This window comes from Salinivibrio sp. MA440 (assembly GCF_001996265.1).
GTDB classification, from domain to species: Bacteria; Pseudomonadota; Gammaproteobacteria; order Enterobacterales; family Vibrionaceae; genus Salinivibrio; species Salinivibrio costicola.
The window spans coordinates 1-57,671 of sequence record NZ_MUFI01000002.1; the positions used below are offsets into that span (position 1 = coordinate 1).

Annotated in this window: 48 protein-coding genes and 1 other RNA gene (1 of these 49 running past the window's edge); 27 read left to right on the forward strand and 22 right to left on the reverse strand. The window is 50.1% G+C overall.

Annotation, left to right across the window (positions count from 1 at the left end; all coding sequences use genetic code 11):
• Window positions 1–674: 674 nt before the first annotated feature.
• From hsdR to BZG80_RS00690, 5 genes are all read left to right on the forward strand, one after another.
• Window positions 675–3,119, forward strand: coding sequence for an EcoAI/FtnUII family type I restriction enzme subunit R (gene hsdR, locus BZG80_RS00655; RefSeq protein WP_077678548.1), 2,445 nt, complete (start codon window positions 675–677; stop codon window positions 3,117–3,119).
• Window positions 3,120–3,553: 434 nt separating this feature from the next.
• Entirely contained in the window at window positions 3,554–4,879 is a 1,326-nt protein-coding gene (locus tag BZG80_RS00665; protein ID WP_077678549.1) for an MATE family Na+-driven efflux transporter, read from the forward strand.
• A 139-nt stretch (window positions 4,880–5,018) separates the two neighbouring features.
• Complete coding sequence (locus BZG80_RS00670; RefSeq protein ID WP_077678550.1) at window positions 5,019–6,497, forward strand: type I restriction-modification system subunit M; 1,479 nt, start codon at window positions 5,019–5,021, stop codon at window positions 6,495–6,497.
• Window positions 6,497–8,269: a restriction endonuclease subunit S gene (locus tag BZG80_RS00675; protein WP_077678551.1), complete on the forward strand. Its 1,773-nt coding sequence runs from the start codon at window positions 6,497–6,499 to the stop codon at window positions 8,267–8,269. Before BZG80_RS00670 ends, BZG80_RS00675 begins: the two co-directional genes overlap by 1 nt.
• An 891-nt stretch (window positions 8,270–9,160) precedes the next feature.
• A complete protein-coding gene (locus BZG80_RS00690) occupies window positions 9,161–9,637 on the forward strand; it encodes a hypothetical protein (RefSeq protein WP_077674145.1) in 477 nt (158 codons plus the stop codon).
• Between the two features lie 340 nt (window positions 9,638–9,977).
• Here BZG80_RS00690 and BZG80_RS00695 read toward each other — a convergent pair whose 3' ends face one another.
• The 4 genes from BZG80_RS00695 to arcA form a co-directional block, all read right to left on the reverse strand.
• Complete coding sequence (locus BZG80_RS00695; protein ID WP_077678552.1) at window positions 9,978–10,592, reverse strand: Fic/DOC family protein; 615 nt, start codon at window positions 10,590–10,592, stop codon at window positions 9,978–9,980.
• Window positions 10,593–10,971: 379 nt separating this feature from the next.
• Window positions 10,972–11,106 (reverse strand): hypothetical protein, encoded by a 135-nt coding sequence (locus BZG80_RS16185; RefSeq protein ID WP_274532407.1) that lies wholly within the window; start codon window positions 11,104–11,106, stop codon window positions 10,972–10,974.
• 739 nt (window positions 11,107–11,845) lie between these two features.
• Window positions 11,846–12,994, reverse strand: a complete 1,149-nt coding sequence (locus BZG80_RS00705) for a DUF3103 family protein (protein WP_077678554.1) — start codon at window positions 12,992–12,994, stop codon at window positions 11,846–11,848.
• A gap of 377 nt (window positions 12,995–13,371) precedes the next feature.
• Window positions 13,372–14,592: an arginine deiminase gene (gene arcA, locus BZG80_RS00710; RefSeq protein WP_021022643.1), complete on the reverse strand. Its 1,221-nt coding sequence runs from the start codon at window positions 14,590–14,592 to the stop codon at window positions 13,372–13,374.
• Between the two features lie 327 nt (window positions 14,593–14,919).
• On the opposite strand from arcA, the gene rraB reads away from it, so the two are divergent.
• The gene (gene rraB / locus BZG80_RS00715; protein WP_021022642.1) at window positions 14,920–15,303 is read left to right on the forward strand and encodes a ribonuclease E inhibitor RraB; all 384 of its coding nucleotides are present in this window, start codon (window positions 14,920–14,922) and stop codon (window positions 15,301–15,303) included.
• Between the two features lie 48 nt (window positions 15,304–15,351).
• Here rraB and BZG80_RS00720 read toward each other — a convergent pair whose 3' ends face one another.
• The 4 genes from BZG80_RS00720 to pepA all read right to left on the reverse strand — a co-directional run bounded on the left by BZG80_RS00720 (window position 15,352) and on the right by pepA (window position 21,013).
• Entirely contained in the window at window positions 15,352–15,735 is a 384-nt protein-coding gene (locus BZG80_RS00720; protein WP_077459876.1) for a DUF2061 domain-containing protein, read from the reverse strand.
• Between the two features lie 238 nt (window positions 15,736–15,973).
• Window positions 15,974–18,832, reverse strand: coding sequence for a valine--tRNA ligase (locus BZG80_RS00725; protein WP_077678555.1), 2,859 nt, complete (start codon window positions 18,830–18,832; stop codon window positions 15,974–15,976).
• Between the two features lie 18 nt (window positions 18,833–18,850).
• On the reverse strand, window positions 18,851–19,351 hold the full coding sequence (locus BZG80_RS00730) for a DNA polymerase III subunit chi (RefSeq protein ID WP_021022638.1): 501 nt from the start codon (window positions 19,349–19,351) through the stop codon (window positions 18,851–18,853).
• A 150-nt stretch (window positions 19,352–19,501) separates the two neighbouring features.
• Window positions 19,502–21,013 carry a leucyl aminopeptidase gene (pepA, locus tag BZG80_RS00735; protein ID WP_021022637.1) on the reverse strand — a complete coding sequence of 504 codons (1,512 nt, stop codon included), beginning with the start codon at window positions 21,011–21,013 and terminating at the stop codon, window positions 19,502–19,504.
• A gap of 194 nt (window positions 21,014–21,207) precedes the next feature.
• On the opposite strand from pepA, the gene lptF reads away from it, so the two are divergent.
• The gene (gene lptF, locus BZG80_RS00740) at window positions 21,208–22,308 is read left to right on the forward strand and encodes an LPS export ABC transporter permease LptF (RefSeq protein ID WP_021022636.1); all 1,101 of its coding nucleotides are present in this window, start codon (window positions 21,208–21,210) and stop codon (window positions 22,306–22,308) included.
• Window positions 22,308–23,381 (forward strand): LPS export ABC transporter permease LptG, encoded by a 1,074-nt coding sequence (lptG, locus tag BZG80_RS00745; protein ID WP_021022635.1) that lies wholly within the window; start codon window positions 22,308–22,310, stop codon window positions 23,379–23,381. The genes lptF and lptG overlap by 1 nt, the downstream gene beginning before the upstream one ends.
• Window positions 23,382–23,519: 138 nt before the next feature.
• Here lptG and BZG80_RS00750 read toward each other — a convergent pair whose 3' ends face one another.
• From BZG80_RS00750 to BZG80_RS00770, 5 genes are all read right to left on the reverse strand, one after another.
• A complete protein-coding gene (locus BZG80_RS00750) occupies window positions 23,520–25,472 on the reverse strand; it encodes a TonB-dependent receptor domain-containing protein (RefSeq protein ID WP_077576220.1) in 1,953 nt (650 codons plus the stop codon).
• A 294-nt stretch (window positions 25,473–25,766) separates the two neighbouring features.
• Window positions 25,767–26,318: a BON domain-containing protein gene (locus BZG80_RS00755; protein ID WP_077576218.1), complete on the reverse strand. Its 552-nt coding sequence runs from the start codon at window positions 26,316–26,318 to the stop codon at window positions 25,767–25,769.
• Window positions 26,319–26,321: 3 nt separating this feature from the next.
• Window positions 26,322–26,912, reverse strand: coding sequence for a phosphoheptose isomerase (locus tag BZG80_RS00760; protein WP_021022633.1), 591 nt, complete (start codon window positions 26,910–26,912; stop codon window positions 26,322–26,324).
• Window positions 26,913–26,915: 3 nt separating this feature from the next.
• Window positions 26,916–27,281 (reverse strand): YraN family protein, encoded by a 366-nt coding sequence (locus BZG80_RS00765; RefSeq protein WP_077576216.1) that lies wholly within the window; start codon window positions 27,279–27,281, stop codon window positions 26,916–26,918.
• Window positions 27,278–29,128, reverse strand: a complete 1,851-nt coding sequence (locus BZG80_RS00770; protein WP_158009958.1) for a penicillin-binding protein activator — start codon at window positions 29,126–29,128, stop codon at window positions 27,278–27,280. The genes BZG80_RS00765 and BZG80_RS00770 overlap by 4 nt, the downstream gene beginning before the upstream one ends.
• A 61-nt stretch (window positions 29,129–29,189) precedes the next feature.
• On the opposite strand from BZG80_RS00770, the gene rsmI reads away from it, so the two are divergent.
• Window positions 29,190–30,047: a 16S rRNA (cytidine(1402)-2'-O)-methyltransferase gene (gene rsmI, locus BZG80_RS00775; RefSeq protein ID WP_021022630.1), complete on the forward strand. Its 858-nt coding sequence runs from the start codon at window positions 29,190–29,192 to the stop codon at window positions 30,045–30,047.
• A 54-nt stretch (window positions 30,048–30,101) separates the two neighbouring features.
• An RNA gene (rnpB, locus tag BZG80_RS00780) (RNase P RNA component class A) lies at window positions 30,102–30,482 on the forward strand.
• Between the two features lie 49 nt (window positions 30,483–30,531).
• Here the strand turns inward: rnpB and BZG80_RS15850 are convergent.
• Window positions 30,532–30,735: a hypothetical protein gene (locus BZG80_RS15850; RefSeq protein ID WP_077459867.1), complete on the reverse strand. Its 204-nt coding sequence runs from the start codon at window positions 30,733–30,735 to the stop codon at window positions 30,532–30,534.
• Between BZG80_RS15850 and mraZ the strand changes: the two genes are divergently transcribed.
• The 15 genes from mraZ to lpxC all read left to right on the forward strand — a co-directional run bounded on the left by mraZ (window position 30,734) and on the right by lpxC (window position 47,729).
• Window positions 30,734–31,192, forward strand: a complete 459-nt coding sequence (gene mraZ / locus BZG80_RS00790; RefSeq protein WP_021022628.1) for a division/cell wall cluster transcriptional repressor MraZ — start codon at window positions 30,734–30,736, stop codon at window positions 31,190–31,192. The genes BZG80_RS15850 and mraZ overlap by 2 nt on opposite strands.
• Window positions 31,193–31,208: 16 nt before the next feature.
• Window positions 31,209–32,159, forward strand: a complete 951-nt coding sequence (rsmH, locus tag BZG80_RS00795; RefSeq protein ID WP_021022627.1) for a 16S rRNA (cytosine(1402)-N(4))-methyltransferase RsmH — start codon at window positions 31,209–31,211, stop codon at window positions 32,157–32,159.
• Between the two features lie 3 nt (window positions 32,160–32,162).
• The gene (gene ftsL, locus BZG80_RS00800) at window positions 32,163–32,492 is read left to right on the forward strand and encodes a cell division protein FtsL (protein WP_077459866.1); all 330 of its coding nucleotides are present in this window, start codon (window positions 32,163–32,165) and stop codon (window positions 32,490–32,492) included.
• Complete coding sequence (locus tag BZG80_RS00805) at window positions 32,489–34,255, forward strand: penicillin-binding transpeptidase domain-containing protein (RefSeq protein WP_077678556.1); 1,767 nt, start codon at window positions 32,489–32,491, stop codon at window positions 34,253–34,255. The genes ftsL and BZG80_RS00805 overlap by 4 nt, the downstream gene beginning before the upstream one ends.
• Window positions 34,242–35,714 (forward strand): UDP-N-acetylmuramoyl-L-alanyl-D-glutamate--2,6-diaminopimelate ligase, encoded by a 1,473-nt coding sequence (gene murE, locus BZG80_RS00810; protein ID WP_077678557.1) that lies wholly within the window; start codon window positions 34,242–34,244, stop codon window positions 35,712–35,714. The genes BZG80_RS00805 and murE overlap by 14 nt, the downstream gene beginning before the upstream one ends.
• The gene (locus tag BZG80_RS00815) at window positions 35,711–37,078 is read left to right on the forward strand and encodes a UDP-N-acetylmuramoyl-tripeptide--D-alanyl-D-alanine ligase (protein WP_077678558.1); all 1,368 of its coding nucleotides are present in this window, start codon (window positions 35,711–35,713) and stop codon (window positions 37,076–37,078) included. Before murE ends, BZG80_RS00815 begins: the two co-directional genes overlap by 4 nt.
• Window positions 37,078–38,160, forward strand: coding sequence for a phospho-N-acetylmuramoyl-pentapeptide-transferase (gene mraY, locus BZG80_RS00820; protein WP_077678559.1), 1,083 nt, complete (start codon window positions 37,078–37,080; stop codon window positions 38,158–38,160). Before BZG80_RS00815 ends, mraY begins: the two co-directional genes overlap by 1 nt.
• Before the next feature lie 2 nt (window positions 38,161–38,162).
• Window positions 38,163–39,497 (forward strand): UDP-N-acetylmuramoyl-L-alanine--D-glutamate ligase, encoded by a 1,335-nt coding sequence (gene murD / locus BZG80_RS00825; RefSeq protein WP_077678560.1) that lies wholly within the window; start codon window positions 38,163–38,165, stop codon window positions 39,495–39,497.
• Window positions 39,494–40,702: a cell division protein FtsW gene (ftsW, locus tag BZG80_RS00830; RefSeq protein ID WP_077678561.1), complete on the forward strand. Its 1,209-nt coding sequence runs from the start codon at window positions 39,494–39,496 to the stop codon at window positions 40,700–40,702. The genes murD and ftsW overlap by 4 nt, the downstream gene beginning before the upstream one ends.
• Window positions 40,695–41,756 carry an undecaprenyldiphospho-muramoylpentapeptide beta-N-acetylglucosaminyltransferase gene (gene murG, locus BZG80_RS00835; RefSeq protein WP_021022619.1) on the forward strand — a complete coding sequence of 354 codons (1,062 nt, stop codon included), beginning with the start codon at window positions 40,695–40,697 and terminating at the stop codon, window positions 41,754–41,756. Before ftsW ends, murG begins: the two co-directional genes overlap by 8 nt.
• Window positions 41,757–41,766: 10 nt before the next feature.
• On the forward strand, window positions 41,767–43,224 hold the full coding sequence (gene murC, locus BZG80_RS00840; RefSeq protein WP_077459859.1) for a UDP-N-acetylmuramate--L-alanine ligase: 1,458 nt from the start codon (window positions 41,767–41,769) through the stop codon (window positions 43,222–43,224).
• A 224-nt stretch (window positions 43,225–43,448) separates the two neighbouring features.
• On the forward strand, window positions 43,449–44,219 hold the full coding sequence (locus BZG80_RS00845) for a cell division protein FtsQ/DivIB (protein WP_198532910.1): 771 nt from the start codon (window positions 43,449–43,451) through the stop codon (window positions 44,217–44,219).
• A 12-nt stretch (window positions 44,220–44,231) separates the two neighbouring features.
• The gene (gene ftsA, locus BZG80_RS00850) at window positions 44,232–45,488 is read left to right on the forward strand and encodes a cell division protein FtsA (protein ID WP_077459858.1); all 1,257 of its coding nucleotides are present in this window, start codon (window positions 44,232–44,234) and stop codon (window positions 45,486–45,488) included.
• Window positions 45,489–45,521: 33 nt separating this feature from the next.
• Window positions 45,522–46,694, forward strand: a complete 1,173-nt coding sequence (ftsZ, locus tag BZG80_RS00855) for a cell division protein FtsZ (RefSeq protein WP_021022615.1) — start codon at window positions 45,522–45,524, stop codon at window positions 46,692–46,694.
• Window positions 46,695–46,811: 117 nt separating this feature from the next.
• On the forward strand, window positions 46,812–47,729 hold the full coding sequence (gene lpxC, locus BZG80_RS00860; RefSeq protein WP_025744297.1) for a UDP-3-O-acyl-N-acetylglucosamine deacetylase: 918 nt from the start codon (window positions 46,812–46,814) through the stop codon (window positions 47,727–47,729).
• Between the two features lie 150 nt (window positions 47,730–47,879).
• On the opposite strand, the gene BZG80_RS00865 is transcribed toward lpxC, so the two are convergent.
• Window positions 47,880–48,338 carry a DUF721 domain-containing protein gene (locus tag BZG80_RS00865; protein ID WP_021022613.1) on the reverse strand — a complete coding sequence of 153 codons (459 nt, stop codon included), beginning with the start codon at window positions 48,336–48,338 and terminating at the stop codon, window positions 47,880–47,882.
• 482 nt (window positions 48,339–48,820) lie between these two features.
• Between BZG80_RS00865 and secA the strand changes: the two genes are divergently transcribed.
• Entirely contained in the window at window positions 48,821–51,553 is a 2,733-nt protein-coding gene (gene secA / locus BZG80_RS00870; protein WP_021022612.1) for a preprotein translocase subunit SecA, read from the forward strand.
• 63 nt (window positions 51,554–51,616) lie between these two features.
• Window positions 51,617–52,012, forward strand: coding sequence for an 8-oxo-dGTP diphosphatase MutT (mutT, locus tag BZG80_RS00875; protein WP_021022611.1), 396 nt, complete (start codon window positions 51,617–51,619; stop codon window positions 52,010–52,012).
• 167 nt (window positions 52,013–52,179) lie between these two features.
• On the opposite strand, the gene yacG is transcribed toward mutT, so the two are convergent.
• The 7 genes from yacG to BZG80_RS00910 form a co-directional block, all read right to left on the reverse strand.
• A complete protein-coding gene (gene yacG / locus BZG80_RS00880; protein ID WP_021022610.1) occupies window positions 52,180–52,380 on the reverse strand; it encodes a DNA gyrase inhibitor YacG in 201 nt (66 codons plus the stop codon).
• Between the two features lie 10 nt (window positions 52,381–52,390).
• Window positions 52,391–53,131, reverse strand: a complete 741-nt coding sequence (gene zapD, locus BZG80_RS00885) for a cell division protein ZapD (RefSeq protein WP_021022609.1) — start codon at window positions 53,129–53,131, stop codon at window positions 52,391–52,393.
• Window positions 53,132–53,154: 23 nt separating this feature from the next.
• On the reverse strand, window positions 53,155–53,769 hold the full coding sequence (gene coaE, locus BZG80_RS00890; RefSeq protein ID WP_077678562.1) for a dephospho-CoA kinase: 615 nt from the start codon (window positions 53,767–53,769) through the stop codon (window positions 53,155–53,157).
• Window positions 53,769–54,638 (reverse strand): prepilin peptidase, encoded by an 870-nt coding sequence (locus BZG80_RS00895; RefSeq protein WP_077459854.1) that lies wholly within the window; start codon window positions 54,636–54,638, stop codon window positions 53,769–53,771. The genes coaE and BZG80_RS00895 overlap by 1 nt, the downstream gene beginning before the upstream one ends.
• 72 nt (window positions 54,639–54,710) lie before the next feature.
• Complete coding sequence (locus tag BZG80_RS00900) at window positions 54,711–55,934, reverse strand: type II secretion system F family protein (RefSeq protein WP_077576198.1); 1,224 nt, start codon at window positions 55,932–55,934, stop codon at window positions 54,711–54,713.
• 3 nt (window positions 55,935–55,937) lie between these two features.
• Complete coding sequence (locus BZG80_RS00905; protein WP_077678563.1) at window positions 55,938–57,620, reverse strand: GspE/PulE family protein; 1,683 nt, start codon at window positions 57,618–57,620, stop codon at window positions 55,938–55,940.
• A gap of 46 nt (window positions 57,621–57,666) precedes the next feature.
• Window positions 57,667–57,671: the 3' portion of a prepilin-type N-terminal cleavage/methylation domain-containing protein gene (locus BZG80_RS00910; protein ID WP_077669168.1), read on the reverse strand. The gene runs 448 nt beyond the window's last position; the window shows 5 of its 453 coding nt (coding positions 449–453); its start codon lies beyond the right edge, outside the window — the gene reads right to left on this strand; it ends in the stop codon at window positions 57,667–57,669.

Sequence of the window (57,671 nt, forward strand, 5' to 3'; positions counted from 1 at the left end):
CTATTATAACTGTTATAATAGTTATAATGGTTATAATAGTTATAAAGTTATAAAGTTATAAAGTTATAAAGTTATAAAGTTATAAAGTTATAAAGTTATAATTCTAATATAACTTTCATCTATTAAAATTTGGATTCTCAAGTGGAATGTTCTAATTTTTAGGTCTGAATTTTATTGCCACCATTGGCACATTCTCTGCCTGCCGTGGCATTTCCTCTGCCAAGATTGACAGTTTCGCTGCCAATCTTGGCAAAACAATGTGCCAAGCAATTTTTTCTAAAAACTTAGGCAAACATACAGTGCATTGTTTAAATTAACAGAGATGAACTTTTGTGTTTTTTATTCTCCAAATGTCACATTAAGAGTAAATAAAATATTGGATTTAAACCATAACCTAGCGCAATAATTTATTATTAATAATATCTCGATGGTATAGGGGGAAGAAAAACCTTTCTTCTAATCGAACAAAGACTGTCACTGCTCGACAGCAGCTTCTTCTGATTAGTCTCATCACAAAATTCTCATTGCATATATAAACCTATTGATGACGGCATGTTCAGGCTCTTCGCCTTATAGGCTAATCCATACCGTTACCCACTTCACTGATAAGTTAGTATCTTTTATGTATCCTTTGGTATAGTCATGAAAGGCACTGTAGTGGGCTAGCCAATCGCATGGAATCGACAATCAATAAATCAAAGCTATCTGAAACCGATATCATCACGAAATTCATACTTCCTGCTATCAAAGGCGCAGGGTGGGATGATATGTCGCAGATCCGTCAAGAAGTAAAACTACGTGATGGTAAGGTCATTGTTCGTGGTCAGGCAGCGGCGAGGAAGAAGGTTAAGTCTGCGGACATCGTCCTTTACCATAAACCGAGTATGCCTCTAGCTGTCGTCGAAGCTAAAGCCAATAAGCATGAAATCGGCAAAGGTATGCAACAAGGTCTAGATTACGCCAGCCTACTTGAAGTCCCTTTTGTCTTTGCCTCAAATGGCGACGGTTTTATCTTCCACGACAAAACCAACCCAGCTCAACTCGAAACTGAAATTCGACTTGAAGACTTCCCAACACCTCAGCGACTATGGGACAAATACTGCATTTGGAAAGGCTACAAAACCGAGCACCTTCCCGTCATTGCTCAAGATTACCATGATGATGGTAGCGGTAAGTCTCCGCGCTACTATCAGCTACAGGCGATAAACAAAACCGTGGAAGCGGTAGCAGCAGGACAAAACCGCGTACTCTTGGTTATGGCAACGGGTACGGGCAAAACTTACACAGCATTCCAGATTATTTGGCGACTATGGAAGTCCCGAGCCAAAAAACGCATCCTGTTTTTGGCGGACAGAAACATCCTGGTCGATCAAACTAAGACCAACGACTTCCAGCCGTTTGGCACCGCGATGACCAAAGTTACTGGTCGAACAGTCGATCCCGCTTACGAAATCCACCTAGCGCTGTATCAGGCTCTGACTGGCCCAGAAGAGCACCAAAAAGCATACAAACAGGTCGATCCTGATTTCTTTGATCTTATTGTCGTTGACGAGTGCCATCGTGGCAGTGCTGCTGAGGACAGCGCATGGCGCGAGATTCTTGAGTATTTCGGTTCAGCGACTCAAATAGGGCTAACCGCGACACCGAAAGAAACCGATATCGTGTCTAACACCGAGTACTTTGGCGATGCCATTTATACCTACTCTCTAAAGCAAGGTATTGAAGACGGTTTCTTAGCCCCTTACAAAGTTGTGCGTGTCGATATCGATGTAGATTTACAAGGCTGGCGACCAACCAAAGGACAAGTCGATAAACATGGTGAAGTCATCGAAGACAGGCTCTATAACCAGAAAGACTTCGACAGAACTATGGTCATTGATGAGCGGACAGAACTTGTTGCACAGACCATCACCAGCTACCTCAAGCGCACCGACCCGATGGCGAAGACCATTGTTTTCTGCAATGACATTGACCATGCAGAACGTATGCGACGAGCGTTGATCAACTGTAACCCTGAGCAAGTTGCTAAAAATGAAAAATACGTAATGAAAATCACTGGTGATGATGAAATCGGCAAAGCTCAGCTTGATAACTTCATCAGCCCCAAAAAGGCTTACCCTGTTATCGCAACCACCTCAGAACTTATGACAACAGGTGTCGATGCAAAAACGTGCAAACTGGTTGTTCTTGACCAGGGCATTCAGTCGATGACCAAGTTTAAGCAGATTATCGGTCGCGGTACTCGTATCGATGATCGTTACGGAAAGCTATGGTTTACCATTCTCGACTTCAAAAAGGCGACTGAACTGTTCGCTGATGAGCGCTTTGATGGTGTCCCTGAGCGAGTTAAAGAGACAAAACCAGAAGACTTCGATACCGATGAAGAGCTAGATGAAATCATCGATGGTGAAGATGAGCTTGAACAAGATGATCCATTTGAAGGCGAAGATATCGACCCCGAAAGCATCCATGAACCCGAATCGTCATACGACTCAGGTTCACCGCCTTCAGGTGGGAGCAATGCCGATGATGATTGGCAGGATGAAAACCGAGTAAGAAAGTTCCATGTCAACGGCGTAACCGTTACAGCCATTGCCGAACGTGTTCAATACTACGATGCCGACGGTAAACTCGTAACCGAATCGTTCAAAGACTATACCCGCAAGACGATGGCAAAACAGTTCACCTCGATGGATGACTTTGTTAAGCGCTGGCAAGATGCCGATAGAAAGCAAGCAATCATTGATGAACTGGCAGAGGAAGGCATCATCTGGGAAGCATTAGAGCTAGAAGTGGGCAAAGATCTCGATCCATTCGACATGATTTGTCATGTCGTTTATGACCAACCAGCGCTCACTAGAAAAGAACGGGTTGATAACGTCAAAAAGCGCAACTACTTCACGAAGTACGGTGAAACGGCTCAGCAGGTGTTGAACAACCTACTGGACAAATACGCTGATGAAGGTGTTCAAGAGCTTGAGAATATTCATGTACTCAAGGTGAAGCCTTTTGATGAGATGGGGCGACCTGCTGAAATTGTCAATAAGTGCTTTGGTGGGAGAGAGCAGTACTTGCAAGCAATTTCTGAGTTGGAAGCTGAGATCTATCATTCAGCCTAATCAGTGTTTAAACCAAGCTAGAGCGTGTTTAGCTTGGTTAACGACCTCAAGTCATAATGCATGCCTATATGTTTGGTAAGCTAAATTCAGATAAAGCACTGTTGGCTAAAAAACACAAAGACGTTTGCCTAAACTCTCTTGCTTATTGTTAGGCGAGTATCGATCTCGCTTTGGCGATGGAGCCAAGCAAGGTAAGCGGCTTGCTTGCAAGCTTAAACACAATGGCCTTCCTAAGCATGCCGTAACCAAGTTGATTTCCCATGGCAAGTATTTGATTGCTCAGCAGATCATTTCAGTACAGTGCAATATTCTGATATTTTTCAGTAACTAATCACGCTGTTTGAAAGACTTAGGAAGAAACAACTGATTAAAATTTTTCTGTGGCGAGTCGCTTTCTCCACGAGATCTCTAGTGAAGATAATAAGGCTTAAAAATTGAAACATCATCAAATAAAGACTATCAATTATCAGCTGTGGCTAGTCCTGATTCTGACAAGCTTAATACCCTTAATCTACTCAACTACACGAATCCACTTCTTGGGCAGCATCCCCAGCCCATGGACTTTTAGCATTGCTGCACAAGTCGCATGGCTCAATGTGGGGTATGAAGTCCTCAGCGAAGCATTACTTATCCCTCTAGCATTTATTCTAGGCAGCGTTATTCATAGTCACGAAGCTTTTCGCGACCGAGCCAGTCTATCTCTTTGGGTTACCTTGATTTGCTATTTTGTGGTGACCTTAATGGTATTGTGGCTAGCGCCGAGCTTTGTTGATGCGATGCAGCAACAGGCTGAACTACTGACCCAGACAATCCAATACATCCGATTGGAATCTGCCGCTATTCTGCTTTCTAGCTTCTATGCGTTTTTATCTTTGGTTCTCGTCCTAAAAAATGAACGAAAGGCGCTGTGTGGCCTTCTACTCGTACAAACGCTCATGACCGTCCTTTGTGACAGCGTCTTTGTTAGTCAATTAAGCTATTCCCTCCAGTTAGGAGTGAATGGTATTGCTCTGAGTAATATCGTGGTCAATAGTCTTCTCGCGCTGTTTGCCCTGATTTATTTATCTAAGTCGGAGATCACGCTGAGCTTCAAGTTTTCTAGAGGACATCAATCGCAGTGGCTTAAAGAATGGGCAAAAATTGGATGGAAATCAGGGCTTGAATCGCTCGTTCGTAATACCGCTTTTATTGTCATGATTCTTCAGCTTATTAACCAAGTACAACAAGCGGGAACGTACTGGGTTGCCAATCAATTTATTTGGGGCTGGTTGCTACTTCCCGTTTTGACGTTAGGGCAGCTGGTTAAGCAAGATGCTGCAACAAACAACGGGCTAACATCTGAGCGAGTCAATGTCTACCTTTGGATCACGCTAGGCATTATTGGGGTTTGGATACTCAGTGCGCCGCTTTGGAACAGCTTTATAGCTAATGTCATGGGAGTGGAGGATTCACAAGCAATCACTCGGCTAGTTTGGCTAATGGTAGGGTTCTATGCCATTTTCAGTTTAAACAATGTTATCGACAGTTACTTTTACGGTATAGGGCGCACTGACTTAATGCTGTATCAATCACTTATCGTAAACACCTTGTTTTACGGTTGTGCTTTTGTGCTTTATCAAATCGGCATCTTTGTTCCTACGCTTGAACGCATTGCCATCATGTTTGGGTTAGGTATTACCGCCGATGCGCTAATCACTTGGGGGTTGTACCTTGTCTTGCGACGTAAGATGACCATGACTCAATATCAAGTAAGTTATTAAATCAGTTACCGTAATGGAGATAAGTGCTCACTAATATCCCAGTGTTATTGGGCACTTCACTCCCTATGTCAGTACTCACATTGACGTAAAAATGCTACTATCGACAACTATTTTTGTAGTCGGTTAGTAGTAGAACTTCATGTCAATCAGTTCAGTGATCAAGTCTATTCAAGACATCATGCGTAAAGATGCGGGGGTTGATGGTGACGCGCAGCGTCTAGGCCAAATGTCGTGGCTGTTATTCCTTAAAGTATTTGATGCACAAGAGGAAGAGCTAGAGTTTGAGCTAGAAGATTACCGAGAACCCATTCCAGCTAAGTACCTTTGGCGAAACTGGGCGGCAAATAAACAAGGCATTACAGGTGACGAGTTACTAGAGTTCGTCAACGATGATTTGTTTCCTGGCCTAAAAAGCCTTAATACGCCTAAAGACATCAATCCACGTGGATTTGTGGTGAAAGAAGCTTTCAGTGATGCCTATAACTACATGAAAAATGGCACATTGCTGCGTCAGGTGATTAACAAACTCAACGAAATTGACTTTACTGACTCTAACGACCGCCATTTGTTCGGTGATATCTACGAGCAAATCCTACGTGATCTGCAAAGCGCTGGAAATGCAGGTGAGTTTTATACCCCTCGCGCGGTGACTCGCTTTATCGTCAATCGCCTTGACCCTAAACTGGGTGAAAAAATTATGGATCCCGCTTGTGGTACGGGTGGGTTCTTGGCCTGCTCGTTCGATCACGTCAAAGAGAACTACGTGGTAACCACGGACGACCATAAAACCCTACAAAGACAAATCCAAGGTGTAGAGAAAAAGCAGTTACCGCACCTGCTATGTGTCACTAACATGATGCTCCACGGCGTCGAAGTCCCAGTGCAAATCAGGCATGGCAACACGCTTAACAAGCCGCTCGCAAACTGGGACAGCAATATCAATGTGATTGCGACTAACCCACCGTTTGGCGGCACAGAAGAGGACGGGATTGAAAAGAACTTCCCTTCCGATATGCAAACTCGTGAAACCGCCGATCTGTTCTTGCAGCTGATTGTGGAAGTATTGGATAAAGATGGTCGCGCTGGTGTGGTGTTGCCTGATGGCACCTTGTTTGGTGAAGGTGTAAAAACCAAAATTAAGAAGATGCTGACGGAAGAGTGTAATCTGCACACGATTGTTCGCTTACCTAATGGTGTGTTCAACCCGTACACGGGCATTAAGACCAACATTCTGTTCTTTACCAAAGGCCAACCGACCAAAGACGTATGGTTCTATGAGCATCCTTACCCAGAAGGTGTGAAGAACTACAGCAAAACCAAACCAATGAAGTTTGAAGAGTTCCAGCAAGAGATAGATTGGTGGGGTAATGAGGCCGATGGGTTCGCTAGCCGTATCGAGACCAAGCAAGCTTGGAAAGTGTCGATTGAAGATATTATCGAGCGCAACTTTAACCTTGATATTAAAAACCCGTATCAGGACGAAGTAGTCAGCTATGATCCTGAAGAATTACTGGCGAGCTATCAGCAGCAGCAACAAGACATCAAAGCACTACGTGACCAACTGAAAGGCATTCTCGGTGATGCGCTTAGCTCTACTGTGAAAAGTGGAGAGCAATAATGGTAGTAGACCAATTTCTTATGAATAAGTTAATTACCGAACATATTGATATTTGGACGTCGGCAGTAAAGACCAGATCGACCTCAGGTCGTGGCAGCAGCAAGAAGCTTGAACTTTACGGTGTTGAAAAGCTGCGTGAGCTAATTCTGGAGTTGGCTGTGCGCGGGAAGTTAGTACCGCAAGATCCCAATGATGAGCCTGCTTCGGTGTTGCTTGAGCGTATCGCGAAAGAAAAAGCGCAATTAGTTAAAGAAAAGAAGATTAAAAAGTCAAAGAAACTTCCTAATATAAGCGATGAAGAAAAGCCTTTTGACTTGCCAAATGGATGGAAGTGGGTACGTTTCCCAGATGTTGCTCATTATGGGGTAGGAAAAACACCTGCTACCAAGAACTCACTGTATTGGGATGAAACTGGAAGTGGAATACCTTGGGTGAGTATTGCAGACCTAAATGACAAATCTACGGTTAGTGTATCCACTAAAAAAGTTAGTGATATAGCGGTAGAACAAGTTTTTAAGCGAACACCGATTCCCGCTGGAACTATGCTGATGAGTTTCAAGCTAACCGTTGGAAAAGCCTCTATTCTCAATGTTGACGCTTTCCACAATGAAGCAATCATTTCTGTATTTCCGTACACAGGAGTTTTGCAAAGTTACTTGTTTAAGGTGTTACCAAGCCGAGCAAACTCGGGAAATAAAAAGAATGCGATTATGGGCTTTACGCTTAACACTGAATCACTATCTTTATTAACTATTCCTTTACCGCCAGAGGCTGAACAACATCGCATCGTCGCCAAAGTCGATGAACTAATGGCGCTCTGCGACCAGCTAGAGCAACAAACCGAAGCCAGTATCGAAGCACATCAAGTGCTGGTAACAACACTGTTGGACACACTCACCAACTCCGCCGATGCTGACGAGTTAATGCAAAACTGGACGCGAATCAGTGAGCATTTCGATACCTTATTCACTACTGAAGAAAGCATCGACCAGCTCAAGCAAACCATCCTACAACTGGCAGTGATGGGTAAACTGGTTCCACAAGATCCAAGCGATGAGCCTGCTGCTGAGCTACTGAAAAGGGTTGCGGAAGAAAAAGCGCAATTAGTCAAAGAGAAGAAAATCAAGAAGCAAAAAGCGCTGCCACCGATTAGTGAAGATGAAAAACCGTTTGAACTCCCGAATGGATGGGAGTGGTGTCGTTTTGATGAGATAATTGATCAGCGTTTTCCTTTGTCATATGGCGTTCTTGTTCCTGGCAATCATGTTGAAGGAGGGGTGCCTCTTGTAAGAATTGGCGATATTGATCTAGCTAACCCAGCAGAGTTGCCTGAAAAATCTATTTCAGCGGAAATAGATTCCAAATATGAGAGAACAAGGCTATTTGGAGGGGAAATCCTTATGGCAGTCGTAGGCAGTATTGGAAAGCTCGGCGTTGTACCTGATAGTTGGAAAGGTGCGAATATAGCAAGAGCATTATGTAGAATATTGCCGTGGGAAGGATTATCAAAAGACTTTTTGTTGGTACTTCTCCAAAGTAACTATATGCAGAATAGCTTTACGGGTGATACTAGGACTCTAGCACAACCAACTCTGAATATCGGTTTGATTAAAAATTCATTAACTCCGATTCCACCTTTGCCAGAACAACTCCAAATTGTGTCTATGGTGAGTGGTTTATTTATGGTATGTGACCATCTTAAGAGCAATATAAAAGAGTCTCAAACCATCCAACTACATCTTACTGACGCTATTGTTGAACAAGCAGTATAACTATGAGCCTATACAATATCGCCAATAAAAACCTCTCACGCTAATATCGACAACTCTTGCAGCCCTCGGCTGCAAGAAAGGCACGATTTACAAGAAGCGCTGAAAGGCTGTATTGATGCCATCGCACCTGATTGCTTGGTGATATCAGAAGAATTTTCAGACTGGGAAGATAGTCGTCGCGGTATAGATCTGTTAGCCATCTCGCGCTAGTTACGGACTAGATCGAGAAACATCAGCCACAAAGCTTGAATGATGTGTTCAATGCATTTAGCGAACCCGTAAGACGACGTATTGCCATCCTAGTCGATGAAAGCCCTCAAGGTAGAATTCGTCGTTTCCAACGATGACGGCGCGCTGATTACGTTGCCTAACGGTGAAGTGATAGCTATCACCTATCAGTAGACTTCTCAGCAATATCACTCGATTGATTCACTTTGCAGAGCAAAGTGGCATGGTTGTAGAGAAAGCAGACTGATTCGGCTACCCAAAACTGAAAGTACCAAGCTTTGAGTAGAACATTGTTCTCCTCAAAGCATTTTTTATTTTTTAATCAAATGCGCAATCTTTAGGTTTTGATAAATTAAGCGGGAACAGTGTTCTCGCAGGATCAATAGCTAGCTAACCAATCCCTTGTTACAACAACGAGCTACTCAGAGAACATTGTTCTCTGTGATGAGAATCTGCTTCACTTTAAGCTGGCGTTGACACTGGCTATTACTCACTTATATTCATCTACATTTATTGTTAAATAATTGTAGATATACATAGAGTAATGGCAGTTAAAACAGCATGGGCAATGAGGGACAGGTTAATTCATATCAACCAATTGAATAGAGACACTGGACTTGATCCGTTTTACTGGACACGCATCGACGACCTGAGGAGGTCAGTATGCCAATCAAGCAGTTTGATAAGTGGATTGATAGCATCGTTTCTAAATACGAAATTGAAGCTCAATGTTGCAGTAAGTTTTCAGATGTTTTCTCAGGCTACTACTCTCCAGAATACTTAGCTAAATGCAAGTTTGTTGTAACGGACGTAATCCCGAAGCCTGACATCCCCGAACTACGCCATATTGGTTTAGGTGATTTTCTTGATATGGATTGTGGAGCAATCACTTACAAACACATGTACTTTATGAAACCCCAGCATCAAGAAGACTTAGAAATTCATATTCACGAACTCATGCATACAATTCAATGGGAGCAGCTAGGTGGAGAAGGCTTTTTGAAGCGGTACGTTCAAGAAATCAATGAACACGGCTATGACAATGCGCCATTAGAGAACATGGCATACGATCTAGGTCGTAGTTTCAAATCAGGTGGCGCTGCAGTTGATGTAGCTAACTTAGTGCGTGAAAAAATATAACAAATTGCTTAACAAAGACTCCTACCGCTTGGCGACTTAAGTCGCAATTTCATTATGGCACAATATTTAAGTTAAGTGGCATCGCGTTGTCGCTTGTTAGCAAGGCGTTATGTGCCCTATTTATCACCCGATCATTGATAATATTGTAGTGTTGATATAAGATCTATAGACAGGTATAACGAAAGCATCGGGATTCTAAATGAGAGTTGAAAAGAAAAAAGTAACTAAAGCTATGATTCTTCGCTCTGTTGCAAGTTCGACGGCGATTGAGACAGGGAAGCCTGTAAAGTCAATAGAACGCAAGTTGAAATCGGATCAGCGTAAGTACGATTCTTTATCATTAGCTGTCTAAGATATCACGTACAAGACGCTCCATGTGCTGATAGTCACCGCCAACACCAGCGTGTATAGAGCGGATGTAGAACTCCTTGTGCTTATCCCACAAGGAATAATCTAGTGGTCCATATCCAGCTTCCTGACTCATATAGTCCATCAAAAGTCTGCTAACTCTTCCGTTTCCTTCACGAAAAGGATGGATCAAAATAAATTCCACATGACTTTTAGCCAAAAAAGAGACAAGTTCCTCTTTAGTGAAGTTAGCTAAGTTCAGTTGTTGTGATAAGTAGTCTGCTTCAAATTTACATATTTGACGTTCAATTTGAAGTGGGGCAGTAAACTCAAAATCACTTTTCCACATTCTAACATTTCTAATGCTTCCCGCCCAAGGGTAAACGTTGCCAAGCCATTGGCGATGCCAGTCGATAACGGTTTGAAAACTCAAGCTAAATGCTTGGTTATCACATGAAAATACCTTTTCATATAGCTTAACCAAAAGTATTGCCTCTACATCATTGATTTCACCGACATCAGTAATGTTAAGCTTGTTTAAGAGCACCTGATCGTTGGAGCCTGGTTGATATTGAGTTTCAGCGGTGTCTACGTCATATCTGGACATAAAAAGTGACTAAAAAAGGAAATTTAGCGTAGTGTAGTGTAAAAGCACATAACAAACGAGTATGTCGTCAATCCTAAATTTTAGCGAGATTTTTATCCCACTTCGCGTGTAGTGGTCAAGAAAAACTGGCCACCAGTTTATAGTTAATCCAGTATTTTTCCTCTGCCAGGTTCGGACTCATACTGTAGTGGCTAACTAAAATTGGCCACGGTGTTAGATCGTGTGAGAACAGAGATCCGTTCAGCAGAATCAGAGTAACCAAACTCGACAAGTGCGGCTTGATGATTTTGTCACGATCTCTGGTGATGGTTTAAGTTCCGTATGCATTCCCACGCGGGAGCGTGGGAACGAGTAATCGTCGCCAATGACATCACCGACGTTAAAGTACGCGTAGGTCGGCATAAGCGCCTTCTCGATCGCGCAAGCTGGGTGTGATTTCTGCCGCGCGCCATCCGACATCGTGGATAAAATTGGCGCCAAACGTGACAGGCGCCCAGGTGGCATAATGCATCATAGTTGACATCTTACCGGGGCTTGTGTCACCTACGCCAATGGCACCATCGATGTATAAATTTTGTCATTGTAGTGGCCCACTAACATTGGCCACGGTGTTAGATCGTGTAAGAACAAGGACCCGTTCAGCAGAATCAGAGTAACCAAACTCGACAAGTTCGGCTTGATGATTTTGTCACGATCTCTGGTGATGGTTTAAGTTCCGTATGCATTCCCACGCGGGAGCGTGGGAACGAGTAATCGTCGCCAATGACATCACCGACGTTAAAGTACGCGTAGGTCGGCATAAGCGCCTTCTCGATCGCGCAAGCTGGGTGTGATTTCCGCCGCGCGCCATCCGACATCGTGGATAAAATTGGCGCCAAACGTAACAGGCGCAGTGCAACTGGCGCCCAGGTGGCATAGCGCATCATTGTTGACATCTTACCGGGGCTTGTGTCACCTACGTCAATGGCACCATCGATGTATAAATTTTGTCATTGTAGTGGCCAACTAACATTGGCCACGGTGTTAGAGCGTGTAAGAACAGAGATCCGTTCAGCAGAATCAGAGCAACCACACTCGACAAGTTCGGCTTGATGATTTTGTAACGATTTCAGTTCATGGTTCAAATCTCGTATGCATTCCCACGCAGGAGCGTGGGAACGAGTAATAGAGATCCAGGGCAGTAACGTCACAGTGAAAAAACGCAGCCCTACGGCTGCGTTTTGTTTATCTCACTCAATGAAACCAAGCCTGTGTTATTGAGTCGGCTCAATGGTCAGTGGCTCCCAGGTCGCCATGGCATTGCCGCCGGCGCCGTATTGGTCTGGGTATGCACGGCCTTTAAGCAGGGTGTAGTACACATCAACAAAGTCATCATCGTTGGTCAGCCAGCCGTCGGGGATGGCTTCGATGATTTTTCCGGTGATTTGCGTGACCACGCCATAGGCTTGCGCTTCCAAGTCGGGGATCGCGGCTAGGATATCGCTCGCCACCTCGTTAAGTTTCAGCGCCAGCTCTTTGTAGTTGGTGCCGTCGTCTTGCTCCATTAAGATCACGTCTGCCGCGCCCCAGCGATAACGATCCCAATGGATCATCACCTGATTAGGATAATAGGTGGTTTTGTCGTAATCCAAATACGGCATATCCACAATGTCGAGCGTTGGTTCGTCACGGCTTGGGTTCACACCGGTGACAATGGCATACACTTCTGCTGCGCCGGAGATCCACGGTTCTTTATCGTCGGCCAGGCGGATGGTTTTTAGCACTGTGGTGTCAATGGGTTGGGCTGGGGCTTGTGCCATCATGCGTGCACTACGACGCATCCGTGGTGCTGGGTTCTGCTCCGCCAAGGTGCGACGCATCACTTCCAATCCGGCTTTTAATGCCGCTTTGCCGTCCGTATCAATCACTAACACGGGGCGGTCAGGCATTTGATAGACGTCTAGCCAGTGGGTGTTGCCCTCAGTGTCAAAGGCCTCAATCTGGGTCCAGCTTTTTTCATCACCGGCCGGCTCAAAGGCAAACAAAGGCGCTTGGCCGGCTTGCCAACGCGCGAGCATGCTTGGGTCGGCTAAGCGTACTTCGAGCAGTTGGTCGGCGACGTCTTCGACCCCTTGCGCCTCACGCAATGCACGGTCAGCGCTGTGCAGCTGAGTATCCAGGCTGCGTTTGCTGCGTGAGCTACGCGCTTGAGGCTGTGTCAGTGCCGACAAGGGGGCATTTAAGCCATAACTATTAATATTGCGCTGTAGCGTTGGGGCAATTTGCGCATAGTCTTGGCTGAGTTGTTTGGCGGTGTCGCGCTTGACTGTGACCACTCGGTGATCTGCATTGCCGGCAAAAGCGGGGGTAAAAGCGTGGGTAAAGCCGACCAATAGCAGCGAAATCAGTGTTTTCTTATTCATCGCATGTCCTCTTGTGTACTTCAACTGACGTTAGCGAACTAACGTTTGTATAGTGCGATGTCTTTGTCCCAACACGCTATGTGTAAAGCGAAGGGGTGAGAGTACCGTTCATAAAAAACGTGTAACCTTGTTGCGACGTTAATCATTTCTGGTACTAGAGTAAATACTCACTCATAAAAAAGCATGATAGCGGGATGAGGTCTCTTTGCCGATCATTTGGCCGATTGTTAATAACATCCTGATAATGATAAAGAAGTGACGATGCGGCGTTAAGGCCGGTTGGCGGGCGTGAATACGAGAGGTTGCGGTTAAACATAACAGTAGACGGTAAAATAAAGCCGCTGGCGAGGCAGCGGCTAAACTGAAACCGGCGAGAGTTAGATACCGTCGCGTTCTAGCGGACAGCTCATGCAGCGTGCACCGCCTCGGCCTCGACCGAGTTGGTCGCCGGGAATAGAGAGCACTTTAATGCCGGCTTTATCATATTTTTCATTGGTGTAGGTATTGCCTTCGTAGCCAATCACGACGCCTGGGCGCACGGTCAGCACGTTGTTGGCATCGTTCCATTGCTCACGCTCGGCGGCATAGCTGTCGCCGCCGGTAGTAATGATGTTTAACGGGCCGACATCCAGCGCTTTTTCAATCGCGGTGAGGTAGCAAGACTGTGCTTCCACGTTAAGGCTGTCTTCCCCTTTACGGGTTAAGCGCCAGCAAGGCAAATCAGGGCGCATCACCGTGGGGTAGACTGAGAAAGTATGGATATCCATGTGGGTCATCACGGTATCCAGGTGCATGCATGAGCGGTTTTTCGGCAATTGCACCGCAATCACTTCTTTGGCTTGACCGCTAAACAGTAGGCTACGCGCTAGCTGTTCAACCCCTTGAGGCGTGGTGCGCTCGGACATGCCAATCAAGACCGCGCCGCGGCCAATGACCAGCACGTCGCCACCTTCAATCGCGGCGTTGTCGTAATCGCGGACCTCATCACCGAGGTAATTGACAAATTGGCTTTGCGCGAACTCAGGATGCCAGCGGTAAATGGCGCGCAAGTGATTGGTCTCTCGCTGGCGGGCGGATTTCGCCATTGGGTTGAGTGAGACGCCGCCATACACCCAGCAGGAGGTATCGCGGGTAAACAGATGGTTGGGCAGCGGCTCAATCACGAAGTCGGTTTTGTCGTGCATCGCTTGCATCATCGAGGATGATTGCACGGGTAAATCGATATAGCTTAAGCCACCGAGCAGAATGTCCGCGAGCGTGTTGTGGTCGATATCGGCCATGTAGGCGCGCACATCGTTGGCAAATTGATAGCCAAGACGGTATTGGTTGAGCTGGGTGTCGAGCAGCCATTGCTTGGCATCAGGTTCGGCTAATGTCTCAACCAGTAAGTCGTGCAGTAGGTGCACCTGCACGCCTTGATCCGTGAGTGTGCGGGCGAACATATCATGCTCTTCGCCGGCACGCTCTACCGCCAGAACATCATCAAACAACAAATCGTGGCAGTTAGATGGCGTTAGGTGGTTTAACGCTCGTTCAGGGCGATGAAGCAGAACGCGCTTCAGTTGCCCAACTTCGGATCCAACGTAAAACTCACTCATGGTAGGTCCTCTTTTTCCTTAATACGGGCCAGGCAATGAGACAAACAGCGCCTTGCACATCCGGGATGTGTGCTCACCGATAAGGTGGGAATGCGGGCCGTTTGCACAGGGTGGGCGTGTCTCATGTCCTCCTTGGATGGTCGAATAATGACAACCTTCCGAGGGGAGGTCAATGTTACAAATCACTAACAATCTCGCCAAACTAGCAAGGTCACAGAAAATTCATCAACTTGGCGGTTTTATCGTCAGCTTCGCGGTGAGCGAACGTGGCATTTTTGCCGAAACCGTGCCATATTGCGCCCGTATTCATTTTCTGGAGTCGCGCTTATGTCACAGGCTGAACTGATTGAACAACAACACCAAGAAACGCGCATGATTATCGAGGAGCTTCTTGCCGACGGCAGTGATCCGGATGCGTTATATACCATTGAGCACCATTTATGCGCCGATACCTTTGCGGCGCTGGAAGATGCGGCGGTCGAGGCCTTTAAAATGGGCTTTGAGGTAGCAGAGGCTGAAGAGCTCGAGCTGGAAGAGGGCGGCACGATTGTTTGCTTTGATGCGGTCATGGAAACCGCCTTGAATGCCGAACGCATTGATGAGCAGGTAGAAAAGTTGGTGGCGTTGGCCGACAAGCACAACATTGATTACGACGGCTGGGGCACCTATTTCGAGTCGGATGAAGACGAAGAAAGCCCAGAAAGCGAGTAAATTTACTCGCACCACTAAATAAAAAGCCACGTTAGCGTGGCTTTTTATTTAATGGTGGTGGCCAAGGTGCACCGGCGCGGGTTTTACCCCATGACGGCGCTGCCAGATTTTTTCATGGAAAAAGTAAGCCAATGTATTGATGCTTGGCTCAACCAGCGCTAATGCACCACCGACTAACCAATCACCGCTGATCAAATAGCCGACCAAGAAAGCGACGTTAAAGTGGATCACCGCAAAGCTGGCGGTTTTAATCACCGGACGCGCTTGACGGCTTAGTTTCCACACTTTTTCATGAAGGTAAAAGGCACCCGTGTTGACCGTTGGCTCGGTCATGGCAATTAAGCTACCTAAAATGATATCGCCGGTGAGCACATACGCGACCGTAAAGGCGATCGAAAAGTGGATAGCGGCAAAACTGAGTGTCTTTTTCATGGTGTAGCTCCTTCGCGGCAACACGCGTTTAATCAACAATGACAGTATGTACGGTTCATGTCGACAAATAAAAACGGTTCTCACTATCTTTTAGATAGAGAAGGGCTATCAAAGGCGATCAGTGCTGGTACAACAACCGTTGAGAAAGTGACCAAGCCAATTGTGTGCTGGTGTTGGGCATAAAAAAAGCCACGCCGATTGGCGTGGCTTATCACAGGGTATCGGTAAGACCGATGAACTATAACGCAGCGATGGTGACCTTTTGCTCACCGAGCTTGGTTAAGGTGTCACGATAGCCATCGAGCTTTTCACGCTCTTTCGCTACCACGGCTTCGGGCGCTTTAGCGACAAAGCCTTCATTGCCAAGCTTACCTTCAACACGCTTGATCTCACCTTCGATTTTGGCGATCTCTTTGTCCAGACGCGCCAGTTCGGCATCTTTATCAATCAAGCCCGCCATTGGGATCAAGATCTCAGCGCTGCCAACCAAGGCAGACGCACAGGCCGGTAGCGTTTCGCTGCCGTCCAGTACCTTGAAACTGCCCAGTTTGGCCAGTGCGTTTAAGGTGGTGCTGTTGCTGCTCGCACGATCAGCATCACGTGAATCGGCGGCTTTTAGCATTACGTCAAGCGGTTGGCTTGGCGCAATATCGTACTCAGCACGTAGGTTACGGATGCTGACGATAAACTGCTTCACCCACTCAATGTCTTCTGACGCTTGGGTGTTCACGTGGCTTTGATCAAATTGCGGCAGAGGCTGCTGCATAATGGTGTCGCCTTCCACGCCGTTTACTAGCGGTTTAACGCTCTGCCAGATCGCTTCGGTGATGTAAGGGATCACAGGGTGCGCCAGACGCAAGGTTTTCTCCAGCACGGTGATCAAGGTATAACGGGTGGCACGCTGTTGTGCGTCGTCACCTTTCCACAGCACCGGCTTGGTCAGCTCCAAGTACCAATCGCAGAATTGATGCCAGATAAACTCATACAAAACGCCCGCCGCCATATCGAGACGGTAGTTGTCGAGGTGGGTGTTAAAGTCTTTGGCCGCTTGTTGGAACTGAGACTCGATCCACTGATCGGCGTTTGAGAAGGTCATCTCGCCGCCGTTCATGCCGCAATCTTGCGCTTCGGTGTTCATCAGCACGTAACGGCTGGCGTTCCAAAGTTTGTTACAGAAGTTGCGGTAACCTTCCAGACGCTTCATGTCCCAGTTGATGTCACGGCCGGTAGAGGCCAGTGCCGCCAAGGTAAAGCGCAAGGCATCGGTGCCGTGGGCGTCGATGCCGTTTTCGAAGGTTTTGCGGGTCGCCTTCTCGATTTTTTCAGCCAGCTTAGGCTGCATCATGTTACCGGTGCGCTTGGCAACCAGATCATCAATACCAATGCCGTCAATCATGTCGAGTGGGTCAAGCACGTTGCCTTTCGACTTCGACATCTTGGCGCCACTTTCATCGCGAATCAGGCCGGTCATGTAGATGGTTTTGAACGGGACTTGTGGCTTGCCGTTTTCATCTTTGATGAAGTGCATGGTCATCATGATCATGCGCGCCACCCAGAAGAAGATAATATCGAAGCCTGACACCAATACATCGGTAGGATGGAAGGTTTTCAGTGCATCGGTATTTTCTGGCCAGCCGAGGGTGCCGAATGTCCAAAGCGCCGATGAGAACCAGGTATCGAGCACGTCTTCGTCTTGGCGCAGCGCGACGTCGTCGCCAATCTGGTTGTCACGACGGACTTCGTCTTCATCGCGGCCCACATAGACGTTGCCTTGGTCGTCATACCAGGCAGGAATGCGGTGACCCCACCAAAGCTGACGCGAAATACACCAGTCTTGTACATCGCGCATCCACGCAAAGTACATGTTTTCGTATTGCTTGGGCACAAACTGAATGTCGCCATCTTCTACCGCTTTGACAGCCGGCTCGGCGAGCGGCGCGGTGCGCACATACCATTGGTCGGTCAGCATCGGCTCAATGACCACGCCACCGCGATCGCCATAAGGGACGGTCAGATCGTGATCTTTGATTTCACCCAGCAAGCCGAGCGCGTCAAATTCGGCGACGATCGCTTTACGCGCCGCAAAACGTTCCAAACCTTGGTAGGCGGCTGGAATGTCGCTCGCGTAGGCGGTGCTTGGCTGGCCTTTGTGATCAAACACTTCTGCGTGCTCGCGGATATCCGCGTTCAGGGTCAAAATGTTGATCATTGGCAGCTGGTGGCGCTGGCCGACTTCGTAGTCATTAAAGTCGTGCGCGGGAGTGATTTTTACACACCCGGTGCCTTTTTCCATATCGGCGTGTTCGTCGCCCACGATCGGGATACGACGATTCACCACTGGCAGCAACACGTGCTGACCAATCAGATCTTTGTAGCGCGGATCGTTTGGGTTTACCGCAACACCGGTATCGCCCAGCATGGTTTCTGGACGGGTGGTGGCAACGACAATGTAGTCTTTACCGTCTGCGGTTTTGGCACCATCAGCCAGTGGATAACGGAAATGCCACATGTGGCCTTTCTTGTCTTTGTTTTCCACTTCCAAGTCCGAAATCGCCGTGTGCAGTTTCGGATCCCAGTTCACCAAGCGTTTGCCGCGATAAATCAAGTCTTCTTTGTGCAGGCGCACAAACACTTCTTTTACCGCATTGGAGAATCCTTCGTCCATGGTGAAACGTTCGCGATCCCAGTCGACAGAGGCTCCCAAGCGGCGCAGCTGTTGGGTAATGGTACCACCGGATTCGCCTTTCCATTGCCAAATTTTGTCAATAAACGCGTCACGGCCGTAGTCGTGCTTGGTTGTGTTTTCTTCGGCTGCGATCTTACGTTCCACCACCATCTGCGTGGCAATACCGGCGTGGTCGGTCCCCACTTGCCAAAGGGTATTTTTACCTTTCATGCGCGCGGCACGGGTCAGGGTATCCATGATGGTATCCTGAAACGCGTGGCCCATATGCAGGCTACCGGTTACATTCGGAGGTGGGATCATGATGCTAAAGGCATCTTTGCTGGTATCACCATGAGGTCGGAAATAGCCCGCCTCTTCCCAGCGCTGATACAGCGCTTTTTCAATTGATTGTGGATTATATGTCTTTTCCATAGCGCTCTTGAAAGATCGTCAAGGGTTGGGCGATTGGTCGATGGCCAAGGTATGAAGTTGCAGGCCTGCCAGTCGGTATGCTTTATATCGGTGACGCGCGTGCTGTTTAAGCGTCTCATCGCAAGGGACGAAGTCTACCACTTGTGCAAACGAAGGCGCAAAATTTGATGCCTCTGTCGCCAAATTGATTAACACACTGCGATGACCGGTATGGCGCACACCTGGCCAGCCTATTTCCACCGGTGCGCCGCCTCGCGGCCCTTCACCGACCAGGTTATGGGGCACGAAGGTATCTGGGTCACGTTGCCATAAAGCGTCATCCAATTGATGCGCTTGGGCTTGGTCCTGTGCGGCCAGATAAATGCGTTGCCCTTGTTGATAGTAGTAAAAAGCCAAATCAATGGCCGTGTCTATCAGTATTTGTTGTTCACGCGCTTGCTGCTCAGGTGTCAGCCCCAGGCTGTTGCTGTCGTCTGCCGGCTCGGGCGGCGACAAAAGATAAAAGGTGGCGGTGGGCATATACGCTCCTAAATGTGAGAAACGGCCTCCGTCCCAAAAGCGGGGTGTCCGGGTAGCGCGGAGCCATCAACATAGCCGATTGTGCGTGCAGACACCAGTGCCGGATAAAGTTTCAACAAAAAAGGAGGCCGGTGGGCCTCCTGTTCGTGGTTACTCTTCCAATTCAAGCCCGGAGCGGTTGAGTAAAAATTGCACCAGCAGAGGAACGGGACGGCCGGTGGAACCTTTTTCTTTGCCGCCGCTTTTCCAAGCAGTCCCGGCGATGTCTAAGTGTGCCCAGTTGTACTTTTTGGCAAACCGAGACAAGAAGCAGCCCGCGGTGATGGTGCCACCGCCTTTACCACCAATATTGGCCATATCGGCAAAGGGGCTATCGAGTTGCTCTTGGAACTCATCCGTCATTGGCAGGCGCCACGCACGGTCACCGGCTTGCTCTGAGGCACTGATAATATCGTGCGCCAAGGGGTTCTGGTTAGCAATCAGGGCGCTGATGTGATGGCTAAGGGCCATAATGCACGCGCCGGTGAGGGTTGCCACATCAATCACACACTCTGGCTCATAACGCTCTACATAGGTGAGGGCATCACAAAGTACTAAGCGACCTTCGGCGTCGGTATTGAGCACCTCGACCGTTTGCCCTGACATGGTCGTCAGGATGTCACCAGGACGATAGGCTTGGCCGTCTGGCATGTTTTCACAACCGGCGAGCACACCCACGACATTGATAGGTAGGTTGAGCTCGGCCAAGGCACGCATCACCCCAAATACCGATGCGGCACCGCCCATGTCGTACTTCATCTCATCCATACCGGCACCGGGCTTAATGGAAATACCGCCCGAGTCAAAGGTGAGGCCTTTGCCGACGAGCACAATCGGTTTTGCCTCTGGATCAGGGCTGCCCTTGTACTCCATGATCGACATCATCGATTCATTTTTTGAGCCACGGCCAACCGCAAGATAGGAATGCATGCCCAGCTTGTCCATTTCTTCTTCACCGATAATACGGGTGGTGACCGCATCATAGTCATCGGCTAAACGGCGCGCTTGCGAGGCAAGATAGGCAGGGTTCGCCACGTTCGGTGGCATATTACCCAAATCTTTACAGGCATTCACACCAGAAGCGATCGCTAAGCCATGCGCGATGGCACGCTCACCCAGGTTTAATTCACGACGCGTTGGGACGTTGAACACCATTTTGCGTAATGGGCGACGAATTTCTGGCTTAACACTCTTGAACTGGTTAAAGGTGTACAGACTGTCTTTGGTGCTTTCAACCGCTTGACGTACCTTCCAGTATGTATCACGGCCTTTAACGTGTAGCTCGGTTAAAAAGCAGACCGCTTCCATCGAGCCGGTTTCATTGAGGGTGTTAATGGTTTTTTTGATGATTTCTTTGTATTGGCGCTCGCCGAGCTCGCGCTCTTTACCACAACCCACCAGTAATACGCGCTCAGATAACACGTTCGGAACATGGTGTAGCAGGAGCACTTGGCCGGGTTTACCTTCAAGATCACCGCGGCGCAGCAGGGCGCTGATGTAGCCGTCGCTGATTTTGTCGAGTTGCTCGGCCACGGGGGATAGGCGGCGAGGCTCAAACACGCCAACGACAATACAGGCACTGCGTTGCTTTTCGGGGCTACCGCTCTTTACACTGAACTCCATTTGTACTCCTAGATCCTAAAGACAATTGAGACCAAATGTTGGATAATGCCGCCTCTATATGTTGTTGAACGCAATTTAATGCGTCCAGATTAGCCGGCGGTCAACAAATGGCCGAAAGATTAGAAAACAACTAATTAACCCAGAAACTATAGTTATTCGAGTAAAAAAACAAGTTTTCCATAGGTGCCTTCGCTTTGATAATTGTTCGATATTTGATCCGGGAGACAGTTAAAACACAAGTTGCCGTTTTATTTGTGTTGTTTCTGGTCTTTTTTAGCCAAAAATTTATCCGTGTGCTTGCCAGTGCCACGGAAGGATCGATCCCGGGGAATCAGATCATTACCTTAGTCGGTTTATATATGCCGTCGATGGCAATGCTGATGTTACCTTTGAGCTTGTATATCGGCATTTTGATTACATTCGGGCGGCTCTATGCTGAGAGTGAGATCACGGTCATGAACGCCACTGGGATTGGCAATGAGTTTCTGATCCGCGCTGCGCTGTATCTCGCGATTATCACCGGATCCGTGGCGGCGTTTAACTCGCTTTGGCTAACGCCATGGGCCAATAACCAAGAGCTCGAGGTGATGGAGCAATTAGAGGCCAAATCCGGTTTAGAATTGTTGGTGCAAGGGCAGTTTCAAAGTGCGCCATCGGGTGAGGCGGTGATTTTCGTCGATAATATCGAAGATGATGGTAAAACGCTCAAGCAGGTATTTGTCGCTCAGCCCGTCCCCCAAGGCTCTTTACTGCCGAATGTGGTGGTGGCCGATAAAGGCTATGTGTCTGAGCTGCCTGACGGTCGACAAGTCTTGGATTTGTTAGAGGGAACCCGTACCGAGGGCGTACCGACTCAGCTTAACTATGGTGTAACGACCTATAAAAACTATCAGGTATTGATTGGTCAGCGCGAAGTGCGTGAAAAAAGTCGTGACTGGGATGCGATGCCAACCTTGCAATTGGTTGGTGAATCAAGTTTGAAGGCGCGCGCCGAACTGCAGTGGCGTATTTCCTTGGTATTGTGTATCCCCTTGATGACCATGATTGTGGTGCCGTTGTCGGCGGTGAATCCGCGTCAGGGACGCTTTGCCAAACTCTTCCCCGCGATAATGATTTATCTGGCCTATTTTTTATCGATCAGCGCGGCGAAATCCGCGGTAGAAGATGGCGATCTGCCCGCACAAATTGGTCTGTGGAGTATCAATGTGGCCGCCTTATTACTGGCCGTGATCCTCGCCAGCTGGGATTCGCTACCGGTGAGAAAACTCAAAGCTAGCTTAAAAGGATCTGCCTGATGTTTCGCATTCTTGATTGGTATATTGGCCGGACTTTGATAGGCACCTCGTCACTGTGCTTGGCGACCTTGGTGGGATTGTCTGCGATCATCAAGTTTGTCGAGCAGCTGCGCTCGGTCGGTGATGGTACCTACACCATGGGTAAAGCGATTTTGTATGTGTTGCTCAGCATGCCGCGCGATATTGAAATGTTCTTCCCCATGGCGGTTTTGCTGGGGGCATTGATTGGTTTGGGAATGCTGGCCTCAAGCTCAGAGCTGGTGGTGATGCAGGCCGCTGGGGTGTCGAAACTCCAAATTGGCCTATCAGTGCTTAAAACGGCCATTCCGTTAATGTTGATTGTGATGGTGCTGGGCCAGTGGGGCGCACCGGATGCCCAAAAAGCCGCTCGTGAGCTGCGTGCCATTGCCAAATCAGGTGGAAACGTGATGTCGGTGCGGCGTGGGGTTTGGGCGAAAGATGGCGACGATTTTATTTATATCGCCCGCGCGGATGAGCAAGATACGTTGACCGGTGTGAGCATTTGGAAGTTTGATGACCAGCAAACCATGACCAATGTGGTGTTTGCTGAGCGTGCTGATTATCTCAATAAAGACAGTTGGATGCTTAAAGATGTGACCATTACGCGAATGCAAAATCAAACCGCGCTGAGCAATGTAGAGCAGGATGAATTGGTTTGGAATACCACACTGACGCCTGACAAATTAGCGGTGGTGACGGTGAAACCCGAAGAGCTACCGCTATCGGGTTTGTATAGTTATGTGTCCTACCTTAAAGCGTCACAGCAAGATGCGTCACGTTATGAGCTGGCCCTGTGGCGCAAAGCGGTACAGCCGCTGTCGATCGCGGTGATGATGCTGTTGGCGCTGAGTTTTGTCTTTGGCCCTTTGCGAAGTGTCACCATGGGTGCGCGGGTGCTATCAGGGGTGATTTTTGGCTTTGGCTTTTATATCGCCAACGAAGTCTTTGGGCCGATGAGTTTGGTGTATCATCTCCCTCCGGCCATTGGTGCTATCACCCCAAGTGTCATTTTTCTGGTGATCACCTTGCTGTTACTGAGACGCAAGCTGTAGTGCTGAAAGTAAACGCTTAGCGACAAGGTAAGGTGATGACATCAGTGCTTTGGCAAATCAATCGCGAGCGTGAAGAGATTAAAAAAGGGCCGATAACATATCGGCCCTTAGTTTATTTGATCATTCTCTAAGTGTGGTTTAGAAGCTGTAGCTCATACCTAAACGAACATCGCGCCCAGGCTCAGGCATGCTATTGCCGCTGCTTAAGGTAAACGAGCTATGCTCGCTGTATTCTTTGTCGAGCAGGTTATTGACCGCGAGTGAAACAGTAAGCCCCTGATAGGCTGCTGGCTGCCACTGTGCGCGTACATCATGAACCATGTAACCAGGTTTCTCGTGTTTACCTTCTGGCACATCGGTCAGCCTTTCCACTCCGGTAAGGGTATAGCCTAAGCTCACATCGGTATCGACTAGCTGATATTGCGTATCCCACACCCAAGTGTTACCGACTGACGCGCCAATTGCCATGGCGTCGCCCAAAGGATCGCCATTTTCATCTTCCATGTCGACGTAGCTATAGCTCAGTCGGGTATCGAGCTGCTTGAGCGCCCAGTTAACACTGGCTTCGACACCTTGGCTCGTCACATCATCCTCTAGATTGTAAAGGTAGTGTGGGTCACTACCGCGATCATACGCCTGGTAGTTTTCTATTTGAGTATTAAAGCCGGTGACTGCAAAACTCAGGATGTCTTGTTCGGCTAGCATCCCATAACCTTGCCATTCAACACCGATTTCAGCTTGTTTAGCTTGTTCGGGCTTTAAGCCTTTTTCCACATCAACGGCACCACCGATCAACAATACTTCGCGGGTTTTGGCACCGCGCACGGCTTCGCCGTAGCCAGCATGAAGACGGAGGTTATCAGTGGCTTGATAGCTCAGTTGTAGGTTCGGTGATACTTTACTGCCATCGATCTCGCCTGCTTGGCCATAATCGGTGTGGTAATCATCAAAACGGGCACCCCAAGCAATGCCAAGGTCGCCGATTGTCATTCTATCTTGCAAGAAAACACCAATGTTTCTGGCTTTGTCTTGGTTGTTAGGACCATTCGCTTCTTTATAGTCGATATTGTCGGTTTTTTGCTCGAACATATCGATGCCAGCGGTGAGGTCATGCTGCAAAGCACCGGTATTGAAACGCATACGATTACGAATATCACCGCCAATATTGCGTGAACGGCTGAATGTCTGGCTCTCAATGCGATCAAGGTCGAGGGTGTTTTGATAGAGCTTGGTGGTCAGTTCAATCCAGTTAGAATCCGGCGCCCAGCGATGTTGGAAAGAGAAGGTTTCGCGCTCGGTTTCTTGATAGCTCTGTGACTGACGGCTGAATTCAGGCATGTGCGCACGGATAAAGTAATCGCCCTCATCCGTCCGACGTTCGGCGCTAACACGAACATCATGATCACCGTGCTCAAGAAGCGAAAGCTTGATCAAGTAGCTTCGCTGTTGGCTGGCAGTAGCAGGTTGTAAATCACCACCACCGTGACGATAGTCGTCACTATTGCGACCTTTCATGTAGGCAAGAATGCCCAGTGATTCGCCAAGGCGACCATACACAGCGGAACTGCCCGAGGTCGCATTTGCCGCGCTTTCGTGGCCGGCGGAAAAACGGGCACCGATATCTTGCCCTGCGCGAAGCATGTCTTGCGCATCTTTGGTTTCAAAGCGGACGCTACCTCCTAATGCGCCAGGGCCACTATCAGCGCTAGCAGGTCCGGACTCTACGCCAACACGTTTGAGTAATTCAGGCTCAATATTTAAACGCCCTTGGTGATGGAACAGGTAGCCACCTTGAGCTGCACCATCAACGGTAATGTTGAGGTTGGTATCTTCAACACCGCGCAGATAGACCTTTTGTCCGGTGCCAATCCCGCCGCCGACGTTAATGCTGGCGGTATCGCGGAACATGTCTTCTAGATCTTGTGCCTGACGTGCTTCAAGCGCTTCGGCATTAACCGCTATTTTGCCTTGTAGGCTGTCAGCGGTGACAGTCACTGTCTCGACCGGCTTTGGGTCTTGAGCATGAGCGGGCAGACTGAGCGTTCCCGCGGCGATAAGAGCAAGGGTGAGCGGTCTTAAACGTAAATGCATGTCATACTCCTATGCAAATAGTTCTCATTTGATTGTGGGGCGGGACTATATCAAGGCGAGATCAAAATAACCAATAAAATCACATTAAAAATGCGTATTGTTACGATTATCATCTGCCTATGTTGCTAAATGGATAGACTATGTGACGTGTTTGTTTTTAATAAGAAAATAGAGAGGCAATCAGAAAGCTAATGCAGATGCTATGCGGTGGAAACGGACGAGAAAAGAATGAAGACGGAAAATAAGAGGGCCAGCAATCATGCCGGCCCACACAAAAGAATACGTCTTTTAACGTTAATCCTTTTTAGATTGAGGCGCATCTAGGTATTCAAACGCCTTAACCACGCCTTCTACACCGCGAATATTGCGCGCTATCTCAACCGCTTGGTCCGCTTGTGATTGGGTGACGGCGCCCATTAAAAACACTTCGCGGGCTTCAGTGACCACCTTGATATTTACCGCGCGTAACTGGTCATCGGCGACAAAGGCTGCTTTGACTCGGGTCGTTAGCCAGCTATCCGTACTGATATCGGCCAAGCCAACCATTGGCGTTTCACGGACTTCGTTATAGACAACATCGACGTTATCCAGGGCTCGGACCCGTTCAACCAGTTGCTGGGTGAGGGCCTGGTCGGTGCTTTGCCCGACTAACAGAACTTGCCCTTGAAACGATGCCGCTTTAACGCGAAGCTTATTTTTGAACGGGGCTTTGTTCACGATCCCGGCGGTATTGAGACCAATTTGGGTATCGTGCCACTCTTCTCCGGTCGTACGAGGATCGGAGGAATAAATGGCGGAACACGCTTGCAGCGTCAGTGCCAATATCAAGGTCATGATAACGCGCATGAATTATTCTCCGTGAGAAGGAAAGAGGACTTGGTCAATCAGGTCACACAAGCAATGGACAGTGAGTAGGTGTCCTTCTTGAATGCGCGCGGTACGTTGCGAGGGAATACGGACTTCGACATCACGCTGGCCAAGCAACCCGGCCATTTCGCCGCCGTCTTTCCCGGTTAACGCAATAATGGTCATATCACGGGTCACGGCAGCTTCCATCGCTTTGATGATGTCTTTACTGTTGCCGCTGGTGGATATGGCCAGAAGCACATCGCCCGCTTGCCCTAGCGCTCGTACTTGCTTGGAGAAGACTTCATCGTGGCTGTAGTCGTTGGCCACTGCGGTTAAGGTGGTAGTGTCTGTGGTGAGCGCCAAAGCCGGTAAGCTGGGACGCTCAGTCTCAAAGCGATTTAACAGGCAAGACGCAAAATGCTGGGCATTCGCGGCGGAACCGCCATTACCACAACACAAGATTTTGTTGCCGTTAAGTAGGCTTTGCACCATTACTTGTGCCGATTGTGATAGATACTCGGGAATCGCTTCTGCGGCCGCGATTTGGGTTTGAATACTTTCGGTAAAGCTCTCTTTAATGCTCTCTAGCATGACTTACCCTTGAACAATGTTTTGAATCCAGTTGACCGCCTCAACGCTGCCATCAAAGGTGACAGCGTCAAAGCGAAATTCGGTTTGCATACTTTTGATGCCGCGGCATTGCATCCAACGCTCAGCGGCGAGAATTAAACGACGTTGTTTGGTGGCGGTAATGCTCGCCGCCGCGCCACCAAAGCCGTGCCCGCGCCGGAAACGCACCTCGACAAACACCAAGCAACTGCCATCGCGCATCACAAGATCAATCTCGCCGCGACGACTATGGGCGTTTTTATCGAGCAGACTCAGCCCGTGGCGCATTAGGTATTGGCAAGCGTGTGCTTCGTAAGCCTGTCCTGTTGCTCTGGACTGAGGCTGTTTCACTGCGCCTCTCCGCGAGATTCCGTCTCAACAGGCTCAATGGCGGTTTGACCAAATCGCGCCCAGTCTAGCTGACGGTGGATAATACACTGATCGGCGAGTGAGAGTTGCCCCGTTTGACCATTTAGCTGATAACCCGGCTGGGCTTGCATTTGTGGTAGCCCCTTCAGCAGCTGGTAAGCATCCATCCCCAAGGCATGTAAGCGCGTGGTGTTGTTACTTGGCGATGGATGACGCTGTTGATAGCTTTTATACGCATCGCTTTGGGCGTGCACTAATAAAGGAATATCACTGAATTCGATGCCTTCAAGCTCGGCTAATTGGCCCATGCCATCGGCGCGGTTATTGCTACGCGAGCTTGCATAGAGTTTCGGCGGCAAGACATCGGGATTAATCGCGACCTCAATAAAGGGTTTTAATAAGGTCAGCTCAGCGGCACCGGCCACCATATAAACGGCGTCGATATCGCGACGGCTACGGGCTTGCGATTGTAAGGGTAAGTCGGTGAGTTTTTTCAGTTGTGAAATGCGGCGCTGACTGGCGTCTAAACCAAAGATATCACGAATGCGTGCTTGCATTTTATCACGATCACCGAGAGGCGCTTGCTCAACGTCTGTATCGGTGAGTGACTGCCAGCGGGCGGAAAATGCATCACGGATCCGTTGACCAAAGGCGGAGTCAGGGTAGAGCACTAAGGGGAACTGATACCCCTGCTGGTGAAGACGGTCGGCGGCTTGCGCGGCTTCTTGTTCGGGTGACAAGGTGAAGTAGCACACACCTTGCGTATAATTTTCATCCGTGGGCTGGTTAAGCGCCAATAAAGGCACTTGGCCGGCGAGCGCGTCACTGACTGCGGCGACTTTATGTTTCTGCAGTGGCCCCACCACGAAGTCGATGCCGTCATCACGGATACGTTGCGTGAGCGCATCGACATCCATGGCGTTGGTATCGTAAAAGCGCACACGAGGGCGTTGATCTGTTTTCGCATCAAGCATGGCTTCAATAAAGCCATCACGAATGGCATCCCCTTGATCAGCAAATTTATCCGTCAGTGGTAGCATTACCCCTACATTAGTGGGTTGTGTGATGGTCAGTGCTTGGATATCGGCCAAATTATCCGGTAAATACTGGTTCGCGGGGTGCGTAGGGTGCGACGCCAAGTAGGCATCTAATTGGCTTTGCATCTCGGCCAGATCGCGGGTGTAGCGGCGCGCGATGTCCAACAAGGTGACCCAACCGGCAAGGATGTCATCATCACTGGATTGAAGCTGTTTGATCTCGCGCTGGTTGAGCGATTGTAAATCTTGCCACAGCGTGTTCCATGCTTGCTGAGCTTGGTCGGATTCAATATAGCTGGCTAACCGGTGCTGATTGTTGACCGCGTCCAGGGCATTGCCTTGCTGACGCGCAATTTTGGCTTTTTGCTGGTAAAAACGGACATATTGTCCCTCGGTGAGCTGCCAATCAGGGGATAAGGCCAACGCTTGATCGGCTTGGGTTAGCTTGCCGGTTTGTGCCAAAAAGCGCCCACGCGCGAGTGTCCATTCAATACGCTGGTCCGTATTAAGATTGCGCTCAGCCAAGCGCTGCAGCAGCACATCCGCTTGGTTCAATTGCTGCTCGTTAATTAGCGCTTTTATCGCCAGTAAAAACCAGTCATTTTGCTTTTCACCTTGGCTGGTTTCGGCCTGCAACAAATAAAATGTCGAATTTTCCGTTGCCGGTTGACTGATGACATCACGCGCAGTTGGCGTGGTGGACGGCGCACTACAAGCCGCTAAAGCCAATGCTAAGGCTACAGGGGTAATAAGTCGTGTTACACTTTGACGCTTCTGGGTAAGTTTAACCATGAACATATTTCAACCGTGACAACGTTGCCCCTATCTTAATCGCCGAAGGGTTGTTAAACAAATGACTGATGCAAATCTATCCGACCATGCTCACCCCACGCTGTATATTGTGCCAACACCGATTGGTAATTTGGCTGATATTACCCAGCGTGCTCTTGATGTTTTAGCCAGTGTCGACGTGGTCGCGGCCGAAGATACGCGTCATACGGCTCGGTTGCTATCGCATTTTTCGATTAGTGCGAAAACTTTTGCGTTGCATGAGCACAATGAACAGCAGAAAGCCGCTGCATTGTTAACGCGCCTGCAACAAGGCCAGTCGATTGCATTAGTCTCTGATGCTGGCACCCCCTTGATTAGCGATCCGGGATATCACCTGGTCACTCAATGCCGTGAGGCGGGTGTCAGAGTGGTCCCATTGCCTGGCGCCTGCGCGGTAGTCACCGCATTAAGTGCATCGGGTTTGCCTTCAGACCGTTTTAGTTTTGAAGGGTTCCTGCCTCCTAAGACAAAAGCGCGACAAGATACGTTCCGTGAATTGGCCGATGATCCGCGTACCTTGATTTTCTATGAGTCACCGCACCGTATTCGTGACAGCTTGGCGGATATGCGCGAGGTACTGGGCGACGCGCGTCGCGTGGTGTTGGCGCGCGAACTAACGAAAACCTTTGAAACCATCCATGGGGCACCGTTGGGTGAACTCATTGAGTGGTTGAGTGAGGATCCTAACCGCTTACGTGGAGAAATGGTGTTATTGGTCGCCGGCCATCGCGCGGATAAAACGGCTTTGCCAACCGCGGCGTGTCATGCGCTGGGTCTATTGGCGGCCGAGTTACCGTTAAAAAAAGCAGCCGCGTTAGTCGCGGAATTATATGCGGTGAAAAAAAACGCACTCTATAAATGGGGCCTAGAGAATTTATAGCTGAGCGCGATTTACGCTGGCTTGCGTGAATATTCTTCTATATACTCCCCCGCTCGAGTTGGCCGGGTAATCGCTGCTTTATTGATGTCCTTTGGGAGACTGATAAAGGGGAGGAAAGTCCGGGCTCCTCAGGGCAGGGTGCCAGGTAACGCCTGGGAGGCGCGAGCCTACGACCAGTGCAGCAGAGAGTATACCGCCGATGGCTCTTCGGAGCACAGGTAAGGGTGAAAGGGTGCGGTAAGAGCGCACCGCGCGACTGGCAACAGTTCGTGGCACGGTAAACTCCACCCGGAGCAAGACCAAATAGGTCCCTATCGGCGCGGCCCGCGTTTGGGGACGGGTAGGTTGCTGGAGCCTGTGAGCGATTGCAGGCCTAGACGAATGGTTACCACCGTTTTTACGGTACAGAACCCGGCTTACAGGCCAACTCACCTCCTTTTAGGGCGAGCCTTTTTGGCTCGCCCTCTCTTTTTCAGCGTTTGAGTCAGACGATTTGGTTATAACCGAATGTCATCGGCTTGTTTATGTATTGATTAAGCCGCTGAAAACCTTCTTTAATCTTCCCAGGTGTGATCTTGCTCACTGTCATGGCTTGCTTGACTTTCTTTTTACCTGCTACGTACACTTCTGGGTGGGAAAATGTGGTGTAAAGTGGATAATCTTGGTGAAAAAGGGAAAATAACGTCATGTTACGTGGCGTCAGCGCCATTTCGGTCGATAAAAAAGGGCGACTTGCTCTGCCAACGCGCTATCGCGATGGGTTAATTCACCATTGTGATGGCCAGTTTGTGTGCACGATCGATCACCAACTTCCTTGCTTGGCGCTGTACCCGGTCCCGGAATGGGAAGTGATTGAGGCGAAGTTATCGCAGTTATCCAGCTTTCAACCTGCAGAGCGACGCCTGCAGCGTTTATTACTTGGCCATGCGTTTGACTGTGAAATGGACGGACAAGGTCGCTTATTACTGCCTGCGACCTTGCGCCAATATGCCGGGTTAGACGGCAAAGCGATGCTGGTTGGCCAACTCAACAAATTTGAGATTTGGGACGAGCAGACGTGGCAGGCACAAATTCGCCAGGATATGGACACACAGGCGGAATCAACCCCGATGCTCAGTGAGCGGTTAGCAGACCTCTCATTGTAAATAATGAAGTGAATGTATGTCAGAACAATATACCCATGTTTCCGTCCTATTAAATGAATCAGTGGACGGCCTTGCGATTAAACCCGATGGCATCTATGTCGATGGTACTTTTGGTCGCGGCGGTCACTCGCGCCATATCTTGTCGCAATTGGGTGATAACGGTCGCCTGTATGCTATCGATCGCGATCCACGCGCGATCGAAGAGGCAAATTCCATCGATGATCCGCGTTTCCAGATTATTCATGGCCCGTTTTCTGAGATAGCGTCGTACCTCAGTGAGCGTGGGCTAGCGGAAAAGGTCGATGGGATCCTCCTTGATTTGGGCGTGTCTTCGCCCCAGCTTGACGACCCTAGCCGTGGCTTCAGTTTTATGCATGATGGCCCGCTTGATATGCGTATGGATCCGAGCACCGGCCAGTCGGCCGCACAGTGGTTAGAAACCGCCAGTGTCGATGATATTGTTTGGGTATTAAAAGTGTTCGGCGAAGAGCGTTTTGCGCGCCGGATTGCTAATGCCATTGTTCGTCACCGTGAAGATGAAGAAGCACCTGCGCTGACCACGACCAATCAGCTTGCCAAGCTGATTGATCACGCGGTGCCGTTTAGAGAGAAGAAAAAGCACCCTGCGACACGTAGCTTTCAAGCGATTCGGATTTACATCAACAGTGAGCTGGATGAAATCGAGCAAGCACTGCAAGGCGCGCTCGCCAGTTTAGCCCCGAGTGGACGCTTATCAGTGATTAGCTTTCACTCGTTAGAAGATCGCATGGTCAAGCGCTTTATCCGTAAGCAAAGTAAAGGACCGGATGTGCCCAAAGGGGTGCCTTTGACCGAAGCACAGATTGCCGAGCTCGGTTCGGCGGCAATGAAGCCGATTGGCAAGGCGATTAAACCGTCCGCGGAAGAAGTGGCGCATAACGCCCGGGCGCGAAGCTCGGTATTACGCGTGGCGGAAAAGTTAGGATAACGCATGAAACCGCGCCCAAGCCTCGCTAAGCAGATAGGCCAGGATGTATTGGCAATCGGGAAGTTGCCATTAGGGTTACTGCTGGCGGTATTGGTTTCGGCGATTGCCGTGGTATCGATGACCCAATCAACGCGTAATTTGATTGCCAAACAGGACGCGCTATTAGAGCAACGTGAAACCCTTGAAGTGGAGTGGCGCAATCAATTGTTAGAGGAAAATGCGTTGTCTGAACATAGCCATGTGGAATCCGTGGCGCGTCAGTCTTTTGACATGATTCGTCCCACCAGTGAGAACGAAGTGATTGTAACGCGACCTTTGAGTAACGACCGGTGAAAAAACGTTCTACTAAGTCAACTAATCGCCGTACACCCAAAGCGCCACCGGTATTGATTCAGTGGCGCTTTGGTCTTGTCTGCGTATTTATTGGCTTAGCCTTGGCTGCCTTGGTGGCGCGCGCCGCTTATATCCAAGTGATTGAGCCCGATCGGTTACGCCACGAAGGGGATCTGCGTTCGATACGAACAGAGCAGGTTCCTTCCGCGCGAGGCATGATCACCGACCGTCAAGGTGAGGCACTCGCGATCAGTGTGCCTGTTCAAGCCGTGTGGGCGGATCCGGTGACGGTATTCAAACACCAAGGGTTAAAAAACGTCGATCGCTGGCATGCGCTTGCGGATGTTTTGGGGTTAGATCGGCAAGCCTTGATTGATAAAATTCAGGCTAATCGGCAGCGGCGTTTTATTTATCTGCAACGTCAAGTGCGCCCAGCCATGGCAGCGTACGTTGATAAGCTTGAGTTACCTGGCATAGGGTTAAAAGCTGAGTCACGCCGCTTTTATCCCAGTGCGGAAGTCAGTGCACACCTTGTTGGGATGACTGGGATTGACGGCCATGGTTTAGAAGGGATCGAACGCCGATTTGATGATTGGTTAGCGGGTGAGCATGGTAAACGCACGGTGCGTAAAGACCGATTTGGCCGTGTCGTGGAGCATATTGCCACCGAAGATAAAAAAGAAGGCCAGTCGCTGACGCTGAGCATCGATCAGCGTCTTCAAGCCATTGCGTATCGTGCTATCAAACAAGCCGTCGCCGATTACCGCGCCACCTCGGGCTCTTTGGTGATGGTGGACGTGAAGACCGGTGAAGTGATGGCCATGGTCAACGCCCCCTCCTATAACCCCAATAATCGTAGCTCACTCAAAAGCTTTAACATGCGTAATCGCGCGATTACTGATGTGTTTGAACCGGGCTCAACCATGAAGCCTTTTGTGGTACTCACTGCATTAGAAAACGGTGTTGCCGATATGGACACCGTAATAGATACCGGCAACGGCATTATGCAAATCGGTGGCAGTCGAGTGCGTGATGTTTCTAAAGTCGGCAAAGCTAACCTTGCGCGTATTCTCAAAAAATCCAGTAATATCGGTGTGAGTAAACTCTCATTAGCCATGCCTGTAGAGACCTTATTAGGTCAATATGGCAGCTTTGGGCTCGGCACCGGTACGGGCGTTGAGCTGGTTGGTGAATCAGTGGGCCATTTCCCCTCTCGGCGTCGTTGGTCAGATTTTGAACGTGCCACGCTAGCCTTTGGCTATGGATTATCGGTGACACCGACTCAGCTTGTGCGTGCTTATGCCACGCTAGGGTCGCTGGGCATTAATCGACCACTGAGCATTTTAAAGCGTGAAGGCGTCACAGAAGGTAAGCAAGTTGCCTCGCGCGAAAATACCTATAAAGTCCTGCAAATGCTGGAAGGGGTGACCCAAGAAGGCGGCAGTGCGCGTCGTGCCGCGGTTGATGGCTATCGCGTTGGCGCCAAAACCGGGACCGCGAAAGTCGCTGTCGCCGGTGGCTATGGCGACGAATATATTGGTTACACCGCGGGGCTGGCACCCATTAGCGATCCTAAGCTGGCCATGGTGGTGGTGATCAACGAGCCGCAAGGCGATAAATATTATGGGGGGCAGGTCGCGGCACCTGTGTTTTCGAGCGTGATGAAAAGCGCACTCCAGATTTTAAACATTGCACCGGATGCCGGTACGGGTCCGGCGTTGCAAGTAGCAAAGCATGCAAATGAAGTGAATGGCGATGAATGATTTAAACCAATGGCTGAGCCCTTGGCTGGCGGATGTGCCCTCGATGCCGGTACGGCACCTATCCTTGGATAGCCGCAAAATCCGTCAAGGTGATGTATTCGTGGCGATAAAAGGGCACCAAGTTGATGGTCGCCAGTTTATCGATACCGCGATTCAGGCCGGTGCTGTGGCTGTGGTGCAGCAAGCGGAGCAAAATGCTGTGCAGTGGTATCAGAATGTGCCGCTCATCAGTTTATGCGTTTTACCTGCTTCCTTATCGGCATTAGCCGCGCGTTTTTATCAGCACCCGCAACAGCACATAGGCATGATTGGCGTGACCGGCACCAATGGTAAAACCACAGTCTCCCAATTGATTGCACAGTGGTTAGATGCCTTAGGTGAGCGGACCGCGGTGATGGGCACCACCGGCAATGGCTTTATTGGCCAATTAGAAGCGGCGGAAAACACCACGGGCGATGCCATTGGTATTCAAGCCCAGCTTGCGGCGTTTGCGCAGCAAGGTGCACGCCATGTCGCGATGGAAGTGTCTTCACATGGCTTGGTGCAAGGGCGCGTTGCTAGCCTCGCGTTTAATGCGGCCGTGTTTACCAATTTAAGCCATGATCATCTCGATTATCACGGCACCTTAGATGCCTATGCGGCGGCGAAAAAGCAACTGTTTGATTTGGGCTCTCCGCTCAAAGTGATAAACGCTGACGATGCCGTGGGGCGCACTTGGCTCCAGCAATGGCCTGACGCGATTGCCGTCGCTATGCAGCCCGACGCATTAAGTGCTCACGCCGGCCGGTATGTACTGGCACAGTCGGTGACCTATACCACCGAGGGGGTCTGTGTTCGTATTGACTCTTCGTGGGGCCAGGGTGACATGTATGCAGAGTTAGTGGGTGATTTTAATGTCAGCAACCTCCTCGTGAGCCTGGCGACCTTGCTGGGGCTGGGTTATTCGTTATCAACCTTGTTGGCGAGTAGTCAGCAGTTACAAGCGGTTGTGGGGCGCATGGAGGTTTTTCTTGCGCCTGACAAACCGACCGTGGTGGTTGACTATGCTCACACGCCCGATGCGCTTGAGAAAGCACTACTGGCCTTACGACGTCATTGCATCGGCGCACTTTGGTGTGTATTTGGCTGTGGCGGCGATCGTGATACGCGTAAACGCCCGGTGATGGCCCGAGTGGCTGAACAGCATGCCGACAAGGTGGTGTTGACCAATGATAACCCTCGCGGTGAGGCCCCTGAGTTGATCACGCAAGATATGCTCGCGGGGCTGCACAACCCCGAACGTGTATGGGTAGAGCATGACCGCGCTCAAGCGGTGACGCAGGTCATCGAGCAAGCGCAAGCCAACGACATTGTCTTGGTGGCGGGCAAGGGCCATGAAGACTATCAAGTGCTCGCGCATGGAAAGGTGCATTACTCTGACCGCGAGACGGTCGCGGCGCGACTCAAGGAGTTATCATGATTCGGACAACCCTCAGCACATTGGCGAATGCGATAGGGGCCACTGTGTATTATGCCGATCACGCGTCGGGTACGCCGCCGATCGATGCCATTACCACCGATACGCGTGAGCTGCGCGCGGGGGCACTATTTGTCGCGCTGAAAGGTGACCGTTTTGATGGCCACGATTTTGCTGAGCAGGCAAAAGCTTCAGGCGCCGCCGCGATGGTGGTTTCGCGCCAGTTGGACATTGATATTCCCCAATTGCTGGTGGACGATACACGCCTTGCCCTGGGTCAGTTAGGCGCTTGGGTCAAACAGCAATGCCAGGTGCCGACCATTGCGATCACGGGGAGCTGCGGTAAGACCACAGTCAAACAAATGCTGGCGGCGATCTTGGCACAGAAAGGATCCACGTTATCGACTGCCGGCAACTTCAATAATGATATTGGTGTTCCGCTGACGTTGTTTCGACTCACTCCTGCACACCACTATGCGGTGATTGAACTCGGCGCTAACCATATTGGTGAAATTGCTTATACCACATCATTGGTCAAGCCTGATATTGCCGTGGTCACTAACTTAGCCGCGGCCCATCTCGAAGGGTTCGGCTCATTAGAGGGAGTGGCTGTTGCCAAAGGCGAAATTTATCAAGGGCTGCCCGAAGGCGGGATAGCGTTGGTGAATCAGGGTAGCCACGGTGGTGATACATGGGGTGACGTCCTGGCAGATAAGCAGGTGATTGCGGTAACAGACACGCAAGCCGCCCCCCTGACCTTGATTGATAGTGCCCTGACAACCGCGGGCTGTTATCAGCTCACGCTGAGTGACGGACAGAGCCAACAGTCGGTGATGCTGCCGCTACCGGGCAAGCACAATATTATCAATGCGTTAATGGCCGGTTGTGCAGCGATGCAGTTACCCGGCGTGAGTCTGGTGGATGTCGTGGCCGGGCTTGAGTCGGTAGAAAACGTCGCAGGACGCACACAAGTGAGTGAGCCTCGCCCAGGGTTACGGCTGATTGATGATACCTATAACGCCAGTGTCCCAGCGATGAAGTCTGCCATTGATGTTTTAGCCAGCTATCCAGGTGAGCGTTGGTTGATCGTCGGTGATATGGCAGAGCTGGGTGAATACAGTGAGCAAATGCACCGTGAAGTTGGAGAGCATGCGGCGCAAGCTGCTGTTAACCGTGTCTTCACGACCGGACGCGATAGCCGTGTGATCAGCGAACGCTGTGGCGGCGATCATTTTGACAGTAAAGAGGCGCTGATTGCGCACGTAGTAGCCATGATAAAAACACAAACACCTGACACGATACTGATTAAAGGCGCCCGAGGGATGGCGATGGAAGCGGTTGTCACCGCAATCAAGGAGGCTTGCTAATGCTTTTATGGCTAGCGGAAGTACTACAAAACCTTTTACCCTCAATGCGCTTGTTTGAATACCTGACATTTCGCGCCATTGTTAGTGCACTGACGGCATTGATTTTCTCGCTTTGGGCCGGCCCACGTCTGATTCGACGTTTACAGTCGATGCAGATTGGTCAAGTTGTTCGCGAGGAGGGCCCCGAATCTCACTTTAGCAAACGCGGTACGCCGACGATGGGCGGGGTCTTAATTGTTGCTGCCATTAGTTTAACCGTTTTGTTGTGGGCCGATTTATCCAACCCCTATGTGTGGGCTGTGATGGTCGTGCTACTGGGATACGGTGCGATTGGTTTTGTTGATGACTACCGCAAGGTAGTGCGTAAAAATACCGATGGATTAGTCGCCCGCTGGAAGTACTTTTGGCAATCTGCGATCGCACTCGGGGTGGCGTTCGCGCTCTACGCCCATGGCAATGACACCGCGGCGACACAACTGGTGGTGCCTTTCTTTAAAGACGTGATGCCCCAGCTTGGTCTGTTTTATATTGTCTTCACTTACTTTGTCATCGTGGGAACTAGCAATGCGGTGAACCTTACTGATGGCTTAGATGGCTTGGCCATTTTGCCAACCGTGATGGTTGCCGGCGGCTTCGCCTTTATTGCTTGGGCGACCGGTAACGTCAATTTCGCCAGCTACCTGCATATTCCGTATATCGAATACAGCAGTGAACTGGTTGTGGTTTGTGCGGCCATTGTTGGCGCGGGGCTGGGCTTTTTGTGGTTCAACACTTATCCGGCGCAAGTTTTTATGGGCGATGTGGGCTCACTGGCGTTGGGCGGTGCATTGGGCACGATCGCCGTGCTGGTCCGTCAAGAATTGCTATTGATCATCATGGGCGGGGTGTTCGTGATGGAAACCATCTCAGTGATCTTGCAGGTAGGCTCGTACAAACTGCGGGGACAACGGATTTTCCGTATGGCGCCGATTCATCACCATTATGAATTGAAAGGCTGGCCAGAGCCTCGGGTGATCGTACGGTTTTGGATTATTTCTTTGATGCTGGTGTTGATTGCCCTCGCCACCTTGAAGGTCCGTTAACCATGACGCAACCAGGCCACCGCACATTAACCGAGTTTAAGCATATCGTGGTGATGGGGCTGGGGATCACCGGCCTCTCAGTGGTGAACTTTATTGCTCGCTATCATCCTGACGCCATGATCCGCGTGATGGATTCGCGCCAATCCCCTCCTGGAGAGGCGCAGCTGCCAGAGACGGTCGCACGACATACGGGAAGTTGGCATTCGGCATGGCTGGCGTCAGCTGACTTGGTGGTGATTAATCCTGGTATCTCGCTTGCCACCCCCGTCTTGGCGCCTGTTCATGCCGCGGGCACGCCCATTGTTGGTGATATTGAACTCTTCGCTTGGTACTGCGATAAGCCCGCAGTGGCGATTACCGGTTCAAATGGCAAAAGTACGGTCACGGCGCTGGTGGGAGAAATGGCGAAAGCTGACGGCATTAATGTGGGCGTGGGCGGTAATATCGGCGTGGCGGCACTGGATTTGCTCGACAAAGGCCACGACCTCTATGTGTTAGAGCTGTCCAGCTTTCAATTGGAAACCACTAAGTCATTGACCCTTCAAGGCGCCGCCTTCTTGAACTTCTCAGAAGATCACATGGACAGGTATCAAAGCTTGGCGGATTATCGGGCGGCGAAATGTCGTATTTTTACCCATGCAACTACCTTGATCGGCAATGCAGATGATGCACAGACACAGATTGATGCCGACATGTGTTTGTTTGGCTTTAGCCAGGGCGATTACTGTTTGTGCACTGACGATGGGCAAGCGTGGTTATCGGCGCAAGGAAAGCCTGTGCTACCGGTGTCCTCACTGAGCCTTGTTGGTCGCCATAATGTAGCAAACAGCCTCGCGGCCATGGCATTGGCTGATAGTGTCGGGGTGAGCCAGCCCGCTCAAATCACCGCGCTGCGCACTTACACTGGACTGGCACATCGTTGTCAAAAAGTCGCTGAGCACCAAGGTGTGATCTGGGTGAATGACTCCAAAGCCACCAATGTTGCCAGTACGTTAGCGGCGCTTGATGGTCTTGAAGTGAGCGGTTACTTACACTTGTTAGTAGGCGGAGAGGGTAAAGGCGCCGACTTTAGTGTGTTGCAGCCTGCACTCGCCAAGTTACCTGTCAGGCTTTACTGTTTTGGTAAAGATCAAGCTCAATTAGCCGCACTGGACGCGTCGGCACAGTGCTTTGATACCCTGCAACACGCCATCGATGCCGCGGCAATGGCTGCAACGAAAGGCGACATGGTATTGCTGTCGCCAGCGTGTGCAAGTTTGGATCAATTTACTAACTTTGCCGCTCGTGGTCAGGCGTTTGTTGCCGGCGTAGAATCTGTTATCGCGAGGCCGTTATGACAGCAGTGCGTGCATTCCCCAAATATTGTTGGCAGTGGATCCGAACGCCATCGCCGGGGGTACTGTACGATCGCCAATTGGTGTGGACGTCTCTGCTCCTAATGGTTATTGGCCTTGTCATGGTCACCTCAGCCTCGCTCCCGGTTGGATTACGACTGGCGGATGCCCCCTTTTTGTTTGCCAAACGCCATGCCTTTTATTTGCTGGTTGCCATGTTGGCGGCGGTGGCGGTGATGTATATCCCTGTCAAACTTTGGCAGCGCTACAGTGGCTACATGTTATTGATCTCATCGATTCTCTTGCTGGCGGTGTTGGTGGTGGGTCGTTCGGTCAATGGCGCGGTACGATGGATTTCTATCGCGGGGATCAATATCCAACCGGCGGAGATTGCCAAGTTATCTTTATTTGTCTTTTTAGCCGGGTATCTGGTGCGCCGCCATGGTGAAGTCCGTGAACATTTCCGTGGTTTTGCCAAGCCGCTGGCTGTGTTGCTGCTGTTTGCGGGGTTGTTGCTGATTCAACCAGATTTAGGCTCAGTGGTGGTGATGTTTGTGACCACCGTGGGCATGTTGTTTATGGCTGGGGCAAAATTGTGGCAGTTTATCGCCTTGTTGATGACGGGCCTGACCTTGGTCGCGGGCTTAATCATTGCTGAACCCTATCGAGTGCGGCGAGTCACTGCGTTTTTAGATCCTTGGCAAGACCCGTTTGGCAGCGGCTACCAGCTGACGCAATCTCTGATGGCATTTGGACGTGGCGGCTGGTTTGGCCAAGGACTAGGGAATTCGATTCAAAAGTTAGAGTATTTACCGGAGGCGCACACTGACTTTGTCTTTGCGGTCATTGCCGAGGAACTCGGACTCGTGGGTGTAAGTGTGATTCTGTGTCTTATTTTTTTCCTCGTATTCAAAGCGCTTTTCATTGGAAAGCACTGTCTGGCGCAAAACCAGTTATTCGGTGGTTTTTTAGCCTTTGGCATTGGCATTTGGTTTGCCTTTCAAACCCTGGTGAATGTCGGTGCGGCGGCGGGCATGTTGCCGACCAAAGGGTTAACCTTGCCACTGATCAGCTACGGGGGATCGAGCTTGGTGATTATGGCAGTCGCGGTGGCCTTGTTACTGCGCATTGATCACGAATACCGCTTAGCGACGTCTCAAGCGCACCAAAAAACCCCTTATCAAGGTAAAGATCATAAACATGACTAAAAAACGATTATTAGTGATGGCAGGCGGGACCGGTGGTCATGTATTTCCCGGCCTTGCGGTCGCCAAGTTTTTAGAAAAGCAGGGATGGGAAATCTGTTGGCTCGGTACCGCTGATCGCATGGAAGCCGAACTCGTTCCCAAATATGGTATCGAGATCGCATTTATTCGTGTCAAAGGCTTGATTGGATCCGGACTGATGCGCAAGCTACGAGCCCCTTGGATGATTGTCAGTGCCATTTGGCAGGCACGCCAAGTGATTAAACGTGTCAAACCCGATGCGGTGTTGGGCATGGGCGGTTATGTCAGTGGCCCAGGCGGAATCGCCGCTTGGTTAAGTGGTGTGCCAGTGATCCTCCATGAGCAAAATGCCGTGGCGGGGCTGACCAATCAGTGGTTAGCCAAAGTTGCCAAGCAAGTGTTGCAAGCCTTCCCGGGCGCGTTTGATGGGCAGCCGGTGGTTGGGAATCCCGTACGTCGAGACGTGTGTGACCTCCCGGATCCCGCGCAACGATTCGCAGACCGTCAAGGTGCACTACGTATTTTGGTGATGGGGGGCAGTCAAGGCGCACGTATCCTCAATCAAACGGTGCCTGAGGCAATGCCACGGCTAGAACAGTCGGTGACGGTGCGTCATCAAGCCGGAAAAAATAATGCGGAAAAGACGCTTTCCGCTTATCAACACGCCGGAATGGTCGATGTTGATGTGAGCGAATTTATTGATGACGTAGCCGAGGCTTACGCTTGGGCCGATGTGGTAATTTGTCGAAGCGGCGCGCTTACCGTGTCTGAATTAGCGGCGGCTGGCGTTGGGGCGATTTTTGTCCCCTTTATGCATGCAGATAGGCAACAAGCACTCAACGGTGATTACTTAGTCTCCCGTGGTGCGGCTTTAATGATTGAGCAGCCATCACTGACCGCCCAGTCACTGGCGGAAACAATCAATCGGTTAGACCGCCACCGCCTGTTAGCGATGGCGACGGCGGCGCGTGACGCTGCCATTATTGATGCAGATGCCCGCGTTGCGGATGCTATTACCGCACACGCAAACACATAGAGAATAGATAATGGGTAAATTGGATAATCAGCAGCTGGAAAAACTTCGCGCCATGATCCCGGAAATGCGCCGGGTCAAGCGGATCCATTTTGTCGGGATTGGCGGTGCAGGCATGTGCGGTATTGCTGAGGTGCTGATTAATGAAGGTTACCAAATAACCGGCTCGGATCTTGCACAGAATATCGTCACGGAGCGATTGGCATCCATGGGGGCGCAGATCTTTATCGGTCATCAAGCGAGCCATATAGAACAAGCCAGTGTGGTGGTGGTATCAACAGCGATTAAAGCTGACAACCCGGAAGTTGAAGCGGCAAAAGCTTTACGGATCCCGGTGGTCAGACGGGCAGAAATGCTTGCCGAATTAATGCGCTACCGGCATGGTATTGCCGTTGCCGGCACCCACGGCAAAACCACCACGACCGCGATGGTAACGCAGATCTTTTCTGAGGCAGGCCTGGATCCCACTTTCGTGAATGGCGGGTTAGTAAAAAGTGCGGGCACCAATGCACGTTTGGGAAGCAGTCGTTATTTGATTGCAGAGGCGGATGAGAGCGACGCGTCGTTTTTACACTTGCAGCCTATGGTCGCCATTGTGACCAATATTGAAGCGGATCACATGGATACCTATGGCGGTAGTTTCGCAAAACTGCAACAGACGTTTATCGACTTTCTCCATAATCTGCCGTTCTATGGTTTAGCGGTGGTGTGCATTGATGATCCCGTGGTTCGCGAGTTAATTCCGTCGATTGGTCGTCAAGTGATCACCTATGGGTTCTCGCAGGATGCGGATGTATGTTTACATGATTACCAGCAACATGGGCAATGTGGCATTTTTAAAGTGACACGCCCTGGCCGCGAAACCTTGACCATTCGCTTGAATACGCCAGGCCAGCACAACGCCCTGAATGCGGCAGCAGCGATTGCGGTAGCAACCGAAGACGGGGTGGACGACGACGCTATTTTACGTGCCCTCGCTAATTTTGCCGGGACGGGACGCCGTTTCGATCAACTTGGCGAGTTTCCGGTCGATGACGGTACTGCCTTGCTGGTGGACGATTACGGCCATCACCCTAGCGAAGTGGATGTTACGATTAAAGCCGCACGCGGTGGCTGGCAAAACCATCGCTTGGTTATGATTTTTCAGCCACATCGTTATAGTCGTACGCGCGATCTTTATGATGATTTTGCCAATGTGTTGGAAAAAGTCGACGTGTTGCTGATGCTAGATGTGTATGCGGCTGGTGAAACCCCGATTGCGGGAGCCGATGGGAGAAGTCTTTGTCGTAGCATTCGCGCTCGCGGCAAGCTGGACCCGATTTTTGTGCCGAATGCCGACGCCTTACCCTCCGCGCTCGCCAATGTTATTCAAGCGAATGACTTGGTTTTAACACAAGGGGCGGGAGATATTGGTAAAGTAGCGAAAAACTTAGCGGCAAAACAGCTAGACAAGGCTGAAATGGCACAATAAAACACAAGTTGGCAACGTAAAAACGGCGCGCAATTGCGCTCTTGGTGACCAAAAAATAGATTTTTATCGCGTTCAGGAGCCAAAATGCGCGCAATAGATCCCAGCTTATGTATGAAAATGCATATCTGTGTTGGAGTGCTTGGCGCGGGATCGCTATAATCAGTCGGTTTTTTCGCGATGAGTGTCAAGTAGCATCGACACAAGGCGATAAGATAGGTATGAGCATGGTTAATGCCCTTACACGAGTGCAAGGAATGGTGCAGCTGGATCGCCAAAAAAGCGCATCACTCGCGTTTTTAATTGGGGTTATTATCCTGATGCTCTTTGGTCTAGCTCGTGTGATTGATTGGATGAGTGATGAGCAGCAGCTCCCCTTATCGCAACTGATGCTCGAAGGCGACCAGACTTACGTGACAGCGACGCAAGTCCGAGAGGCGGTGTTGTCAGTGGGCGAGTTAAAGAGCTTTATGCTGCAGGATGTGGATAGCATCCAGAGCAGCATTGAGGCTCTGCCTTGGGTGAAGCATGTGGCCGTGAGAAAGCAATGGCCGGATACCTTGAAGGTGCACATCACTGAATATCGCGCGAGTGCGATTTGGAACGGGCAAAAGTTGCTCACACCAAGCGGTGAGGTTTTTGATGGTTCACCCAGTGATGTGGCTGACAAATCGTTAATTTCGCTACACGGCACACCCCGCTCAGCTGAAGAAGTGCTGGCGACGAGTCGTGAACTGGAAAAGAAACTGCGGAAAATTGGTTTATCGATACAAGCGCTGTCACTGAATAAACGTCGGTCTTGGCGTATCGTGACACGAGATGGCGTACGGATTGAGTTAGGGCGGACAGCCCGGCAAGAACGGCTTGCTCGCTTGGTCGCGTTATACCCGCGGATCAGTGCGCAAGATAAAACAATTGCCTATGTAGATTTGCGTTATGACACGGGCGCGGCCGTTGGCTGGAAAAGCGAAACAGGCCCCGCGAATAGCCAAGATTAAGAGATGGTGTGAATGAATAAAACGACAGATAAGTCACTGATAGTTGGGCTCGATATTGGGACGTCCAAAGTGTCTACTCTGGTCAGTGAAGTACTGCCAGACGGCACCATCAACGTACTGGGTGTGGGCAGCAGCCCATCACGCGGCATGGATAAGGGTGGCGTTAACGACTTAGAATCTGTGGTTAAATCTGTTCAGCGTGCGGTGAATGAAGCAGAGATGATGGCCGATTGCCAAATCAGTTCTGTCTATCTTTCTTTGTCAGGAAAGCACATTCACTGCCAAACTGAGAGAGGCATGGGGACAATTTCGGATGAAGAGGTTACCCAAGACGATATAGACAACGTGATTCATACCGCAAAGTCGGTCAAAATCAGTGATGAGCAGCGCGTGCTGCATGTGATCCCGCAAGAATACAAAATCGATTACCAAGAAGGGATCAAAAATCCGCTCGGCCTATCTGGCGTAAGGATGGAAGCCAGTGTGCACCTCATCACATGTCACAATGATACCGCGAAAAATATTGAGAAAGCCGTGGAGCGTTGTGGTCTTAGAGTGGATCAACTGATTTTCTCCGGGCTATCAGCGAGCCATGCGGTGATCACGCCGGATGAACGAGAGCTCGGCGTGTGCGTGGTCGATATTGGCGGCGGCACCATGGATCTTGCAGTTTGGACCGGCGGCGCACTTCGGCATGCCGAGGTCATTCCTTATGCGGGCAATGTGATCACCAGCGATATAGCCTATGCCTTTGGCACTCCACTGGCGGATGCAGAAGACATTAAAGTGAAATATGGCTGTGCATTGAGTGAGTTGGTGAATAAGGATGCAAAAGTCAATGTGCCGAGCGTGGGTGGACGCCCGTCGCGGACGTTACAGCGACAAACCTTGTCTGAAGTGATTGAGCCGCGTTGTTCAGAATTGTTGGGACTGGTGAATCAAAAATTAGTCGCCATTCAAGAAAAACTGCGTAGCGATGGTGTGAAACATCAAATGGCAGCTGGAATAGTGCTTACTGGCGGGGCATCACAAATGCACGGGCTGGTTGAATGCGCGGAACGCGTGTTCCAAAACCAAGTGCGTGTTGGACAGCCAGCCAATGTCACGGGACTGACTGATTATGTACAAGCGCCTTGCTATGCAACCGCGGTTGGGCTTTTACACTACGGTAAAGAAAGCTTGCTGACAGAAACGAGTGAACCAGAACAAAAGCGGGCTGTGGCTAGCTGGATTAAGACGCTGAGTAGCTGGTTTAAGAAAGAATTTTAACCCTGATGCGAACAGGAAGGACGGAGAGAACTCATGTTTGAACCGATGATGGAAATGTCTGACGATGCGGTGATTAAGGTCGTCGGCATTGGCGGTGGCGGTGGTAACGCCGTTGAACATATGGTGCGTGAGTCAATCGAAGGGGTTGACTTTATTAGCATTAATACGGATGCCCAAGCACTACGGAAAAGCAGTGTCGGCACGGTCATTCAAATTGGCGGTGATATCACCAAAGGACTTGGCGCGGGGGCAAATCCGCAAGTTGGGCGTGATTCCGCACTCGAAGATCGCGATGCGATTAAAGCTGAGCTCGAAGGTGCCGATATGGTATTTATCGCAGCCGGAATGGGCGGTGGTACCGGCACCGGGGGAGCGCCTGTTATCGCGGAAATCGCGAAAGAAATGGGGATTCTGACCGTTGCTGTGGTCACCAAACCTTTCAGCTTCGAAGGTAAAAAGCGACTGGCGTTTGCCGAGCAAGGAATCGAAGAGCTGTCAAAGCAAGTTGACTCGCTGATTACGATTCCCAACGAAAAATTGCTTAAGGTGCTAGGTCGCGGCATTACCTTGCTGGATGCCTTTGCGAAGGCGAACGATGTGTTACGCAATGCCGTACAAGGGATTGCAGAACTGATCACACGCCCTGGCCATATTAACGTCGACTTTGCTGACGTACGCACTGTGATGTCAGAAATGGGACACGCAATGATGGGCAGTGGTGTTGCAACGGGCGAAGATCGTGCTGAAGAAGCGGCAGAGATGGCAATTTCTAGCCCACTTCTTGAAGACATCGACTTGGCGGGTGCGCGTGGTGTGCTAGTCAACATTACAGCAGGCTTTGATATGCGTCTTGATGAGTTCGAGACTGTGGGTAACACCGTCAAAGCATTTGCATCAGACAACGCCACTGTGGTGATCGGAACGTCGATGGATCCAGAAATGAGCGATGAGCTGCGAGTGACTGTGGTGGCGACCGGGATTGGCAACGAACGTAAGCCAGACATTACCTTGGTCACCAATGCACAGTCTGGGCAAGCAAAAGCCGAGCCTAAAAAGGCACAGCCTTTGCAGGATAAACCTCAGGCGGCAAGTTCAAACCCAGCGGCGAAAGAGCAGCCAGCTGCTTCATCGAATGCAGCACCAAAATCGCAGACTGAGCATGATTATCTCGATATTCCTGCGTTTTTGCGTAAACAAGCTGACTGATCGCAATTGCTTGGTTTGTAGCCAGTGATGTGCTACCATCTCGCTCCCCTTGTCTAAGGTGACAGGGTAATGAGTGACGCAGAGCACACTTTTTTGAGAAAAAGTTGAGATAAGCCGATGATTAGACAGCGAACATTGAAAAGTATGGTCCAAACGACTGGTGTGGGTCTCCACTCTGGGCGTAAGGTTACGCTTACTCTGCGTCCGGCTCCTGCCAACACCGGTGTGATTTATCGTCGCACTGACATGGAGCCGCCGGTTGATTTTCCGGCCAACCCTGAGGATGTGCGCGATACCATGCTGTGCACCGCCTTAGTGAATGACGCGGGTGTTCGCATCTCAACCGTTGAGCATCTCAGTGCTGCAATAGCAGGAATGGGTATCGATAACATCATTATCGAAGTGAATGCGCCAGAAATCCCGATTATGGATGGCAGTTCAAGCCCGTTTATTTTCTTGCTGCAGTCTGCGGGTATCGATGTCCAAAATGCGCCAAAACGATTCATTCGTATCAAAAAGCCTGTTCGCATTGAAGACGATGATAAGTGGGCGGAACTGTTGCCTTATAACGGCTTCCGTCTCGACTTTGCCATCGAATTCGACCATCCGGCGATTGAATCGGAGCAACAAAACTTGGTGCTCGACTTCTCAAGTCAATCTTTTATTAAAGACTTGAGCCGCGCGCGAACCTTCGGTTTTATGCGTGATATCGAATACTTGCAGTCACAAAACTTGTGTTTGGGTGGCAGCTTTGACTGCGCGATTGTTCTGGATGATTATCGCATCTTGAACGAAGACGGCCTACGTTTTGACAATGAACTGGTTAAGCACAAAGTCCTGGATGCCATTGGTGACTTGTACATGTGTGGACACAGTATTCTTGGTGAAATGCGCGCCTACAAATCAGGCCATGCCTTAAACAACAAGCTGTTACGCGCGGTGTTGGCCGATCAAGAAGCGTGGGAGTGGGTCACATTTGAAGAGACTGAAACCTCTCCTGTGGCATTTGCTGAACCGGGAATGGTATTGGCCTAAGCGATATCCTTGCGCATAAGCTACTACTTGCGTATACGCTACTATTTGCGTATAAGCTACTAGATGGCGTGACCGCTGACAGAAAGCGGTATGAAGCCTAACCGCTAGGCATCATAACCAAATACTCGATTAAGATAAAAAAGCCAGAGTTTACTCTGGCTTTTTTTGATCATGGGCCAGGTTAGCCAATGCTTCAAATCGTGCTTTTAATGTTGGGGAAGCGCCTTCCCCTAACGCGCGAAGCAACTCGCCAGAGGCTTGGCTAAGATGACGAGAAGGAGCCTTCTCGTGGTCTGTTCTGTCCGCGGCGGCTAATGCTGGATTAATATTCACCTCAATGGTCGTCAAGCTCGCGAGGCCTTTGGTGCGTAACACCGAGAGCAGGTGCTGACGCTCATAGTTAAGTCGCATGGCCCAAGCGGCGCTACCTACTTCAATCACTAATACGCCATCACGATAATTGGCAACGCGACATGCCTTTGAGGTTTCACCGGGCAACAATGCTAAGATCAGCTTGTTTAGCTTGGCAAGCTCGACCGCGCGTTGGGCAATGTTGTTGGAGTCGCTCTCTAGCAGGTGTAGCGTTGAGCGAGGACGATGGTCTCTCATAGCACAATAACTGCCTTTTTTGTCATCAATTCGGTGTGGGAACGGGCGCACAGCGTCTAATTTTCGCTAATTGATCCCTTGAGTCCTAGATTTGTCATAGGATGTGAGACTATTTTACCTTATCATACATGCGTGACCCCAGCATGTAAGCTAACCCATTTGATCAATTAGGGATTGCTGGGGGAGTACAATATACAGTGCGCGAATCATTCACAGGTAAGTGTCGCATGGGTACGGCGATAAGGGAGAACCTTTTTCCCTTCCGTCTATCACATTATCAGTTACGTGGAAATTGTTGTGAAGCGGCGTGATCGCCCTTGAATTCTGTCCGATTTGGCTCCACTTAAAAGAGATAAGCCTTGTTATCTCATGTTGAATCGATGAGCTTAAGCCAACCCGCGTTGAACTGAAACACGCCAACAGAGTGGCAGTGTAGCGGCCGCCCATGTGGGAAGACCATTAAAAAGAGTACCGGCAACGCCATGTTATCGAAAGTCCTGACTAAAGTTATCGGAAGCCGAAATGACCGCACCTTGCGTCGGCTGCGAAAAGTTGTTGATGAAATCAACAAACTCGAACCCCAATTTGAAGCGTTGAACGACGATGCGCTAAAAGCTAAAACCGTTGAGTTCCGCGAGCGCTTAGATCAAGGTGCTGAACTGGATGATCTTATTCCAGAAGCCTTTGCAACAGTACGAGAAGCCTCGAAGCGTGTCTTCGGTCTGCGCCATTTTGATGTGCAGATGATTGGTGGGATTGTGCTGCATAACGGCAAAATTGCCGAGATGCGTACCGGTGAGGGTAAAACGCTCACGGCGACCCTGCCTTCCTACCTGAACGCGTTAACCGGCAAGTCGGTTCACATTATCACCGTCAATGATTACTTGGCCGAGCGTGATGCTGAAACCAACCGTCCTTTGTTTGAGTTTCTAGGGATGACGGTTGGCGTCAATGTACCGAATATGCCGCCGGAAGCGAAAAAAGCCGCCTATGCGTGCGATGTGCTGTACGGCACGAATAACGAATTCGGTTTTGATTATTTGCGTGACAATATGGCGTTTCGCGCCGAAGACCGCGTTCAGCGTGATCGCTACTTCTCTATCGTCGATGAGGTCGATTCCATCTTAATTGATGAAGCGCGAACGCCATTAATTATCTCGGGGCCGGCAGAAGATAGCTCCGAAATGTACCAGCGCATTAATGCCTTGATTCCGAGCTTAAAGCAGCAAGCAGAAGAAGACACCGAAGATTATCAAGGTGATGGCCATTTCACGGTCGATGAAAAGGCGAAGCAGGTTTACATGACCGAAAACGGTCAAGAGTTTGTTGAAGACTTGCTGAAGAAAAACGGCTTGATGGGAGAGGATGATACCCTTTATTCGCCCGCCAACATCAGCCTTATCCATCACATTAATGCCGCCCTGCGCGCGCATGTTTTGTTTGAGCGTGATGTTGACTACATCATTAAAGACGACGAGATCATTATTGTTGATGAGCACACTGGCCGTACTATGCCAGGTCGTCGCTGGTCTGAAGGCTTACACCAAGCCGTAGAAGCCAAGGAAGGGGTGAAAATCCAAAACGAGAACCAAACGCTGGCCTCGATTACCTTCCAGAACTTTTTCCGTCTCTACGATAAGCTTTCAGGCATGACCGGGACCGCTGATACCGAAGCGTTCGAGTTCCAGTCGATTTATGGACTCGATACCGTTGTGATCCCCACCAACCGTCCGATGGTGCGAAAAGACCATGCGGATCAGGTTTATATGACCGAGAAAGAAAAGTTTGTCGCGATTGCTGAAGACATCAAAGCACGTGCAAAAGCCGGTCAGCCTGTATTGGTGGGCACGGTATCGATTGAAAAGTCTGAGCTGTTGTCTGATGCGCTTAACAAAGATGGCATTAAGCACCAGGTACTGAATGCGAAGTTCCACGCGCACGAAGCGGATATTGTGGAGCAAGCCGGTTATCCAGGCGCAGTCACCATTGCGACCAACATGGCGGGCCGTGGTACGGATATTGTTCTGGGCGGAAGCTGGAAACAGGTTCTCGGTGATGTCGAAAACCCCACCGATGCCCAAGTGGAAGCGGCGAAAGAAAAATGGCAACAGCTGCACGACCAAGTGGTCGAAGCCGGCGGCTTACACATCATTGGTACCGAACGTCACGAATCGCGTCGTATTGATAACCAATTACGTGGTCGTGCCGGACGTCAAGGTGATCCGGGCTCAACCCGTTTTTATCTATCCATGGACGACTCACTGATGCGCATTTTTGCATCAGAGAAGGTGTCCAATATGATGAAGCGCCTCGGGATGGCTGAAGGGGAAGCGATTGAACACCCCTGGGTTAACAAAGCGATTGAGAATGCGCAGCGCAAAGTTGAAGGCCGTAACTTTGATATTCGTAAGCAGCTGCTTGAGTTCGATGACGTCGCCAACGATCAGCGTAAAGTGGTTTATGAATTGCGTGATGCATTGCTCGTCTCAAATGACATCAGTGAGATGATTGAGCACAACCGCGAAGACGTGGTTAATACCATTGTTAACCAATATATCCCGCCACAGTCGTTAGAAGAAATGTGGGATATTGCTGGGCTTGAGAAGCGCTTAAAAGCCGATTTTGATATCGAGCTGCCGATTCAACAATGGTTGGATGAAGATGACAAGCTCTACGAAGAGTTGCTGCGTGAACGTATTCTGACTGCCTTAATTGAGGTGTACAAAGGTAAAGAAGAAGCCGTTGGTGCGGAAACGCTGCGTAACTTTGAGAAGGCGGTCATGCTACAAACGCTCGACACCCTTTGGAAAGAGCATTTGGCGGCGATGGATCATCTGCGTCAAGGCATTCATTTGCGTGGCTATGCCCAGAAAAACCCGAAACAAGAGTATAAGCGCGAGTCGTTTGAGCTGTTTGAAGGCATGTTAGATGCATTAAAAACCGATGTCGTGACCGCTTTGAGTCGTGTTCGTGTTCAGCAGCCTGACGACGTTGAGCGCATGGAAGCTGAACGTCAAGCACGTGCTGAGAAAGCGGCGCGTCAGCAACAGGTTAATCATGCGCAGGCTGAAAACCAGTTTGATGATGGTGAAAGCGCTGAACGTGACGACAGCGGCAACGAAACCGTGGTACGTGATGGGCGAAAAGTTGGCCGAAACGAGCCTTGTCCTTGCGGATCAGGGAAGAAATTTAAACAGTGTCACGGTAGAATCTAGCCCCTGACCCTGTGTTAGCAAAAAGGCCGTTTTCGCGGCCTTTTTTTATTATTAGGAGAGTGCATGAAACGGGTAAGTATTGCCGCGGGCATTATTGTCAATTCGGCACAAGATCAGGTGTTTATTACACGTCGTCACGATCAGGCCCACCAAGGAGGAAAGTGGGAGTTTCCAGGCGGGAAAATTGAAGGCAGTGAAACGCCTAAACGCGCTCTGCTCCGTGAACTCAAAGAAGAAGTGGGTATTGATGCCACCGAGGTCAGTCCGTTTATTTCGTTAGACTTTGATTTTCCAGATAAAGCCTTGAGCTTAGATTTTTTCTTAGTGTGTCGTTTTGATGGTGAGCCGGCTGGTTGTGAAGGCCAAGAGGGGGTTTGGGCGCCTATCGCTGAGCTGGATAACTATACGTTTCCAGACGCGAATGACGCCGTACTTGAGAAAATTCACGCCCGATTTTGACTAGGTTGCACTAGCACTAGCACTAGCACTAGCACTAACACCAAGACTAACACGCGAGCGGGGCGAAGGACGCTCGCTATTGTGTTAATACAGTTTGCTACGCGAAGTGAGCGCAGCCTGCTCAGTGAAGTGAATGCAGCCTGCTCAGTGAAGTGAATGCAGCCTGCTCAGTCGGGCTGCTCTTCTGACCACAAGTCATCATCCGAGATATCAGGTGCACCGGGGATGGCTTTTTCTTCACTGGCCCACTCGCCTAAATCGATCAGTTGACAGCGTTTACTACAAAATGGACGGTGTGGACTCACCTCTCCCCAAACCACAGGCTGTTGACAGGTCGGGCATTTCACCACAGTGGGGGTATTACTCACGTACTTCTCCTTAACAGACACTGATATGAACAGGCATATTGTCGGCGACCTCATGATCATCGTCAAATGGCATAAACCGGATGGCGAAGCGGTTTTTATGGCCTGATACCAAAGGATACACGCCCAGATCCGGTGCCAGTTTTAGCCGAATTAAACAAGCGCCATCGGCTTCTTGTTGATAAAACCCTTGTTTTACTGTTGCGGTGCCGCCGTGTGCGCTTTCGCGTGTTAGTTGCAGCCAAAAAGCGAGTGCATCACGCAGCGGCGATAGGGTAGCCATCCAAGTTTGAATCGCATTTTGCCGGGCCGCGAGCGGCTGATGCAACCAATAATGGAAAACGGGCAAATCAAAACTGCAACTGCCTCCGGGAATCGAGAAGCGTTGCTTGATGCTGGTTAAGAAGCGATCTTCCCGCAGTGGCTGACCAAAGCGTTTGGCCTGGAGCACCGAACGTTGGTGCGCGGCCACCTGATCGAGTAGCTGATTCAGCTGGGTTTGATCCACTTGCGGTACGTTTGCCCATGCGTTGAGCTTTTTCTTCAGTTTATCCAAATCCTTGGCTAAGTCTGCTTTTACTTGCACCTGCTCTAAAATTTCCAATAAATCGAATAAACTGCGGAAAAATTGAATATGGTGGCAGGGTGCTGAAAGGCCGCTCACTTCGTCCAGTTGGTCGAGCAGGTACTCCAGGCGCAAATAAATACGCACCTGTTCATTGAGTGGGTGTTCATACACAGTGAGGCTGGTCATAAGCGTTGAGCTATCCTGTCCGGCTATACACCGGCGTTTGCCTGGGTTGCCAAGGTTAAATACGTGTGGTGTAAGGCATCAACTTGTCGATCAAGTTCCGCCTCCGTGTAGGTATTGTCGATCACGTCATCAGCCACGTCGAGGCGTTGTTGACGACTGGCTTGCGCGGCCAAGATTGCCTGAACTTGTTGTTGGCTGACCTGATCGCGCGCCAAGGTTCGGGTTATCTGGGTGGCCGGGTCAACATCCACCACAAGGATGCGATCGGCTAATGTCATCAGGTTATTTTCTACTAATAAGGGCACGACAAGCAAACAATACTGAGATTGCGCGTCGGCGCAAGCTTGAATCATGCGGGTACGAATCAACGGGTGGAGTAAATTGTCAAGCCATTGCTTGTCGTCTGGTTGGCTAAATACACGCTCACGAAGCCACGCCCGCGCCAGGCTACCATCATGATTTAATGCCAACGCACCAAAGCGCGCCACAATCGCATCCAGTCCTTGGCTGCCAGGTTTTACTACCTCACGTGCAATCACGTCAGCATCGACAATATCGATCCCTTTTGCGGCAAACCGGTCCGCTACTGTGGTTTTACCGCTACCAATCCCGCCGGTTAATCCGACTACCCATGCCATTAGATGACTCCTAAAATGTGTGACAGATACCAGTGTAACAGGCTATCGCCCCAAAGCAGACTTAGCCAGCCAGCCGTGGCAATGAAAGGGCCAAAGGCAAACGCATGTTGCATACCTTGCCGCTGAGAACGAAGCCATAGCGCGCCGACAACGGCCCCGCTCATGGAGGCCATTAAAATTAACAGGGGTAACGCTTGCCAGCCCACCCAAGCGCCCAAGGCAGCAAAAAGCTTAAAATCACCGTAGCCCATGCCTTCTTTGCCAGTGATCAGTTTGAATGTCCAAAATAAGCTCCAAAGGCTGAGGTAGCCAATCATGGCGCCTGTTACGCTGTCTGCCAATGATACTGGGCTGACGCCGATGAGTGCGAGTGCGATCCCGGCCCAAAGAAGCGGCAACGTGATTTGATCGGGGAGCAGCATGGTGTCCCAGTCGATCATCGTCAGCGCAAGTAATGTCAGGCTTGCGCCCATCACTGCGATGGCCCAACCAGGTGAGGTGATCAGCCAAGCGGGCAGTATGCAGACGAGGGCACCCATCAGCTCAATTAACGGATACCGCTTACTGATCCGGGTTTGACAATGCCGGCAGTGGCCTTTTAACGCGAGCCAGCTAATCAGCGGGATATTGTCGTACCAAGCAATCGCTGTGTGGCAATGTGGGCAATGCGAAGCGGGTAAGCTTAAATCAAAGCGCGTGTCGTCTGGCGCATCGATATTGGCGTCAGGAAAGCTAAGCCGGCATTCTTGGCGCCACTGGCGTTCCATCATTGTCGGTAAACGGGCGATCACCACGTTTAAAAAGCTGCCAAAAACCAGACCCAGCAGGCCGGCTATCACGATAAAAAACGGGGAGGAGAACACCAACATGACACCTGCTTATTACTTGTTGCTTGTTGTGCGCGAATCATAGCGCGTTACGTATCGAGACTCTATCTTGGCTTAGCCGAGAACGGACATCAGATTAAAAATAGGAAGGTACATGGCAACCACCAAGCCACCAATGAGTAATCCGAGTACTAAAATCAGCAGTGGCTCAATGATCTTACCCAGATTATCGACGGTGTTATCAACCTCTTCCTCGTAAATCACTGCCACCCGATTAAGCATGGTGTCTAACGCGCCAGACTCTTCACCAATCATGATCATTTGCGTCATCATATTGGGAAAACGGCCACTTTCACGTAACGCTTGATAGAGCGGGATCCCGGTAGCTGTGTGTGCAGACACTCGAATGAGTCCGTGTGCATAATAGTCGTTGGTGAGAATATTGGTTGCCGATTTAAGTCCGGAGATCAGTGGGATCCCAGCGCTAAAGGTTGTGGCCAGTGTGCGGGAAAACTTCGCGATACAGGCTTTGCTCAGCACCTCACCGATGATAGGCAGTTTAAGTAGCCAGCGGTGATAGTGGTACCGATAGCGCGGGTGATGCCGTTGTAGCCATTTATGCGATAACATCAGGACAATCAAGATAGCGGCAATGGTCGGCGCATGGGTGGTCATCCAATCAGACAATGCCAGCACTTGCCGTGTGAGCCAAGGTAGGGGCGCACCAAAAGAGTCAAAAATCTGCTTAAATTTTGGGATCACGAACAAAAGTAAGTAAGTGCTAACACCGAGCGCAACACTGACGACGATGGTGGGATAAATCATGGCTTTCATCACCTTACTGCGCAGCAAGGCTTGTTTTTCCCGATATAGTGCAAGGCGAGCAAATACCAAAGGAAGTTGACCGGTTTGTTCGCCGGTGGCGACCAGATCACAGTAAAAGCGATCAAATAGGGGGCTGGCTTGCGCCAAGGCCGTGCTTAAGCTGGTGCCAGCTTCTAGTTGTTGACGAAGGTAGCGAACCACCAAGCGCATTTCTGCTTTGACTTGATTCTCTTCTATCAGGTTGAGTGCCTGAACAATCGGGATGCCAGACTCTAACAAGGTAGTGAGTTCGCGTGAAAACTGGGTAATATCGGCCGCTTTGGCTTTGTGCTGGCGTTGTTGCCAGCTAGAAAGGCGTCGACGTATTAAGCGTGTTGGCAAGATAGCTTGGCCGGCGAGTTGCTGGCGGGCATCGTGCTCAGAATACGCAAATACTTGGCCTTTCTGGTGTCGCCCAAACGGCACGGCTTGACGCCAATGAAAGACGAATAACGTTTGCTTGGCCATGATCATTCCTTATGCCAGTTGGATCACGCGACTGAGTTCTTGCACACTGGTGATCCCTTGATTGAGTTTGGCAATGCCGGACTCTGCCAGCCGCCACATGCCTTGTTGGCAAGCGAGTTGGGTGAGCTCGCTAGCACTGGCATGGCGATAAATCGCGTCAGTAATGGTGTCATCGATAGGCAGCACCTCATAAATGCCGGTTCGACCTTGATAACCTTGGTCACAGCGGTAACAGCCGCGAGGATTGGCTTGATAGATTTGAGTGGGGTCGCAGCGCGGATAAAGGCGCATCAGCTGGGTCAAGCTTGGGTCATCACGCGGGTGAGGCTGCTTACAGACGGGACAGAGCCGGCGCACCAGCCTTTGCGCCACTACCAAGGTCAATGAGCTGGCGAGGTTGTATGGCGCGATCCCCATATGTGCTAAACGCGTGATGCTCTCTGCGGCAGAGTTGGTATGTAAGGTTGAGAGCACCAAATGGCCAGTTTGTGCGGCTTTAATACTGATCTCTGCGGTGTCGGTATCGCGTACTTCTCCCACCATGACTACGTCGGGATCTTGGCGTAAAAAGGCGCGGAGGGCGGTCGCAAAATCGAGTCCGATCCGCGTATTGACATTAACTTGGTTGATCCCATTAAGCTGGATCTCGACCGGATCTTCAACGGTGGCAATGTTTCGCTGCGGCTGATTGAGATAGTGCAAACCGCTGTATAATGAGACAGTTTTACCGCTCCCGGTTGGCCCGGTGAATAAAATCATTCCTTGTGGTTGATCGAGCGCTGCTTGATAGTGCTGGCGCTGCCACTCGGTTAAGCCTAAATCATGCAGCGTCAGTTGCTGCTGATCATTATTCAATAAGCGAACCACCACTTTTTCACCCCAGACCGTTGGTAAGGTCGATACCCGCATATCGACCGTATGCTCGGCAGTAAGGGTCAATTTGATTCGCCCATCTTGCGGTAAGCGTCGTTCGGCAATATTGAGTTGGGCTAAGATCTTGAGTCGCGTGGATAACCGCCGCGAGACGCCCGCGGGCGGATGGGCATAGGTTTGCAGTAAACCGTCTTGGCGAAACCGTATTTGGAAGTGATCCTCAAACGGTTCAAAATGCACGTCGGACGCTTTTTTTCGTACCGCATCAACTAATATTTGCTGGATATAGCGGCTAATGGGCGCCTGATCGCTTTGCAGTTCCGCGCTATCTTCTTGCGGACTATCGGTGACGGTCAGGGCCGCTAAATCCTGATCACTGATGGTGATGCCATCGCCGGTGCCCTCAATATCTGCGCCGTATAAATGGCGCAGCGCTGCGTCTAAATCCGGCTGGCTTAACACCACCAAACGGACATTGAGTCCGGTTGAAAAGCGAAAATCAGCCACCGCCTCTGTGTTATCTGGGTCACTGACGCCGAGCAACAGCTCTTTGCCTTGCTGGGCAAGCGGCAACACTTGATGGCGCTGAATCAAATCGCGCCGGTCGAGGGCATAGCAGGTAGCTTTAAACGGATACTGATGGCTTTCCGAAAAAGGTAGGTGATGCTGACTCGCGAGGGTGTGGGCGAGCGCGGTGGGGTCAACCCCGGCATCGAGTAAACGGGAGACGCTAAGCGGTGTGCCATCGCCAATGCCCAACGCATGGCGCTGGGCATCGGTCAATAAGCCGGCTTGATACAACTGAGCAGTTGGGATCATTGTTGGTGCGAGTAAAAATTATGCTAGATATATTTAATACAGCGGGTTAGG

Bases quoted from the DNA above. Each gene is read 5' to 3' on its own strand.
- hsdR (WP_077678548.1), top strand. From the start codon at position 675: ATGGAATCGACAATCAATAAATCAAAGCTATCTGAAACCGATATCATC.
- BZG80_RS00670 (WP_077678550.1), top strand. From the start codon at position 5,019: ATGTCAATCAGTTCAGTGATCAAGTCTATTCAAGACATCATGCGTAAA.
- BZG80_RS00675 (WP_077678551.1), top strand. From the start codon at position 6,497: ATGGTAGTAGACCAATTTCTTATGAATAAGTTAATTACCGAACATATT.
- BZG80_RS00690 (WP_077674145.1), top strand. From the start codon at position 9,161: ATGCCAATCAAGCAGTTTGATAAGTGGATTGATAGCATCGTTTCTAAA.
- BZG80_RS00695 (WP_077678552.1), bottom strand. From the start codon at position 10,592: ATGTCCAGATATGACGTAGACACCGCTGAAACTCAATATCAACCAGGC.
- BZG80_RS16185 (WP_274532407.1), bottom strand. From the start codon at position 11,106: ATGATGCATTATGCCACCTGGGCGCCTGTCACGTTTGGCGCCAATTTT.
- BZG80_RS00705 (WP_077678554.1), bottom strand. From the start codon at position 12,994: ATGAATAAGAAAACACTGATTTCGCTGCTATTGGTCGGCTTTACCCAC.
- arcA (WP_021022643.1), bottom strand. From the start codon at position 14,592: ATGAGTGAGTTTTACGTTGGATCCGAAGTTGGGCAACTGAAGCGCGTT.
- rraB (WP_021022642.1), top strand. From the start codon at position 14,920: ATGTCACAGGCTGAACTGATTGAACAACAACACCAAGAAACGCGCATG.
- BZG80_RS00720 (WP_077459876.1), bottom strand. From the start codon at position 15,735: ATGAAAAAGACACTCAGTTTTGCCGCTATCCACTTTTCGATCGCCTTT.
- BZG80_RS00725 (WP_077678555.1), bottom strand. From the start codon at position 18,832: ATGGAAAAGACATATAATCCACAATCAATTGAAAAAGCGCTGTATCAG.
- BZG80_RS00730 (WP_021022638.1), bottom strand. From the start codon at position 19,351: ATGCCCACCGCCACCTTTTATCTTTTGTCGCCGCCCGAGCCGGCAGAC.
- pepA (WP_021022637.1), bottom strand. From the start codon at position 21,013: ATGGAGTTCAGTGTAAAGAGCGGTAGCCCCGAAAAGCAACGCAGTGCC.
- lptG (WP_021022635.1), top strand. From the start codon at position 22,308: ATGTTTCGCATTCTTGATTGGTATATTGGCCGGACTTTGATAGGCACC.
- BZG80_RS00750 (WP_077576220.1), bottom strand. From the start codon at position 25,472: ATGCATTTACGTTTAAGACCGCTCACCCTTGCTCTTATCGCCGCGGGA.
- BZG80_RS00755 (WP_077576218.1), bottom strand. From the start codon at position 26,318: ATGCGCGTTATCATGACCTTGATATTGGCACTGACGCTGCAAGCGTGT.
- BZG80_RS00760 (WP_021022633.1), bottom strand. From the start codon at position 26,912: ATGCTAGAGAGCATTAAAGAGAGCTTTACCGAAAGTATTCAAACCCAA.
- BZG80_RS00770 (WP_158009958.1), bottom strand. From the start codon at position 29,128: ATGGTTAAACTTACCCAGAAGCGTCAAAGTGTAACACGACTTATTACC.
- rsmI (WP_021022630.1), top strand. From the start codon at position 29,190: ATGACTGATGCAAATCTATCCGACCATGCTCACCCCACGCTGTATATT.
- mraZ (WP_021022628.1), top strand. From the start codon at position 30,734: ATGTTACGTGGCGTCAGCGCCATTTCGGTCGATAAAAAAGGGCGACTT.
- BZG80_RS15850 (WP_077459867.1), bottom strand. From the start codon at position 30,735: ATGACGTTATTTTCCCTTTTTCACCAAGATTATCCACTTTACACCACA.
- rsmH (WP_021022627.1), top strand. From the start codon at position 31,209: ATGTCAGAACAATATACCCATGTTTCCGTCCTATTAAATGAATCAGTG.
- ftsL (WP_077459866.1), top strand. From the start codon at position 32,163: ATGAAACCGCGCCCAAGCCTCGCTAAGCAGATAGGCCAGGATGTATTG.
- murE (WP_077678557.1), top strand. From the start codon at position 34,242: ATGGCGATGAATGATTTAAACCAATGGCTGAGCCCTTGGCTGGCGGAT.
- BZG80_RS00815 (WP_077678558.1), top strand. From the start codon at position 35,711: ATGATTCGGACAACCCTCAGCACATTGGCGAATGCGATAGGGGCCACT.
- mraY (WP_077678559.1), top strand. From the start codon at position 37,078: ATGCTTTTATGGCTAGCGGAAGTACTACAAAACCTTTTACCCTCAATG.
- murD (WP_077678560.1), top strand. From the start codon at position 38,163: ATGACGCAACCAGGCCACCGCACATTAACCGAGTTTAAGCATATCGTG.
- ftsW (WP_077678561.1), top strand. From the start codon at position 39,494: ATGACAGCAGTGCGTGCATTCCCCAAATATTGTTGGCAGTGGATCCGA.
- murG (WP_021022619.1), top strand. From the start codon at position 40,695: ATGACTAAAAAACGATTATTAGTGATGGCAGGCGGGACCGGTGGTCAT.
- murC (WP_077459859.1), top strand. From the start codon at position 41,767: ATGGGTAAATTGGATAATCAGCAGCTGGAAAAACTTCGCGCCATGATC.
- BZG80_RS00845 (WP_198532910.1), top strand. From the start codon at position 43,449: ATGGTTAATGCCCTTACACGAGTGCAAGGAATGGTGCAGCTGGATCGC.
- ftsA (WP_077459858.1), top strand. From the start codon at position 44,232: ATGAATAAAACGACAGATAAGTCACTGATAGTTGGGCTCGATATTGGG.
- ftsZ (WP_021022615.1), top strand. From the start codon at position 45,522: ATGTTTGAACCGATGATGGAAATGTCTGACGATGCGGTGATTAAGGTC.
- lpxC (WP_025744297.1), top strand. From the start codon at position 46,812: ATGATTAGACAGCGAACATTGAAAAGTATGGTCCAAACGACTGGTGTG.
- BZG80_RS00865 (WP_021022613.1), bottom strand. From the start codon at position 48,338: ATGAGAGACCATCGTCCTCGCTCAACGCTACACCTGCTAGAGAGCGAC.
- secA (WP_021022612.1), top strand. From the start codon at position 48,821: ATGTTATCGAAAGTCCTGACTAAAGTTATCGGAAGCCGAAATGACCGC.
- mutT (WP_021022611.1), top strand. From the start codon at position 51,617: ATGAAACGGGTAAGTATTGCCGCGGGCATTATTGTCAATTCGGCACAA.
- zapD (WP_021022609.1), bottom strand. From the start codon at position 53,131: ATGACCAGCCTCACTGTGTATGAACACCCACTCAATGAACAGGTGCGT.
- coaE (WP_077678562.1), bottom strand. From the start codon at position 53,769: ATGGCATGGGTAGTCGGATTAACCGGCGGGATTGGTAGCGGTAAAACC.
- BZG80_RS00895 (WP_077459854.1), bottom strand. From the start codon at position 54,638: ATGTTGGTGTTCTCCTCCCCGTTTTTTATCGTGATAGCCGGCCTGCTG.
- BZG80_RS00900 (WP_077576198.1), bottom strand. From the start codon at position 55,934: ATGATCATGGCCAAGCAAACGTTATTCGTCTTTCATTGGCGTCAAGCC.
- BZG80_RS00905 (WP_077678563.1), bottom strand. From the start codon at position 57,620: ATGATCCCAACTGCTCAGTTGTATCAAGCCGGCTTATTGACCGATGCC.